Annotated in this window: 47 protein-coding genes and 1 pseudogene; 30 read left to right on the forward strand and 18 right to left on the reverse strand. The window is 70.7% G+C overall.

What is annotated here, in order from left to right; all coding sequences use genetic code 11:
- Positions 1-217: 217 nt before the first annotated feature.
- Positions 218-910, reverse strand: a complete 693-nt coding sequence (locus tag ACWDR3_RS27045) for a gamma-glutamyl-gamma-aminobutyrate hydrolase family protein (protein ID WP_450355172.1) — start codon at positions 908-910, stop codon at positions 218-220.
- 54 nt (positions 911-964) lie between these two features.
- The gene (locus tag ACWDR3_RS27050; protein WP_450355173.1) at positions 965-1699 is read right to left on the reverse strand and encodes a FadR/GntR family transcriptional regulator; all 735 of its coding nucleotides are present in this window, start codon (positions 1697-1699) and stop codon (positions 965-967) included.
- Between the two features lie 94 nt (positions 1700-1793).
- On the opposite strand from ACWDR3_RS27050, the gene ACWDR3_RS27055 reads away from it, so the two are divergent.
- From ACWDR3_RS27055 to ACWDR3_RS27070, 4 genes are read left to right on the forward strand one after another with little or no spacing between them, the layout of a single operon-like run.
- Positions 1794-3158, forward strand: coding sequence for a glutamine synthetase family protein (locus ACWDR3_RS27055; protein ID WP_450355174.1), 1365 nt, complete (start codon positions 1794-1796; stop codon positions 3156-3158).
- 11 nt (positions 3159-3169) lie between these two features.
- Positions 3170-4543, forward strand: a complete 1374-nt coding sequence (locus ACWDR3_RS27060) for an aldehyde dehydrogenase family protein (RefSeq protein WP_450355175.1) — start codon at positions 3170-3172, stop codon at positions 4541-4543.
- Positions 4540-5322, forward strand: a complete 783-nt coding sequence (locus tag ACWDR3_RS27065; RefSeq protein WP_450355176.1) for a 3-oxoacyl-ACP reductase — start codon at positions 4540-4542, stop codon at positions 5320-5322. Before ACWDR3_RS27060 ends, ACWDR3_RS27065 begins: the two co-directional genes overlap by 4 nt.
- A 57-nt stretch (positions 5323-5379) precedes the next feature.
- Positions 5380-6261, forward strand: a complete 882-nt coding sequence (locus ACWDR3_RS27070; RefSeq protein ID WP_450355210.1) for a DUF2510 domain-containing protein — start codon at positions 5380-5382, stop codon at positions 6259-6261.
- A gap of 22 nt (positions 6262-6283) precedes the next feature.
- On the opposite strand, the gene ACWDR3_RS27075 is transcribed toward ACWDR3_RS27070, so the two are convergent.
- A complete protein-coding gene (locus ACWDR3_RS27075; protein ID WP_450355177.1) occupies positions 6284-7486 on the reverse strand; it encodes an amino acid deaminase/aldolase in 1203 nt (400 codons plus the stop codon).
- A 2228-nt stretch (positions 7487-9714) separates the two neighbouring features.
- Between ACWDR3_RS27075 and ACWDR3_RS27080 the strand changes: the two genes are divergently transcribed.
- A complete protein-coding gene (locus ACWDR3_RS27080) occupies positions 9715-10530 on the forward strand; it encodes a hypothetical protein (protein WP_450355211.1) in 816 nt (271 codons plus the stop codon).
- Complete coding sequence (mycP, locus tag ACWDR3_RS27085; protein WP_450355178.1) at positions 10527-11699, forward strand: type VII secretion-associated serine protease mycosin; 1173 nt, start codon at positions 10527-10529, stop codon at positions 11697-11699. The genes ACWDR3_RS27080 and mycP overlap by 4 nt, the downstream gene beginning before the upstream one ends.
- 28 nt (positions 11700-11727) lie before the next feature.
- Here the strand turns inward: mycP and ACWDR3_RS27090 are convergent, their stop codons facing one another.
- Entirely contained in the window at positions 11728-12711 is a 984-nt protein-coding gene (locus ACWDR3_RS27090; RefSeq protein ID WP_450355179.1) for a serine hydrolase, read from the reverse strand.
- A 150-nt stretch (positions 12712-12861) separates the two neighbouring features.
- On the opposite strand from ACWDR3_RS27090, the gene ACWDR3_RS27095 reads away from it, so the two are divergent.
- Positions 12862-13593 carry an SseB family protein gene (locus tag ACWDR3_RS27095; protein ID WP_450355180.1) on the forward strand — a complete coding sequence of 244 codons (732 nt, stop codon included), beginning with the start codon at positions 12862-12864 and terminating at the stop codon, positions 13591-13593.
- 16 nt (positions 13594-13609) lie between these two features.
- Here ACWDR3_RS27095 and ACWDR3_RS27100 read toward each other — a convergent pair whose 3' ends face one another.
- A complete protein-coding gene (locus tag ACWDR3_RS27100; protein WP_450355181.1) occupies positions 13610-13966 on the reverse strand; it encodes a DUF1844 domain-containing protein in 357 nt (118 codons plus the stop codon).
- A 336-nt stretch (positions 13967-14302) separates the two neighbouring features.
- Here ACWDR3_RS27100 and infC point away from each other — a divergent pair.
- From infC to ACWDR3_RS27150, 10 genes and pseudogenes are all read left to right on the forward strand, one after another.
- Positions 14303-15002 (forward strand): annotated as a pseudogene (gene infC, locus ACWDR3_RS27105) (translation initiation factor IF-3).
- 108 nt (positions 15003-15110) lie between these two features.
- Positions 15111-15305 carry a 50S ribosomal protein L35 gene (gene rpmI, locus ACWDR3_RS27110; protein WP_019065473.1) on the forward strand — a complete coding sequence of 65 codons (195 nt, stop codon included), beginning with the start codon at positions 15111-15113 and terminating at the stop codon, positions 15303-15305.
- A 101-nt stretch (positions 15306-15406) separates the two neighbouring features.
- Positions 15407-15790 carry a 50S ribosomal protein L20 gene (gene rplT / locus ACWDR3_RS27115; protein ID WP_020938960.1) on the forward strand — a complete coding sequence of 128 codons (384 nt, stop codon included), beginning with the start codon at positions 15407-15409 and terminating at the stop codon, positions 15788-15790.
- 193 nt (positions 15791-15983) lie between these two features.
- Positions 15984-16832 (forward strand): TrmH family RNA methyltransferase, encoded by an 849-nt coding sequence (locus ACWDR3_RS27120; protein WP_450355182.1) that lies wholly within the window; start codon positions 15984-15986, stop codon positions 16830-16832.
- A gap of 55 nt (positions 16833-16887) precedes the next feature.
- Positions 16888-18027 (forward strand): ATP-binding protein, encoded by a 1140-nt coding sequence (locus ACWDR3_RS27125; protein ID WP_450355183.1) that lies wholly within the window; start codon positions 16888-16890, stop codon positions 18025-18027.
- 165 nt (positions 18028-18192) lie between these two features.
- On the forward strand, positions 18193-19320 hold the full coding sequence (gene pheS, locus ACWDR3_RS27130) for a phenylalanine--tRNA ligase subunit alpha (protein WP_450355184.1): 1128 nt from the start codon (positions 18193-18195) through the stop codon (positions 19318-19320).
- Positions 19320-21833, forward strand: coding sequence for a phenylalanine--tRNA ligase subunit beta (gene pheT / locus ACWDR3_RS27135; protein WP_450355185.1), 2514 nt, complete (start codon positions 19320-19322; stop codon positions 21831-21833). The genes pheS and pheT overlap by 1 nt, the downstream gene beginning before the upstream one ends.
- A gap of 239 nt (positions 21834-22072) precedes the next feature.
- Positions 22073-23194: a PP2C family protein-serine/threonine phosphatase gene (locus tag ACWDR3_RS27140; RefSeq protein WP_450355186.1), complete on the forward strand. Its 1122-nt coding sequence runs from the start codon at positions 22073-22075 to the stop codon at positions 23192-23194.
- 194 nt (positions 23195-23388) lie between these two features.
- Complete coding sequence (locus ACWDR3_RS27145) at positions 23389-24729, forward strand: transcriptional regulator (RefSeq protein WP_450355187.1); 1341 nt, start codon at positions 23389-23391, stop codon at positions 24727-24729.
- A gap of 76 nt (positions 24730-24805) precedes the next feature.
- Positions 24806-25351 carry an NUDIX hydrolase gene (locus ACWDR3_RS27150; RefSeq protein WP_450355188.1) on the forward strand — a complete coding sequence of 182 codons (546 nt, stop codon included), beginning with the start codon at positions 24806-24808 and terminating at the stop codon, positions 25349-25351.
- 23 nt (positions 25352-25374) lie between these two features.
- Here ACWDR3_RS27150 and ACWDR3_RS27155 read toward each other — a convergent pair whose 3' ends face one another.
- Positions 25375-25632 carry a hypothetical protein gene (locus ACWDR3_RS27155; RefSeq protein ID WP_450355189.1) on the reverse strand — a complete coding sequence of 86 codons (258 nt, stop codon included), beginning with the start codon at positions 25630-25632 and terminating at the stop codon, positions 25375-25377.
- A gap of 213 nt (positions 25633-25845) precedes the next feature.
- Positions 25846-26721 carry a 3-hydroxybutyryl-CoA dehydrogenase gene (locus ACWDR3_RS27160; RefSeq protein WP_401725030.1) on the reverse strand — a complete coding sequence of 292 codons (876 nt, stop codon included), beginning with the start codon at positions 26719-26721 and terminating at the stop codon, positions 25846-25848.
- A gap of 174 nt (positions 26722-26895) precedes the next feature.
- Between ACWDR3_RS27160 and ACWDR3_RS27165 the strand changes: the two genes are divergently transcribed.
- Complete coding sequence (locus ACWDR3_RS27165) at positions 26896-28128, forward strand: glycoside hydrolase family 10 protein (RefSeq protein ID WP_450355190.1); 1233 nt, start codon at positions 26896-26898, stop codon at positions 28126-28128.
- Between the two features lie 33 nt (positions 28129-28161).
- Here ACWDR3_RS27165 and ACWDR3_RS27170 read toward each other — a convergent pair whose 3' ends face one another.
- On the reverse strand, positions 28162-28356 hold the full coding sequence (locus ACWDR3_RS27170; RefSeq protein ID WP_124002751.1) for a DUF1918 domain-containing protein: 195 nt from the start codon (positions 28354-28356) through the stop codon (positions 28162-28164).
- Positions 28357-28449: 93 nt separating this feature from the next.
- Complete coding sequence (locus ACWDR3_RS27175) at positions 28450-29385, reverse strand: DMT family transporter (protein WP_450355191.1); 936 nt, start codon at positions 29383-29385, stop codon at positions 28450-28452.
- Here ACWDR3_RS27175 and ACWDR3_RS27180 point away from each other — a divergent pair.
- Positions 29384-30817, forward strand: a complete 1434-nt coding sequence (locus tag ACWDR3_RS27180; protein ID WP_450355192.1) for an aminotransferase-like domain-containing protein — start codon at positions 29384-29386, stop codon at positions 30815-30817. The two genes, ACWDR3_RS27175 and ACWDR3_RS27180, sit on opposite strands and share 2 nt — an antisense overlap.
- Here the strand turns inward: ACWDR3_RS27180 and ACWDR3_RS27185 are convergent.
- A complete protein-coding gene (locus tag ACWDR3_RS27185; RefSeq protein WP_450355193.1) occupies positions 30814-31431 on the reverse strand; it encodes a DUF6461 domain-containing protein in 618 nt (205 codons plus the stop codon). The two genes, ACWDR3_RS27180 and ACWDR3_RS27185, sit on opposite strands and share 4 nt — an antisense overlap.
- A 90-nt stretch (positions 31432-31521) precedes the next feature.
- Between ACWDR3_RS27185 and ACWDR3_RS27190 the strand changes: the two genes are divergently transcribed.
- Both ACWDR3_RS27190 and ACWDR3_RS27195 read left to right on the forward strand, forming a co-directional pair.
- A complete protein-coding gene (locus ACWDR3_RS27190) occupies positions 31522-31968 on the forward strand; it encodes a GNAT family N-acetyltransferase (RefSeq protein WP_450355194.1) in 447 nt (148 codons plus the stop codon).
- Positions 31969-32075: 107 nt separating this feature from the next.
- The gene (locus ACWDR3_RS27195; protein ID WP_450355195.1) at positions 32076-32669 is read left to right on the forward strand and encodes a histidine phosphatase family protein; all 594 of its coding nucleotides are present in this window, start codon (positions 32076-32078) and stop codon (positions 32667-32669) included.
- 67 nt (positions 32670-32736) lie between these two features.
- On the opposite strand, the gene ACWDR3_RS27200 is transcribed toward ACWDR3_RS27195, so the two are convergent.
- Positions 32737-33237: a DUF6314 family protein gene (locus ACWDR3_RS27200; protein WP_450355196.1), complete on the reverse strand. Its 501-nt coding sequence runs from the start codon at positions 33235-33237 to the stop codon at positions 32737-32739.
- A 2-nt stretch (positions 33238-33239) separates the two neighbouring features.
- On the reverse strand, positions 33240-33491 hold the full coding sequence (locus ACWDR3_RS27205; RefSeq protein ID WP_450355197.1) for a hypothetical protein: 252 nt from the start codon (positions 33489-33491) through the stop codon (positions 33240-33242).
- A gap of 148 nt (positions 33492-33639) precedes the next feature.
- Here ACWDR3_RS27205 and ACWDR3_RS27210 point away from each other — a divergent pair, with 148 nt between their 5' ends.
- A complete protein-coding gene (locus ACWDR3_RS27210) occupies positions 33640-36132 on the forward strand; it encodes an alpha-L-arabinofuranosidase C-terminal domain-containing protein (RefSeq protein ID WP_450355198.1) in 2493 nt (830 codons plus the stop codon).
- On the opposite strand, the gene ACWDR3_RS27215 is transcribed toward ACWDR3_RS27210, so the two are convergent.
- Complete coding sequence (locus tag ACWDR3_RS27215) at positions 36119-36571, reverse strand: carboxymuconolactone decarboxylase family protein (protein WP_450355199.1); 453 nt, start codon at positions 36569-36571, stop codon at positions 36119-36121. The genes ACWDR3_RS27210 and ACWDR3_RS27215 overlap by 14 nt on opposite strands.
- Before the next feature lie 286 nt (positions 36572-36857).
- Here ACWDR3_RS27215 and ACWDR3_RS27220 point away from each other — a divergent pair, with 286 nt between their 5' ends.
- The 8 genes from ACWDR3_RS27220 to ACWDR3_RS27255 all read left to right on the forward strand — a co-directional run bounded on the left by ACWDR3_RS27220 (position 36858) and on the right by ACWDR3_RS27255 (position 45917).
- A complete protein-coding gene (locus ACWDR3_RS27220; RefSeq protein WP_450355200.1) occupies positions 36858-39539 on the forward strand; it encodes a YfhO family protein in 2682 nt (893 codons plus the stop codon).
- A 37-nt stretch (positions 39540-39576) separates the two neighbouring features.
- On the forward strand, positions 39577-40554 hold the full coding sequence (locus ACWDR3_RS27225; protein ID WP_450355201.1) for a glycosyltransferase family 2 protein: 978 nt from the start codon (positions 39577-39579) through the stop codon (positions 40552-40554).
- 71 nt (positions 40555-40625) lie between these two features.
- Complete coding sequence (locus ACWDR3_RS27230) at positions 40626-41039, forward strand: GtrA family protein (RefSeq protein ID WP_450355212.1); 414 nt, start codon at positions 40626-40628, stop codon at positions 41037-41039.
- A 45-nt stretch (positions 41040-41084) separates the two neighbouring features.
- A complete protein-coding gene (argC, locus tag ACWDR3_RS27235) occupies positions 41085-42113 on the forward strand; it encodes an N-acetyl-gamma-glutamyl-phosphate reductase (RefSeq protein WP_450355202.1) in 1029 nt (342 codons plus the stop codon).
- Positions 42110-43261 (forward strand): bifunctional glutamate N-acetyltransferase/amino-acid acetyltransferase ArgJ, encoded by a 1152-nt coding sequence (gene argJ, locus ACWDR3_RS27240; protein WP_450355203.1) that lies wholly within the window; start codon positions 42110-42112, stop codon positions 43259-43261. The genes argC and argJ overlap by 4 nt, the downstream gene beginning before the upstream one ends.
- Positions 43258-44169, forward strand: coding sequence for an acetylglutamate kinase (gene argB, locus ACWDR3_RS27245; RefSeq protein ID WP_450355204.1), 912 nt, complete (start codon positions 43258-43260; stop codon positions 44167-44169). The genes argJ and argB overlap by 4 nt, the downstream gene beginning before the upstream one ends.
- Positions 44166-45353 (forward strand): acetylornithine transaminase, encoded by a 1188-nt coding sequence (locus ACWDR3_RS27250; RefSeq protein WP_450355205.1) that lies wholly within the window; start codon positions 44166-44168, stop codon positions 45351-45353. The genes argB and ACWDR3_RS27250 overlap by 4 nt, the downstream gene beginning before the upstream one ends.
- Before the next feature lie 21 nt (positions 45354-45374).
- Positions 45375-45917 (forward strand): arginine repressor, encoded by a 543-nt coding sequence (locus ACWDR3_RS27255; protein WP_124002766.1) that lies wholly within the window; start codon positions 45375-45377, stop codon positions 45915-45917.
- Between the two features lie 93 nt (positions 45918-46010).
- On the opposite strand, the gene ACWDR3_RS27260 is transcribed toward ACWDR3_RS27255, so the two are convergent.
- The 5 genes from ACWDR3_RS27260 to ACWDR3_RS27280 form a co-directional block, all read right to left on the reverse strand.
- Positions 46011-46799, reverse strand: a complete 789-nt coding sequence (locus tag ACWDR3_RS27260; RefSeq protein WP_450355213.1) for an FAD:protein FMN transferase — start codon at positions 46797-46799, stop codon at positions 46011-46013.
- 4 nt (positions 46800-46803) lie between these two features.
- Positions 46804-47601 carry an FMN-binding protein gene (locus ACWDR3_RS27265; protein WP_450355206.1) on the reverse strand — a complete coding sequence of 266 codons (798 nt, stop codon included), beginning with the start codon at positions 47599-47601 and terminating at the stop codon, positions 46804-46806.
- Positions 47602-47629: 28 nt separating this feature from the next.
- Positions 47630-49012, reverse strand: a complete 1383-nt coding sequence (locus ACWDR3_RS27270) for a ferredoxin reductase family protein (protein WP_450355207.1) — start codon at positions 49010-49012, stop codon at positions 47630-47632.
- 103 nt (positions 49013-49115) lie between these two features.
- The gene (locus ACWDR3_RS27275) at positions 49116-49820 is read right to left on the reverse strand and encodes a L,D-transpeptidase family protein (RefSeq protein WP_450355208.1); all 705 of its coding nucleotides are present in this window, start codon (positions 49818-49820) and stop codon (positions 49116-49118) included.
- Positions 49821-49823: 3 nt separating this feature from the next.
- Entirely contained in the window at positions 49824-50411 is a 588-nt protein-coding gene (locus tag ACWDR3_RS27280) for a pyridoxamine 5'-phosphate oxidase family protein (RefSeq protein ID WP_450355209.1), read from the reverse strand.
- Positions 50412-50760 lie beyond the last annotated feature (349 nt).

Here is a 50760-nt window from a genome sequence, read left to right on the forward strand (position 1 = left end):
GCCGCGGATGCCGAGCGCGCACAGCACCCGCGACTGGGGCTGCCCCTTGGCTCAAACGCCGGAGGGGCTGGATTGTGCGGACCGGAGCTTGAAAGCCAGGGTCCGCACCACTCAGCCTGTCCGGCGTTTGAGGACGAGGCCGTTCAGGCCGAAGCGGGGGTCTGGGGGCGACAGCCCCCAGGGATGGGACGGGTAGGGGCGGCGGGGGCGAAGAAAGTTATTGCGTTGCCGCTTCCACCAGCGCCCGCATCACCCTCAAGTCCTCCCCCATCTCCGGATGCCACTGAACCCCCAGCACCCACCCGGACCCCCGCGGCAGCTCCACCGCCTCCACCGTCCCGTCCCCCGCGTAAGCACACGCCACCAACCCCGCCCCCAACCGATCCACCGCCTGGTGATGGAAGGTCGGTACGGACGTCTCCTCCGGGACGGCGGACGCGTACAGCGTCCCCGGCACCGGCTTCACCGAGTGTCGGCCAAACACCCCCGGAACCTCCGCGTGACCGTCGATGTGCTGGACCAGCGTCCCGCCCAGGGCCACGTTCAACACCTGCATCCCCCGACAGATCCCCAGCAACGGCACTCGCGCAGCGAGAGCCGCGTCCACCAGAGCCAGCTCCCACGCGTCCCGCGCCGACGCCGCCGGCCCCGTACGAGGTTCCCGCTCCGCGCCATAGCGCGACGGCTCCACGTCCGGGCCCCCCGCGATCACCAGCCCGTCCAGGCGGGACACGGCCGCCGCCGCATGCTCCGGCGCGTCCGGCGGGAGCATCGCCGCCAAGCCGCCCGCCTGCTGGACGAGCCGTGGGTAGCCGGCCGGCAGCAGCGCCGCCTCCAGCTCCCACACACCCCAGCGCGCGCCGGACTCCAGATACGTACTCACGCCGATCAGTGGCCGTCGTCCGGTCACGGACCCTCCCTAAAAGGTGCAGTTCACTACCTTTAAATCACTACCTTTAAATACCTACGCCAAGAAGCCCCTGAGCAGCGCCGCAGTGCCCCCGCAGTGCTCCCGCATCATCTCCCGCGCCCCATCCGCGTCCCCGTCCAGTACCGCCTCGACCAGCGCGCTGTGCTGACGCTGGGAGTGTTCGAGGTTGCGGACGAGGAGCGGGATGCAGTCGAGGAGGTCGTTCACCGTGGCCCGTACCGCCGCGTACTGCGCGGTCAGCGTCGGCGAGCCGCACAGCTCGGCGAGGGTGAGGTGGAGCATGGTGTCCAGGCGGCGGTAGTCCGCCAGCGGAGCGTCGTGCGTGCGGGACAGCGCCTCGCGCAGGCGGTCCGACTGGTCCGGCGTCAGGCCGTGCGTCGCGCACAGGCCCGCCGCCCCGACCTCCAACACCTCCCGGAAGCGCAGTACGTCCTCTATGTCGACCTCGGTGCTCCGCCGGCGCAGTTCGTCCTCGCCCCCCGCGTCCGACTTCGGCAGTACGAACGTCCCGCCGTACCGCCCCCGCCGCGACTCCACGAGCCCCTGGTCCTGGAGCACCTTGAGCACCTCGCGCAGGGTCACCCGGCTGATCCCCAGCCGCTCCGCCAGTTCCCGCTCGGCCGGCAGCCGCTCGCCCCCGGGCACCAGGCCCAGCCGTACGACCTGCAGGATCTGTTCCAGGGCCTCCTCGAAACCGTTCCCCGCCCGCACCGGCCGCAGCACCGGCGTCAATCGGTCCTCCAGGTCGCCCTCCGGATCCACCGACATCCCACCGCACCCCCTTCCCAAGCAATGGTTCTCGGCAATACCTTATGGCTTCCGGCCCGGCCGAAGAAGCGCGAAGAAGCCGAAGGAGCTTTCCGTGGCAGACCGCACACCCCCGCTCGGCGTCGAGGAGCTGCACGCCCTCGTCGCCGGCGGTGAGATCGACACTGTCGTCCTGGCCTTCCCCGACATGCAAGGGCGCCTCCAGGGCAAGCGGTTCGCCGCCCGCTTCTTCCTCGACGAGGTCCTCCACCACGGCACCGAGGGCTGCAACTACCTCCTCGCCGTCGACACCGAGATGAACACCGTCGAGGGCTATGCGATGTCCTCCTGGGACCGGGGATACGGCGACTTCGCCATGCATCCCGACCTGTCCACCCTCCGCCGGGTGCCCTGGAACGCCGGTACGGCCATGCTCATCGCCGACCTCGCCTGGAACGACGGCTCCCCGGTGGTCGCCGCCCCCCGCCAGATCCTCCGACGCCAGCTGGAGCGCCTCGCCGAACACGGCTTCACCGCCCAGGTCGGCACGGAGCTGGAGTTCATCGTCTTCAAGGACACCTACGAGGCGGCCTGGGACGCGAATTACCGGGGGCTGACGCCCGCCAATCAGTACAACATCGACTACTCCGTGCTCGGCACCGGGCGGATCGAGCCGCTGCTGCGTCGGATCCGCAATGAGATGGGCGCCGCCGGGCTGACCGTCGAGTCCGCCAAGGGCGAGTGCAATCCCGGTCAGCACGAGATCGCCTTCCGCTACGACGACGCCGTGGTCACCTGCGACCAGCACGCGATCTACAAGACCGGCACCAAGGAGATCGCCTCCCAGGAGGGCGTGTCGATCACCTTCATGGCCAAGTACAACGAGCGCGAAGGCAATTCCTGTCACATCCACCTCTCCCTCGCGGACGCGGCCGGCAACAACGCCATGGCCGGGACCGGGTCCGACGGGATGTCCGAGGTCATGCGGTACTTCCTCGCCGGGCAGTTGGCCGCGCTGAGAGATTTCTCGCTGCTCTATGCGCCCAACATCAACTCCTACAAGCGGTTCCAGCCGGGCTCGTTCGCCCCGACCGCCGTCGCCTGGGGTTACGACAACCGCACCTGCGCGCTGCGGGTCGTCGGGCACGGCCGCTCCATGCGGTTCGAGAACCGGCTGCCCGGCGGGGACGTGAATCCCTACCTCGCGGTGGCGGGGCTCGTCGCGGCCGGGCTCCACGGCATCGAGCAGAAGCTGGAGCTGCCCGAGGCCTGCGCGGGCAACGCCTACAGCGCCGACTACGCGCACGTCCCCACCAACCTCCGCGAGGCGGCCGAGATCTGGGAGAACAGCCCGATCGCCCGCGCCGCCTTCGGCGACGAAGTCGTCGCCCACTACCGGAACATGGCCCGCGTCGAGCTGGACGCCTTCGACGCAGCGGTCACCGACTGGGAGCTGCGCCGCTCCTTCGAACGTCTGTGAGAGGTCCCGAGTTGTCGTACGAGCATGAGCTGACGGTTCTCAATCCGGCGACGGAAGAGGTCGTCGCGACCGTCCCCGCCGCCACCGCGGCCGACGTGGACGCGGCCGTCGTGCGCGCCGCCGCGGCACAGGCGAAGTGGGCCGCGCTCCCGCCCGCCGACCGGGCCCGCCAGCTGCGCCGGTTCGCGGACGTGGTGGACCAACACGTCGAGGAACTGGCCCGGTTGGAGGTACGCGAGGCGGGTCACCTGCTCGGCAACGCCCGTTGGGAGGCCGGCAACGTCCGTGATCTGCTCGCCTACGCGGCCGGGGGAGTGGAGCGCCTGAGTGGGCGTCAGATCCCGGTCGCCGGCGGCCTCGACGTCACCATCCTCGAACCGCTGGGTGTCGTCGGAGTCATCGCGCCCTGGAACTTCCCGCTGCCGATCGCCGCCTGGGGCACCGCCCCCGCGCTCGCCGCCGGCAACGCGGTCGTCCTCAAGCCCGCCGAGACGACCCCGCTCACCGCCCTGCGACTGGCCGAACTCGCCCTGGAGGCAGGGCTGCCGGAGGGACTGTTCCAGGTCCTGCCCGGTCACGGCCACACCGCGGGGCGCGCTCTCGTCGACCACCCCGGCGTGGCGAAGATCGTGTTCACCGGCTCCACCCGCACCGGCCGCGAGGTCATGGAGCGCTGCGCCCGCCTGGTCAAGCCGGTCACCCTCGAACTCGGCGGCAAGAGCCCCAACATCGTCTTCGCCGACGCCGATCTCCCCACCGCCGTCGACCCGTTCTCGTTCCTCGACAACTCCGGCCAGGACTGCTGCGCCCGCACCCGCATCCTGGTCCAGGAGTCCGTGTACGACGAGGTGCACGCACTGCTCGCCGACGCGCTGGCCGGCGTCGTCGTGGGCGACCCGGCCGACGAGAAGACCCAGATGGGACCGCTGATCTCCCGTCAACAGCTGGACCGCGTACGGTCGTTCGTGCCGGACGACGCCCAGGCCCTGCGCGGCAGTGCGCCCGACGGGCCCGGCTTCTGGTTCGCGCCGACCGTCCTCACCGGGGAGCGGCCCGACTCCGAGGCGGCCCGCGAGGAGATCTTCGGCCCGGTCGCCGTCCTGCTGCCCTTCACCGACGAGGCCGACGCGATCCGCCTCGCCAACGACACCCCCTACGGCCTCGCCGGCTCCATCTGGACCCGCGACCTCGGCCGCGCCCTGCGGGTCTCGCAGTCCGTCCGGGCCGGCAACCTGTCCGTCAACTCCCACTCCAGCGTCCGCTATTGGACCCCCTTCGGCGGCTACAAGCAGTCCGGCATCGGCCGCGAGCTGGGCCCGGACGCCCTGACCGCCTTCACCGAGACAAAGAACGTCTTCATCAGCACGGAGGGCCCCGCACAGTGACCGAACAGACTGTCTGCCGTCGACTCGTCGGCCGTACCGCCGTCATCACCGGAGCCGGCAGCGGCATCGGCCTCGCCACCGCCCGCAGGCTCGCCTCCGAGGGCGCGCACGTCGTCTGCGGAGACGTCGACGAGACCAGCGGGAAGGCGGCCGCCGACGCGGTCGGCGGCCTTTTCGTGAAGGTCGACGTGACCGACCCCGAGCAGGTCGAGGCCCTCTTCAAGGCGGCCTTCGACACCTACGGCAGCGTCGACATCGCCTTCAACAACGCGGGCATCTCGCCGCCCGACGACGACTCCATTCTGGAGACGGGACTTGAGGCCTGGAAGCGCGTCCAGGAGGTCAACCTCACGTCGGTCTACCTGTGTTGCAAGGCCGCGATCCCGTACATGCGGCAGCAGGGCAGGGGGTCCATCATCAACACGGCGTCCTTCGTGGCGCGGATGGGCGCGGCGACCTCGCAGATCTCCTACACCGCGTCCAAGGGCGGCGTACTGGCCATGTCCCGTGAGCTGGGCGTGCAGTTCGCGCGGGAGGGTATCCGCGTGAACGCGCTGTGCCCGGGGCCGGTGAACACCCCGCTGCTCCAGGAGCTGTTCGCCAAGGACCCCGAGCGGGCCGCCCGCCGGCTCGTCCACATCCCGGTCGGCCGGTTCGCGGAGGCCGACGAGATCGCCGCCGCCGTCGCCTTCCTGGCCAGCGACGACTCGTCCTTCGTCAACGCCACCGACTTCCTGGTGGACGGCGGTATCTCGGGGGCGTACGTCACACCCCTGTAGGAACGTCCGGCCGCCGTGTACGCCCTCCGCCACCCGTCCTAGGGTGGCGGAATGAGCATGTCGCCCCCGCCCGGCTGGTACCCCGACCCGTCGGCCCCTCACCTGCAACGCTGGTGGGACGGCACGGCCTGGACCGAGCACTGGCAGGCGCCCGAGGCCCCCGTACCGGGGCCCGGCGCGGGTACCGGCCGGGCGAAGGTCGTCGCGATCACCGCGGCCGGGGCCGTGCTCGTCGCGGCGATCGTCACGGGCGCGTTCTTCATGGGCCAGGACGACGACGGGGACGGCGCGCAGGCCCAGACCGCGCCGACGACTGTTTCCTCGACGCCGACGAGCGACAGCCCGTCCCCCTCGCCGTCCGCCGCCGACCCGTCCGTCGTGGTGGACCAACTCAACGGCATCACGCTGCCGTTGCCCGACGGCTGGGTCAGGCCGCAGTACGTCTCGCAGGACGACGTCGTCATGACCACACCCGGCACCTACGACTGCCCGGGCGACGCGGGCCTGTGCCGGCACGGCCTGGTCATCTCGCGCACGGTGACCGCCAACGCGGAGACGTCCCCGAAGACCCTCGCCGAGCAGGACATATCGGAGGCGGCGGACGACGCCTACGACCGTGACGAGATCGGTCGGCGCCCCTACGGCGGCCTGACATCACACCAGTTGGTGAAAGCGGGCCAGGTCGCGGTGGCCGGACGTGCCGGGTACTTCGTGCGCTGGCGCGTGAAGACCGCCAAGGGCCCGGGCGGTTACGTGGAGTCCCTCGCCTTCCCCGCGAGCGTCGGCACCGAGTCGCCGGTCCTCGTCCGCTTCGTCTTCGACGCGGGCGCGGACGGGCCGCCGCTCGCCGACATGGACCGGATCACCGAGGGCATCCGGTCCGTCGACGACGCGGGCACGGGCGGCGGGGTGGGCAGCAGCATCGGCCCGACGAACTGACCCTGACCGACGTGGAGTTGACCTACAGGAAGGTGTGGCCTTCGCCACGGTACGTCGGGACGGTCGCCGTGACCGCGTCCCCCTCGATGAGATGCAGCACGTCGAACCGCTCGCACAACTCGCCGGCCTTGGCGTGCCGGAACCACACCTTGTCGCCGAGCAGCAGATCGTCGGCGGGCGAGCCCAGCAGCGGCGTCTGGACCTCGCCGGGCCCTTCCTGGGGGTCGTAGCGCAGCCCCTCCGGCAGGTACGGCACCGGGAGCCGGTCGGCGCCGGCCGCGCCCGAAGCCGGGTAGCCGCCGCCGAGCACCGTCACGACACCGACGCCGGGCCTGCGGACGACGGGCATGGCGAACAGGGCCGCCGGACGGCCGGTGAAGGACGTGTAGTTGTCGAACAGCCGCGGGACGTACAACCCCGAGCCGGCCGCGATCTCGGTCACCGCGCCCTCGGCAGCGGTGGTCTGGACGCTGCCCGTGCCACCGCCGTTGACGAACTCCAGGTCGGGCACGACGGCCCGGACCGCCCGCACCACCTCGGCACGCCGCTCGGCCAGCTCACGGCGGGCGGTGGCCTGCATCAGCCGGACGGCACGCGAACGCATCGGCCGTCCCGCGATGTCGTCCCCGACACCCGCGATATGACCCTCGTACGCCATGATCCCGACGACCTTGAACCCCGGCCGCCGGGTCACCGCCCTTGCCACGTCGGCGACTTGGGCGGGGGAGTGCAGCGGGGAACGGCGGGCGCCGATCCGTACCCGGCCGCCGAGCAGCTTCAGCGAGGTGTCCAACTCCAGGCAGACGCGGATGACTTCGCGTCCGCCACCGCGCGCCTCGTCGATGAGCCGGAGCTGGGCCGGGTCGTCGATCATGACGGTCACGGCGGCGGCGAGCTTGGGGTCGGCGGCCAGTTCGGCGAAGCCGGCGCGATCGGCGGAGGGGTAGGCGAGCAGGACGTCGTCGAAGCCGGAGCGCGCCAGCCACAGGGACTCGGCCAGGGTGAAGGACATGATGCCCGCGAAGCCGTCCTTCGCCAGGGCGCGTTCCAGCAGGGTCCGGCAGCGTACGGACTTGCTGGCGACGCGGATCGGCTTGCCGCCGGCGCGGCGGACGAGGTCGTCCGCGTTGGCGTCGAAGGCGTCCAGGTCCACGATGGCGAGAGGGGCGTCGAGATGGGCGGTGGCCCGGTCGTAACGGGCCCTGTCGGCGGAGCGCGCAGTCATGAACGAAGCCTGCCAGACAGGATTACCGCAGGGTAGGGGGACGTTCCGGGCAGAAGCCCCGTGGGCGGCGACTGGTTCCCGCTCCGCGCGGGTCAACCCGTAGAGTGACGCGCACGCATGGCGGAACGCGCCGGGTCACCACCGCGCCGGGATGTCGGTCCTTCCGTGCGGGTATGCGTGTCCGGGACGGACGTGCCGACGCCTTGACCGGGCGTTGAGCAGGACGGCGACGGGGTGCGTAAGAGTAGTCGGCCCGGGCGCGAGGAAACGGGGGGTGCATGAGCACGGAAGCGCGGCACGCCTCCAACCCTCCGCGCCGCACGCCCCCGGGCGACCCCTCACCGACTCATGAGAACGGCACGGCGCCGACAGAGGCGGGGGCAGGGTCGTCGGACCGGGCTTCGACGCCGGGTGCGGGGGACGCGTGGAGCGCCTCGGAGCCGGGTGCCGGGAGCACATGGGGTGCTGCCGAGCCGGGCGGTGAGGCCTCGGGCGGGGCTTCGACTCCGGGTTCCGTGAGTGGATGGAGTGCCGCGGGCGGGGCTTCGGGCAACGAGTGGGGAGCGATGGACGGGACCTCCTCGGCCACGGAAGCCGGCGGATCGCGAGGATCCCGGGGGTCCGCTCCGGGTACGTCGGCCGCCGCGGGCGGCTCCGGCGGCGTCTGGTCCCCCTGGCGAGGAAGCCGACCTTTCGACGCCTTCGCGGAACGTCCGGGTTCCAGGAACACGAGCGCGCGGATGGAGACGGACGGCGGCACCGGGAGCGAATCACGGGACGGCGAGCCCGCCTCCCCCCGCACCTCACCGCGCCACCGAGCCAACGGCACCGCGCAGCCCGACGCGGACCGTTCCGCGCCCGCCCCTTCACCGCCCCATCTGCACTTCCCGAACCTGCGCTCCCCGCAGAACCCGGGCGCCGCGCCCCTCCCCCCACCCCAGGCTTCCGCCCGCTTCCCGGACGTCCCACCACCGCCCGCCGGCGACCCCGGCCGGGACGAGGTCGGCACGCCGTCGCGGGGCGGCGCGCGAGGTGCCTCGCCCCAGGGCGTTCCACCGCGGAGTGCCGATGGCAGGGAAACGGCCGCGCCGACCGGCACCGCCCAGAGCGCTGACGCGCGGGGCGTGAGGGATGCGGGTGTCCCGTCGCCGGGCGAGCCGAGAGGCAGCTCCTCGCGTGGCGCCGACGCCAGGGATACGAGCGTGCCGGGCACGTCGACGCCGGGCAGCACCGCGCAGGGCGCGGGCGTACAAGGCACGGGCGTACAGGGCGCGGGTACCCAGGGCCGGACGGTGCCGGGCGCTCCGCCGGCCCCCGCTGTGCCCCCCCGTCCGAGCAACCGCCCCACGCCGCCGTTCCGCCTGACGTACCCCACGTCGGCCGAAACCGGCCAGGACACCACGAGGCGGCTGCGCCCCACGGAGCCGTCGGACGAATCAGCCGCCCGCCGCGACACCACCGCCTCCGACCAGCCCCGCCGCCCCGAGCCACCCACGTCCGGCCCCAGGCCCTCGACCAGGCCACCGGCTCCGGCCACCCCGCCGCCCACCCGGCCCCCGAGCCGACCCGCGCCTTCGGACCCGGGCGCCCGTTCGGGATCCCCGTCGGCCGATCCAACTCGCACCCCTGGCCAGTCGGTGCCTTCGGCGCGTACCGCCCGCCCGGGTTCCGCACCCGGCGACGAGGCCGGCGCCCCGTACTCGCCCCCGCCTTCCCGTCAGGGTTCTGCCCCTGCCGGGACCGGCCGTGCTCCGGGTTCGAGCGGAAGTTCCCGCCCTGTGCCGGGGGATCCGACTCATACCCCGTATGCGACTCCGGGCCCCCGGCAGGGTTCGACCCCCACTGACGCCGGCCGCCCGTCGGGGCCGGCAGCGCCTCCGCGACCGGAGAGCCGTCCGGGTTCCGCGTCCGGCGACGTCCCGTATCCGCCCTCGCCTTCCCGCCCGGCCTCCGCCCCCGGCTCAGCCACCGCTTCGGCGTCGGCCGGTCGTCCGGTGCCGGCCTCGGACTCCGCCGACACCTCGCGATCCGGGCTGGGCGCCCGCCCAGGATCCGGGCCGGTTGCCAGTCCCGTCTCCGACGACTCGCTCTACTCCCACAGCGCCCCGCCCTCACCAGTTCCCCCCGTGCCGACGGACCCGCCGCGAGCGGACGGGCCCGTCGGGGTCGCTCCCGATCCCGCTCTGAACTGGAGTGCGCCCGTCGCGCCGGGGGCCGGCAGGCCGGTCGTGTCGTTCGGGGAGCCCGAGGGGTACGACGAGCGGGTGCGGGCGCGGCCGTTGGGGGTGCGGATACCGCCGCGGATCGCCGCCGTCGCCGTTTGCATGGTGCTGGGGCTTGGGCTCATCGGCGGTGCGGTGACCGGGAGTTGGCTGGTCGGGGACTCGGGGGACGGGGGTACGCGGGATACGTTCAGCGCCGCCGCCGGGTTGTGGCACAGCGTGCCCGTCGACCGGTTGTTCCCGACCACCGTGCAGGGGCAGGGTGCCGGGCCCGGTGGGGCCGACCGGACCTGGACCCGGATCGCCGTCGCGCCGGACAGTGGCTGTCAGAACGCCTTCGACCCGTTGCTCAAGAAGGTGCTCGCGCCCGTCGGGTGCCAGCGGCTGCTGCGCGCCACCTACACCGACGCCACCCAGAGCTTCGTCACCACCGTGGGACTGCTGTTCACCAAGGCGGACGCCGTCGGCATGAAGTCCCTCGCCTCCCGTTTCCAGCGCGAGGGCCTGGGCCGTCGTACCGACCTCATGCCCCTCCCGTACGCCGCGAAGGGCACCGTCGCCGCAGGCTTCGGCAGCAAGCAGCGTGCCTCCTGGACCGTGTCCGTCCTCACCGACGCCCCCGTCGTCGCCTATGCCGTCTCCGGCTGGTCCGACGGCCGCAGCGTCGACACCCCGCAGCCCGCCGAGGAAGCCATGAAGTCCGGCGCCACCACGCCCCCCGCCCAGGCCGGCCTCGGCCACGAGGCCCAGGGCCTCGCCGACCGTGTCGAACGTGCCCTGCGCAAGGACGTGAGCAGCCCCGCCTCGGAGCAGCCCTCATGACGCGCCGCAGCAGGGCCGGGGCGCTGAGCGTGCTGCTCGCCGCGTCCCTCGCCCTCATACCCTCCACCGCCGCGCACGCCGACGGCATCCGCGCCCAGCAGTGGGCCCTCGACGCCCTGCACACCCAGCAGGCCTGGCAGACCACCAAGGGCAAGGGCGTCACCGTCGCCGTCCTCGACACCGGCGTCGAGACCGACCACCCCGACCTCGTCGGCAACGTGCTCCCGACCCAGGACATGATCGGCTTCGGTGCCAAGGAGGGCGACCGCGCCTGGGCCCGGCACGGCACCGCCATGGCCGGCATCATCGCCGGCCACGGACACGGCCCCGGCAACGCCGACGGAGTCCTCGGCATCGCCCCCGAGGCGAAGATCCTCCCCGTCCGCGTGATCCTGGAGGACGGCGACTCCGCCCGCGCCAAGGCCCGCAGCACCCGCGGCAACGCCCTCGCCGAAGGCATCCGCTGGGCCGCCGACCACGGCGCCGACGTCATCAACCTCTCCCTCGGAGACGACTCCGCCTCCGCACACCCCGAACCCACCGAGGACGAGGCCGTCCAGTACGCCCTCAAGAAGGGCGTGACCGTCGTCGCCTCCGCCGGGAACGGCGGCGAGAAGGGCGACCACGTCTCCTACCCGGCCGCCTACCCCGGCGTCATCGCCGCGACCGCCGTCGACCGCTACGGCACCCGCGCCGCGTTCTCCACCCGCCGCTGGTACGCCACGGTCAGCGCGCCGGGCGTCAACATCGTCATCGCCGACCCCGACCACCGGTACTACGAGGGCTGGGGGACCAGCGCCGCCTCCGCCTTCGTCTCAGGAGCCGTCGCCCTCATCAAGGCGGCCCACCCGGGGCTGACCCCGGCCCAGGTCAAGAAGCTCCTGGAGGACACCGCCACCGACGCCCCCACGGGCGGCCGCGACGACTCCCGCGGCTTCGGCATGATCGACCCGGCCGCGGCCATCAAGGCGGCCGGCGCGCTCAAGCCGGAGGGCCTCAAGGCAGCTTCGTACGGGGAGAAGTACTTCGGTCCGGGGCCGGACGCCCCCAAGTCCGATGACGACACGAGCACTTGGGCGGCCCCGCTGGCCGGTGGCGCCGGCGGTCTGCTGCTCGTCGCGGGCGTTGTCGTGTGGCGCGGACGCCGACCCCGGGAAGAGGACTTCTAGTTCCGGGGACTTCCAGGCGCGAAGGCCTCTAGACCTGGGGTGACGCCGAGGCCGAGGTCTTCCCGGCGAACACCGACACCGTCGCCTTCGCTGCCGCCTCGACCAGCGAAATCCCCTTCGCCTGCGTCGAGTTGCCCTTCGACAGCACGGCCACCAGATACTCGTGACCGTCCGTCGCCGTCACCCGCCCGATGCTGTTGATGTCCCACAGACCGGTCGTGCTCCGGGCCAGCCAGCCGTTCTTCAACGCCCACTTGGAGCCGTCGGCCGCGGCCGACACCCCCCAGTGCTGATCGGTGGCTATCTCACCCATCAGCCCCTGCAGATACGTCCGTGAGGCCTCGCTCAGTTCCGAGTCGTCCCCGAACACCTGCTGCAACAAGGTGAGTTGATCCGCGGCCGTGGTCTGGGTGAGCCCCCACAGCGCCCCGTCGCCGCCCTCGGTGTCGGTGAGCCCGAGCGTCTTGTTCGCCGCGTCGAGGCCACCGGCCTTCCCGATGATGTCCCACAGCGCCGACGCGGAGGCGTTGTCGCTGTTCTCGATCATCGAGGTGGCGTACGTCTTCTCCTGCGCGGTCAGCCGTGTCCCCGCCTCCTGGTGCTGGAGCAGCAGCGCCGCCAGGATGTCGACCTTGACGATGCTCGCCGTGTCGAAGGAACCGTCCCCGTACGTGGCGCTGTCGCCGGAATCCACGTCCAGCACCGCCACCGAGACCTTCGCGTCGCCCGTGACGGCCACGGACTTCATGGCCTTCGCCAGCAGGGCGTCCAGATCGACCGTCGGCTCCGCCACGGGTTCCACCGATTCCTCCCCGTCCGCCGAGGCCGAGGAGGTGGCCGACGGCAGCGCCGTCGACGATACGGGGCTCGTACCGGTGTGCGCCTGGGCCTTCACGTAGACGGTCCCCGCCGCCGTACCGCCGACGATCGTGACGGCAGCCAGGGCGGTGTACAGCAGCGGGCGCGTCCGGGACGGGCGGGCACGGCGGCCGCGGGCTCTGGAGGACTCCATGCTCGCGATGCTCGTCGCGGTGACTGTGCGGGCCGTTAGACGCACGTTAGATGTGTGTCAGGGATATCTGAGAAACCCGTGAAAGCGGTGTCGGCCAGGTTTCCGGGCCCGCACAAGCCCAGCAGCATCCCCCCTATAGGGTCGATGACCGTGGCGAACAAGAACATTCCCGACCCCGGCTTCTCCGACGACGACGGCTCCGCCGACCCCCGGCTGAGCGCGGCGCTCGCGGCCTGGGCCGAGGACCGTAGTGCCGTCGGACCCGTCCTGGCGGCGCTGGCGAACGCCCGGCTCCTGGTCCCCGTCGTCGCCGTGCTCGGCGAGGTCGAGGAGGACGAGAACGGGCTGCGCCGCGAGAAGACCAGCGACATGGCCGTGCCGACCCTGAAGGCCGGCGGCCGCACCGCCCTGCCCGCCTTCACCTCCACCGAGACGCTGGCCCGCTGGGACCCGGAGGCCCGCCCCGTCGCCGTACCCCTGCACCAGGCGTTGCAGGCCGCCGCGCACGAGAAGGCCGACACCGTCGTCCTCGACCTGGCGGGACCGGTGCCGTACGAGCTGACGGGGGCCGCGCTGCGGGCGCTTGCCGAGGGGCGTACGACGGCCGACCCGCTCGCCGATCCGGCCGTACGGGAGGCGGTACGCACCGCGGTCGCCGCCGAGCCGGCCGTGCTGCGCGCCCACCTCGGGCCCGGACAGGCCGACGGCACCCTGGCCCTCGTACTCGATCAGTCCGCCGCCCCGGCCGAGGCCGCCCGCGCGGTCGCCGAGCGGCTCGCCGCCTCGGAAACACTCAGGGCCCGCCTGGTCCGCGGCCTCGACCTGGCACTTCTGCCGGCCGGGGCGACGCCACCGGGCGAGCCCTTGTACGTACGGGGATAAGGGTGTGCAGGAGGGGCTAGCCGTAGATCGGGCCCGTGTACTTCTCGCCCGGGCCCTGGCCCGGCTCGTCCTTGACGAGGGACGCCTCGCGGAAGGCCAGCTGGAGCGACTTCAGGCCGTCCCGCAGGGGCGCGGCGTGGAAGGAGCTGATCTCGGTCGCGCTCGCGTCCAGCAGACCGGCCAGGGCGTGCACCAGCTTGCGGGCCTCGTCCAGGTCCTTGTACTTGTCGCCCTCCTCGGTGAGACCGAGCTTCACCGCGGCGGCGCTCATCAGGTTCACGGCGACCGTCACGATCACCTCGACGGCGGGGACCTCGGCGATGTCACGGGTCATCTCGTCGAAGCCGGGGGAGTCGGCAGGGGTGTCACTCATACGCCACACACTAGAGCGCGGCGCACGCCGATTCGCACCACCCCCTGGTAGCTGCTAACCTTGTGTGACGACCGGCCGGATGCTTATGTGTCCGGCCCACAAGTGGAGGCTCCGATCTCCCACCCGGCTGTCCTTCGGGACGGCGGGTCACCCCGGTCAGGCGGCCGCCATCGTTCCGTACGGACGATGGAGTCGCCCGAAAGTGCGCCCCGCGATCCCTCGCGGCGGTGCTCCGGTAGTGCTTGGAGCCCCGCCTTGTGATCGTCCGGGGCATTTTTTGTGCCTTGGCGCGGTTAGGTCTGTCAAAAGACAAACGCGGCTGTCCGCCAGACCGCCGTGTGGTGCTAACCGAGGAGGATCCATCAGCGCCGAGCCCCGCATCAACGACCGGATTCGCGTTCCCGAGGTGCGACTTGTCGGTCCCAGTGGCGAGCAGGTGGGCATTGTCCCGCTGGCCAAGGCACTGGAGCTTGCGCAGGAGTACGACCTGGACCTGGTCGAGGTCGCGGCGAACGCCCGTCCGCCCGTGTGCAAGCTCATGGACTACGGGAAGTTCAAGTACGAGTCGGCCATGAAGGCCCGTGAGGCGCGCAAGAACCAGGCGCACACGGTCATCAAGGAGATGAAGCTCCGGCCGAAGATCGACCCGCACGACTATGACACCAAGAAGGGTCACGTCGTCCGGTTCCTCAAGCAGGGCGACAAGGTCAAGATCACGATCATGTTCCGTGGTCGCGAGCAGTCCCGGCCCGAGTTGGGCTACCGACTGCTGCAGCGTCTCGCGGAGGACGTCCAGGACCTCGGGTTCATCGAGTCGAACCCGAAGCAGGACGGCCGAAACATGATCATGGTTCTCGGTCCGCACAAGAAGAAGACCGAGGCGATGGCCGAGGCCCGCCAGGCGCAGGAAGCCCGCAAGGCAGAAGCGAAGGCCAACCCCGGCAAGTCGCAGAACGCCGCGGAGACCGACCTCGCCGAAGGCGAGCTCGCCGAGGAATCCGTCGAGGCTCCGGCCGAGGCGACCGCCGAGGCGTGATCCCGGGGACGCGAGTCCCCAGGACGTAACCGATACACACGACGCTCCACCGTGCCCGGTTTTCACGACCGGGCACCGGAGTGCCACCGACGAGGAGACAACGGCGCTATGCCGAAGAACAAGTCGCACAGCGGTGCCAGCAAGCGCTTCAAGATCACCGGCTCCGGCAAGGTGCTCCGTGAGCGTGCCGGCAAGCGCCACCTGCTCGAGCACAAGTCGTCCCGCGTGACGCGTCGCCTCACCGGCAACGCCGAGATGGCCCCGGGCGACGCCAAGAAGATCAAGAAGCTTCTCGGCAAGTGACGTACGCGGCGCTCCGGTTGAGCGCCGTACGTCTGGACCGGGACCCCATCGATTCCGGGCCGTGTGAGTCCAACCACGGCCCCGCTACAAGGAGTTAACAAGTGGCACGCGTCAAGCGGGCAGTCAACGCCCACAAGAAGCGCCGGGCGATCCTCGAAGCCGCCTCCGGCTACCGCGGTCAGCGTTCGCGCCTGTACCGCAAGGCCAAGGAGCAGGTCACCCACTCGCTGGTCTACAACTACAACGACCGCAAGAAGCGCAAGGGTGACTTCCGCCAGCTGTGGATCCAGCGCATCAACGCCGCTGCCCGCGCCAACGGCATCACCTACAACCGCTTCATCCAGGGTCTGAAGGCTGCCAACGTCGAGGTCGACCGCAAGATCCTCGCCGAGCTGGCCGTGAACGACGCGAACGCGTTCGCCGCGCTCGTCGAGGTCGCGCAGAAGGCTCTGCCGAGCGACGTCAACGCGCCCAAGGCTGCGTGATCGCTGCGCTGGCTTTGGCCGGCGTCACTGTGTGGACCCGTGGGTTTCTGCCTGCGGGTCCATTGCGTTGAGTGGTGCGGGATCGTTCGGCACCGCCGTTGACCGCCGTCGTGGTTGATCGCCGTCGCGGCGGAGAAAAGATTGCGGCGGAGACAAGCATGCGGCGGAGTAACTGGTACGGAAAGTGAGTTGGATGTCTCCCGTCAGCCCCGAGTTGATCTCCCCCCGTTCCCCCCGCGTCTCCGCCGCCCGGCGGCTCGCTCGGCGGAATTTTCGGGGGAAGGAGCGGCTGTTTCTCGCTGAGGGGCCGCAGGCTGTGCGGGAGGCGGCCGGGTTCGGGGACACGCTGGTCGAGTTGTTCGCCACCGTCGAGGCCGCGGAGCGGTACGCCGACATCGTCGGTGAGGCGCGGGATGTCGGGGCCCGGGTGCATCTCGCCGACGAGCAGGTCATCGCCGACATCTCAACTACCGTCACCCCGCAGGGGCTTGTCGGGGTCTGTCGGTTTCTTGATACGCCCTTCGATGAAATCCTCGCCGCTCGGCCCAAGTTGGTCGCCGTGCTCGCGAATGTGCGGGATCCCGGGAACGCCGGGACCGTCCTGCGGTGTGCCGATGCCGCCGGGGCCGAGGCCGTCGTACTGACCGATGCTTCTGTGGATCTCTACAACCCCAAGGCTGTTCGGGCTTCCGTCGGGTCTCTCTTTCATCTGCCTGTCGCCGTCGGCGTTCCCGTCGAGGAGGCCGTGGCCGGGCTGAAGGGGATCGGGGTGCGGATCCTCGCGGCCGACGGGGCCGGGACCGACGATCTCGACGACGAGCTGGACCAGGGGACCATGGGCGGGCCGACCGCGTGGGTGTTCGGGAACGAGGCGTGGGGGCTGCCGGAGGAGACCCGCGTGCTCGCGGACGCCGTGGTGCGGGTTCCGATCCACGGGAAGGCCGAGAGCCTGAACCTCGCCACCGCCGCCGCCGTATGTCTCTATGCGTCGGCCCGTGCACAGCGCGCCTCCGGAGGGTGCCGCTCCGTCACCGAGAGCTAGTAGGGTGACCAGCTCGGGAGCCACCTGCGCCGGTTGAAAGGCGGGATACGGGGATATGAGCGTCGGCACGAGCAGGGCGCGGGGAGCACGTGACGTGCGGCCCGGACCCGTGCCCCCGCACGGCGGCCCCGCAGGGCTCGGCATCGACCCCGACGATCTGCCCGACGGACTGGTCGTCGCCGACGAGCACGGCCAGGTCATCTGCTTCAACGCGGCGGCCGAGCGCATCACCGCCGTCCGTGCCGAGGACGCCCTGGGCCGGCGGCTGGAGAAGGCCCTGCCGTTAGAGGACCTGGAAGGCCGCCGCTGGTGGCAGCTGACCGACCCCTACGGAGGCCTCGCCACCCGGGTCCGCCAGCCCGAGCGCAACCTCCTGCTGCCCGGCGGCCGGGAGGTCCTGGTCTCCGCCCGCTATGTGCGCGACGAACCCACCGGACCCGTCCAGCGCTTCGTCGTCTCCCTGCGGGACACCGAGGCCCGCCGCCGCACCGAGCGCAGCCACGCCGAGCTGATCGCCACCGTCGCCCATGAACTGCGCTCCCCGCTCACCTCCGTCAAGGGCTTCACCGCCACCCTGCTGGCCAAGTGGGAGAGGTTCACCGACGACCAGAAGCGGCTGATGCTGGAGACCGTCGACGCCGACGCCGACCGTGTCACCCGGCTCATCGCCGAGCTGCTCGACATCTCCCGGATCGACAGCGGCCGCCTGGAGGTGCGCCGCCAGCCCGTCGACATGGGCGCCGCCGTCGGCCGGCACATCCAGGCGTACGTCGCCGCAGGTCAGCCCGCCGACAAGTTCCTGCTGCGGATCGAGCAGCCGTTGCCCGCGCTGTGGGCCGACCCGGACAAGGTCGACCAGGTGCTCAGCAACCTGCTGGAAAATGCCGTGCGCCACGGAGAGGGAACCGTCACCATCGACATCACGCCCTCGGCGTCCCCGCGCGAGCGGGAGGACGCCGCCGGCACGTCGGTCACCGTGGGCGACGAGGGCACCGGCATCCCGGAGGAGTCCATGAACCGCGTCTTCACCCGCTTCTGGCGGGGCAGCAAGCGCGGCGGCACGGGCCTCGGGCTCTACATCGTCAAGGGCATCGTCGAAGCCCACGGCGGCGCCATCACGGTCGGCCGCGCCCCCGGCGGCGGCGCCGAGTTCCGATTTACGTTGCCCGTGGGCACCCCGGCGTATCTCCAGTAGCCGCCGACGAGGCCCCACGGGCGCGGTCACCTGTCTCACCCCCGTTAGACTCGGCCTTTGGCACCTTTGCGTCCCCGTTTCAGGTCTCATCAGGTCTCAGGGACGACGCGTCCCCCCGAGTCGGGACGGGGACCATCCGCCAGCCAACCGGAAGCACGGGAAGAGATGTCGGCACCGAATAAGTCGTACGACCCTGTAGAGGTCGAGGCCTTGAAACCGGAAGAGATCGAGCGCATGCGGGACGAGGCGCTCGCCGCCTTCGCCGCCGCCGGTGACCTCGACGCGCTCCAGGAGGCCAAGGTCGCCCACACCGGCGGCACCTCCCCGCTCGCCCTCGCCAACCGCGAGATCGGCGCGCTGCCCCCGCACGCCAAGGCCGCCGCCGGCAAGCTGGTCGGCCAGGCCCGGGGCGCGGTGAACAAGGCGCTCGCCGGCCGCCAGGCCGAGCTGGAGGCCGAGCGCGACGCGCGCGTCCTGGTCGAGGAGGCGGTGGACGTCACGCTGCCCTACGACCGCGTGCCGGCCGGCGCCCGCCACCCGCTGACCACCCTCTCGGAGCGCATCGAGGACGTCTTCGTGGCCATGGGCTACGAGGTCGCCGAGGGCCCCGAGGTCGAGGCCGAGTGGTTCAACTTCGACGCCCTGAACATCGGCCCGGACCACCCGGCCCGCGGCGAGGCCGACACCTTCTTCGTGCAGGGCCCGGCGGGCAGTGGCGGCACCGAGTCCGGTGTCGTGCTGCGCACCCACACCTCGCCCGTGCAGATCCGCTCCCTGCTGGAGCGCGAGCTGCCGGTCTACGTGATCTGCCCCGGCCGCGTGTACCGCACCGACGAGCTGGACGCCACCCACACCCCGGTCTTCCACCAGGTCGAGCTGCTCGCCATCGACGAGGGCCTCACCATGGCCGACCTCAAGGGCACCCTGGACCACATGGTCCAGTCCCTGTTCGGCGCGGGCATGAAGACCCGGCTGCGGCCGAACTTCTTCCCGTTCACCGAGCCGTCCGCCGAGATGGACATGCTCTGCTACGTCTGCAAGGGCGAGTCCGTCGGCAACCCCGACCGCCCCTGCCGCACCTGCTCCTCCGAGGGCTGGATCGAGCTGGGCGGCTGCGGCATGGTCAACCCCAAGGTGCTGACCGCCTGCGGTGTGGACCCCGAGAAGTACAGCGGATTCGCCTTCGGGTTCGGCATCGAACGGATGCTGATGTTCCGCCACAACGTCGAAGACATGCGAGACATGGTCGAGGGTGACGTCCGGTTCACCCGGCCGTTCGGGATGGAGATCTGATGCGGGTCCCGCTTTCCTGGCTGCGGGAGTACGTCGACCTGCCGGCGACCGAAACCGGCCGTGACGTCCAGGCCAAGCTCATCTCGGCGGGCCTGGAGGTGGAGACCGTCGAGCACCTCGGCGCCGACCTCAAGGGCCCCCTGGTCGTCGGCCGGGTGCTGACGATCGAGGAGCTGGAGGGCTTCAAGAAGCCGATCCGGTTCTGCACCGTCGACGTCGGCACGGCCAACGGCACCGGTGAGCCGCAGGAGATCGTCTGCGGCGCCCGGAACTTCGCCGTCGGCGACAAGGTCGTCGTGGTCCTGCCGGGCGCCGTGCTGCCCGGCGGCTTCGCGATCGCCGCCCGCAAGACCTACGGCAAGACCTCCCACGGCATGATCTGCTCCAGCGACGAGCTGGGCATGGGCGACGACGGCACCCACGGCATCATCGTGCTGCCGCCGGAGACCGAGGTCGGCAAGGACGCCATCGAGCTCCTCGAACTGGTCGACGAGGTCCTGGACATCGCCGTCACCGCCAACCGCGGCGACTGCCTCTCCATCCGCGGCGTGGCCCGCGAGACCGCCGTCGCCTACGGCCTGCCGCTGCGCGACCCGGCGCTGCTGGACGTGCCCGGGCCCAACGCCTTCGGCTACCCGGTGAAGGTGTCCGACCCGGTCGGCTGCGACCGCTTCACCGCCCGCACGGTCACCGGCCTCAGCCCCGAGGCCCGCTCGCCGATCTGGCTCCAGCGCCGGGTGCAGAAGGTCGGCATGCGCCCGATCTCGCTCGCCGTCGACGTCACCAACTACGTGATGATGGAGCTCGGCCAGCCGCTGCACGCCTACGACCGCGGCCTGGTCCACGGCACCATCGGGGTCCGCCGCGCGGAGCAGGGCGAGAAGCTCGTCACCCTCGACGGCGTCACGCGCACCCTGCACGCCGAGGACCTGGTCATCACCGACGACCGCGGGCCCATCGGGCTCGCCGGCGTCATGGGCGGCGCCAACACCGAGATCGCCGACCACGAGGACACCGAGAACGCGACGAGCGACGTCGTGATCGAGGCCGCGCACTTCGACGCGGTGTCGATCGCCCGCACCGCCCGCCGCCACAAGCTGTCCTCCGAGGCGTCCCGGCGCTTCGAGCGGGGCGTCGACCCGCAGGCCGCGGCCGCCGCCGCGCAGCGCACCGTCGACCTGCTCGTGCTGCTCGCCGGCGGCACCGCCGAGGCCGGCGTCACCGAGATCAGCGCGCCGTCCGCGCCGCACACCATCGCCGTCCCGGCCGACCACCCGGACAAGGTCGCGGGCGTCGACTACGGCCGCGAGACCGTCGTCCGCCGGCTCCAGGAGATCGGCTGCGACGTCTACGGGCAGGACGAGCTGATCGTCACCGTGCCGTCCTGGCGGCCCGACCTGGTCGCGATCAACGACCTGGCCGAAGAGGTCATCCGCCTGGAGGGCTACGAGAACCTGCCCTCCACACTGCCCCGGCCCCCGGCCGGGCGTGGCCTCACCCGTCGGCAGCGGCTGCACCGCCGGGTCGGCCGGGTGCTCGCCGGTGCCGGATACGTCGAGGCGCCGAACTACCCGTTCGTCGGCGAGCAGGTCTTCGACCAGCTGCTGCTGGCGGCCGACGACCCGGCCCGCCGCGTGGTCAAGCTCGTCAACCCGCTCAACGACGAGGAGCCCGCGCTGCGTACGTCGCTGCTGCCGGGCCTGCTCGGCGCGCTGCGGCGCAACGACGGGCGGGGCGCGCACGACCTGGCGCTGTTCGAAACCGGGCTGGTCTTCCACCCGGCCGAGGAGCAGCACACCGCGGTGTCCCTGCCCGTCGACCGGCGTCCCACCGACGAGGAGATCGCCGAGCTGAACGCGGCTCTGCCCGTGCAGCCGCGCCATGTCGCCGTCGTCCTCGCGGGCGCCCGCGAGCAGGCCGGCTGGTGGGGCAAGGGCCGGCCCGCCGACTGGGCCGACGCGGTCGAGGCGGCCCGCGCGGTCGCCCGTGAGACCGGCGCCGAACTCGTCGTCCGCCAGGGCCAGTACGGTCCGTGGCACCCCGGCCGGACCGCCGAACTCGTGGTCGTCACCGACGGCGTCGAGCAAGTCGTCGGCCACGCGGGCGAGTTGCACCCGCGCGTGATCAAGGCGCTGAGCCTGCCCGCGCGCACCAGCGCCATGGAGCTGAACCTGGACGCGCTCGCGGCGGTCGGCGACGACACCCCGCAGGCACCCCGGATCTCCTCCTTCCCGGTCGCCACGCAGGACGTCGCGCTCGTCGTCGCCCGCGAGGTGCCGACGGCCCAGGTCGAGGCCGCGCTGCGCGAGGGCGCCGGTGAACTCCTGGAATCCATCCGGCTGTTCGACGTCTACGAGAACGACGAGCAGCTCGGTGAGGGCAACAAGTCGCTGGCCTACGCTCTGCGGTTCCGCGCGGCCGACCGGACGTTGACGGTCGACGAGGCCTCGGCGGCCCGGGACGCGGCGGTCGCCCTCGCGGGGGAGCGGGCGGGAGTGGTACTGCGCGGTTGACGACCGTGCCGGTGGCTGCGACGGCGGACGCAACGGCGGCTGTGGCGATGGCTGTTCGGCCCGTGGCCTTGGTCATAGCCTTGGTCATGGCCTGAACGGCCACCCTCGGTCACGTCACTCATATGAGTGACAATCCTGGGCGATCTGGTCCTCCCGGGCCATGCGGTCGACAGAATCGGACCGGCCTTTCGGGGCCGGTCCGATCTGCGCTGTCAGGGCCTAAATGGGGGGCCATCGGCATGATCCGCATCAAGGCTGGGGTGTCCCGCCGGGCCGTCCGCGAGGAGGAGCCGAGGCCACTTCGCCGGGTTCTCGCGCTGGGGCTGCCCACGGTCTGGGGCGCCATGGCGATCACGTACAAACTGGCCTGTCCGCTCGCCCAGCAGAACGGCATCGGGGCGCGGATCGTCACCAGCGCGGTCTTCTTCGCCGTCGGCACCGGGCTGATAGTCCACGTCCGGCAGGCGCTGATGCGTGAGCTCAGGGCCGTCCGCCGGGTCGCGGGCGCCGCCCAGAGCGCCCTGCTGCGACCGCTGCCCCCGCGCATCGACGGCCTGAACGTCGCGGCCGCCCAACTCGCCACGGACCGCGCCGCGGTGGTCGGCGGCGACCTGTACGAGGTCATCGCCACCGAGCACGGTGTACGTGTGGTCATGGGCGATGTACGGGGCCACGGCATCGGCGCGATCAGCACCGTCGCCGCCGTCCTCGGCTCGTTCCGCGAGGTCGTCCACGACGAACCCGAACTCGGCTGCGTCCTGCGGAAGTTGGACCGGGCCCTCGCCCGTCACCTGCGCGAACGCGCCCGCGCCGAACACCCCTCCGCCGGCCTCGAACCGGACAACCCGGTCGCCGAGGAGTTCGTCACCGTCCTCCTCCTGGAGATCCGCCCCGACGGCGAGATCCGCGCCCTCAACTGCGGCCACCCCTGGCCGTACCTCCTCAGCGGCCCCCGCGTCGAACACCTGACCAGAGTGGACCCCCTCCCACCCCTCGGCCCCTTCCCCCTCCCACCGGAACTCCCGGTCCTCCACTGCGGCCCCCTGCTCCTGGACGAAACCCTGTTCCTCTACACAGACGGAGCCGAGGACGCGAGAAACGCCCGGGGCAACTTCTTCCCCTTGGAGGGGGTACTCACCGAGGCCCTCCACGAAATCCCGCTGGCAGCACCCCAGTTGCTCTTGGGTGCCGTCTTCACGGCTCTGTTACGTCATACCGCGGGTGCTCCTACGGACGATGTGGCGCTGCTGGCTCTTCGCAACGAACGGCAACGCCTACGCCCTAAAGGGGCGCGGGGAACTGCGCGACCAGCCACAACGCACCCGCACCCGACAACGCACCTCCAAGCCCCCGGCGTCTAGTCGCCCCGGCAGGGTCGCCGCACTGTTTGAGGGGGAGCCGGCGACCCCGCAGGCCTCTGGCGAGGCACTCCAGTGAACCGACCAGCAACTCTCAGCAACAGAGCGCGCACCCTAAGGATCCGGGCACTCCATTCGCACCCCGTGTGAACGGCCCCGCACTACTCTGTCCGCACCGATGCACCCGGGGGTCATCCATGCAGCCCAACACTCTGCTAGACGCGATCCTCGACGAGGCAGGCATCTCGCACGCCGGCCTCGCCGCCCACGTGAACCAGGCGGGCCGCACCCGCGGACTCGCGTTGCGGTACGAACACACCGCAGTGGCAAGGTGGTTGAAGGGCCAACGCCCCCGCGGCCAAGTCCCCGACCTGATCTGCGAAGTGCTCGCGCAGCGCCTGCACCGGCCGGTGACCCTCGACGACATCGGCCTCGGCGTCCCCGGCGAACCGTCGACCCCGCACGGCACCTCCCTCTCCGGTTTCGTCGAGCGGGCCACCGCCCTGTGGCGTTCCGACGAGCAGCAGCGCCCGCACATACTGGGCGCCCCCGCCGTCACCGGCACGCCCGCCGTGATGCCCGTGTGGGAGTGGGAGAACCCGCCCGAGGACACGGACGTCTCCCGCGGCGGCCGGCACCGGGTCACCGCCGGCGACCTCGACATGCTGCGTGCAGCCCGCACCCACTACGAGCAGATGTACCGCAAGGCCGGTGGCATCGCGACCCGCACCCGGATCGTCGGCTTCCTCAACGCCGAGGCCGCCCCGCTGCTGCGCGGCAGCTACACCGACGCGATGGGCCGTCAACTGCACCGCGCCACGGGCGGGTTGGTGGCGATCGCCGGCATCTGCGCGTACGACTCGGACGCGCACGGTCTGGCCCAGCGCTACTTCCACCAGGCGCTGCGGCTCGCGAAAGCCAGCGGGGACCAGGGACTTGGCGCCTATGTCATCGCGCTGCTGGTCAACCAGGCGCTGTTCATGCGGGAGTACCGGCAGGCCGTCGCCTTCGCCGAGGCCGCGCTGCGGGCCGCCGGCAAGCACATCACCCCGGCGCTCGCCTCCGACCTGTACGCGATGCAGGCCAAGGCGTACGCGCACCTGGGCGACGGCACGAGCGCCCTGTCCTGCATCCGGCGTGCCGAGACGGCCGCCGAACGCATCCGGCGCGGGTACGAACCCGACGAGACGGGCTATGTCCAGCCGGGCCTGGTCAACGTCCAGGTGGCGGAGGCGCTGCTCAGCCTCGGCGAACTCGTGGCCGCGAGCGAGCATGCCGAAGCCGCCGTCGGTGAGCCGGCGCACGACCGCGGCCGGGTGCACCGGCTCGCCATGCTGAGCACGATCGAACTCCGCCAGGGAAACGCCGAGAAGGCGGTGGCCGCGGCCGTGCAGATGGCCGAACAGGCCCGCGGAATGGAGTCCCAGCGGCTGCGCGACAGACTCCGCGCGGTGCGCGAACACCTGGTGCGCAGCGGCGGTTCGGGCACCGCCGAGGCCGCCGAACTCATCGACGGGGCGCTGCGCGTACCGCTGTAGACCCGGCCCATGATCACCGACACGTCTTCGTTCCTGCTGCGATATTGCCACTTACTCGACGGAAGGTGGCAGAACCGTGCAGTGGACGAAACAGAACGAACAAACTGTGTACTCAAATCGCTGGTTCAGCGTCAACCTCGCAGATGTCGAACTGCCCGACGGCCGGCATCTCGACCACTTCCTGATCAAGCTGCGGCCGGTCGCCGTGGCCACGGTCGTCAACGAGGCCAATGAGGTGCTCCTGCTCTGGCGGCACCGCTTCATCACCGACAGCTGGGGGTGGGAACTCGCGGCGGGCGTCGTCGAGGACGGCGAGGACCTCGCGTACGCGGCCGCCAGGGAGTTGGAGGAGGAGACCGGCTGGCGACCGGGACCCCTGCACCACCTCATGACCGTGGAGCCCTCCAACGGGCTCACCGACGCCCGGCACCACATCTACTGGTCCGACGAGGGCGAGTACATCGGGCACCCCGTGGACGACTTCGAGTCCGACCGCCGGGAGTGGGTCCCGCTCAAGCTCGTCCCCGACATGGTCGCCCGTGGGGAGGTCCCGGCCGCCAACATGGCGGCCGCGTTACTGCTGCTGCACCATCTCAGGCTCGGCCAGGACAGCCCGCGCTGAACTCCCCACCCGGTCCTGGCCTTTCAATGTCCCAGGGCCTGCCAGATCGTCACGACGAGCGCGCCCACCGCCGTCAGCGCCGCGACCGCGGGCAGCGGCCAGCGGGAGTGTTCGAGGGCGACGATCCGGGCGCTCAGGTCGTCCATCTCCTTGTCGGTCTCCTCCGTACGATGAGTGAGCAGCGCCAACCCGCCCTCGACGCGCGCGTAGGCGACGTCGAGGCGGCGGCGTAACTCTGCGAGTTCTCCATGGACCACGGGATGCTCGGGGTCGGCGGTCACGAGTCCGCTCCTTTCCGTAGTCGGAACATCCCTTGCATGCGCATGAAGAGTCAACTCGCCTGGTGGGCGCGAGGGGAGCGTGTGCGCGCGGCATATGCGAGCCCGGTGCGCACACGGTGTGTGAATGACGTGGGCCCGGCACCACCGAGGTGCCGGGCCCATCGCAATCGCTCTTCGTAGTCGATCGCTCTTCTTCGTCAGGCGTAGGAGTCGTCAGGCGTAGGCGTAGAACCCCGAGCCCGACTTCCGGCCGAGCCGGCCCGCGTCCACCATGCGCTGGAGCAGCGGGGGAGCGGCGTACAGCGGCTCTTTGTACTCCTCATACATGCTCGACGCGACCGAGGCGACCGTGTCCAGGCCGATCAGGTCGGACAGCTTCAGCGGGCCCATCGGGTGGGCGCAGCCGAGCTCCATGCCGTTGTCGATGTCCTCGCGGCTGGCGATGCCCGACTCGAACATCCGGATCGCGGACAGGAGATAGGGGATCAGCAGCGCGTTGACGACGAAGCCGGAGCGGTCCTGGGCGCGGATCGCGTGCTTGCCGAGCACCTTCTCGGCGAAGGCCTGGGCACGGGCGAGCGTGCCCTCGGAGGTGGTGAGCGCCGGGATCAGCTCGACGAGCTGCTGCACCGGGGCCGGGTTGAAGAAGTGGATGCCGATGACCTGGTCCGGGCGCGAGGTGGCGACCGCGAGCTTCACCAGCGGGATCGAGGAGGTGTTGGAGGCCAGGATCGCGTCCGGGCGGGTCACCACCTGGTCGAGCACCTGGAAGATCTCCGTCTTCACCTGCTCGCTCTCCACGACGGCCTCGATCACCAGATCGCGGTCGGCGAACTCGCCGAGGTCGGTGGTGAAGCTGAGCCGCGCCTGGGTCTCCGCCAGCTCGTCCGCGCTGATCTTGCCGCGCTCGGCCGCCTTGGTCAGGGAGTTGAACAGCCGGGTCCGGCCGATCTCCAGGGCCTCGCCGGTGGTCTCGGCGACCTTCACGTCGAGGCCGGCCCGGGCGCACACCTCGGCGATGCCCGCGCCCATCTGACCGCAGCCCACGACTCCGACGCTCGCGATGTCTCCCGCCGGGATGTCCGTCACATCGTCCCCTTCGCTGATCTCCGCGTGCGGCAGGACGCCTTTGGTTCGGTGCCCTGCTCCGATCGTGCACGTTACCCGTAAGTATCGATGATCGATCGCGCGGGGACGTGCATCCTGGGCGGCGGAGACGATCCGTGACCGCGCGGATCCGCTGGGTATGGGGGTGTTGTGAAGATGGGGCGACTGTCTCGCCGGACGTTCGCACTGGCCGCGCTGGCGACCCTGGCGGCGGCGCCGGACGCGAGCGCCGCACCGGACGTCCGCCACCGGCGGTGGGTGGACCCCGAACTGCGGGGTGTGTGGGTGGCGACCGTGGCCAACCGGGACTGGCCCTCGCGGCCCGGCATGACCGCGGTCGAGCAGCGCACGGAACTGATCGCCCAGCTCGACCTCGCGGTGCGCAACCGCCTCAACGCCGTGATCTTCCAGGTCCGTCCGACCGCCGACGCGATGTGGCCCTCGCCGTACGAGCCCTGGTCGCAGTACCTCACCGGGACCCAGGGCAAGGACCCCGGCTGGGACCCGCTGGGGACGGCGGTCGAGGAGGCGCACGCCCGCGGTCTGGAACTGCACGCCTGGTTCAACCCGTACCGCATCGCCAACCACACCGACCCCACCAAGCTGGTCGCCACCCACCCCGCGCGCAAGCACCCGGACTGGGTCGTCGTGTACGGCGGCAAGCTCTACTACAACCCGGGGCTGCCGCAGGTCCGCGCCTTCGTGCAGGACGCGATGCTCGACGCGGTCGCCAAGTACCCCGTGGACGCGGTGCACTTCGACGACTACTTCTACCCGTACCCGGTGGCGGGCCAGACCTTCGACGACGACACTGCCTACGACCGCTACGGCGCCGGCTTCCCCAACCGGGCCGCCTGGCGGCGCGACAACATCGACAAGCTGGTGCGCGAGACGGCGGCCCGGATCAAGAGGACGCGGCCGGGCACGCAGTTCGGCATCAGCCCGTTCGGTGTGTGGCGCAACCTCGCCACCGACCCGCTCGGCTCGGACACGCGGGCCGGGGTGCAGACGTACGACGATCTGCACGCGGACACCCGCAAGTGGGTGCGGGAGAACTGGATCGACTACATCTGCCCGCAGTTGTACTGGAACATCGGCTTCGCCGCCGCCGACTACGCGAAGCTCGTGCCCTGGTGGGCGGACGTGGCGAAGGGCAGCGGGACGCGGCTCTACCTCGGCGAGGCGCTGTACAAGGCCGGCGACCCCGTGCAGCCCGCGGCCTGGCAGGACCCCGCCGAACTGTCCCGGCACCTCACCCTGGCCGATCGCCGCGAAGAGGTCGGCGGGCATGTGTACTTCGCCGCCAAGGACGTGGCGGCGGACCGGATCGGGGCGATGGCACGCGTGGTCGCCGACCACTACCAGCAGCGGGCGAAGGCCCCGCGCTGAGCCATTTATTGGGGGCGAGGGGCCGGCGTCGGGCTACTGCAGCATCTCCTTGTGCCGGATCTCCGTGTCGGGGCCGGGCGAGCAGACGCCCTCGTGGCCGTCCTCGAAGCGGACGCGGTAGGGCGGGTTGCCCTCCGCGCCCAGCACCTCGACGATCTCGCCGATCCTGTCGTGTTGGCCGACCACCCTGCCGTGCTGGACAAGCCGGTCACCGATGGTTGCACGCATCTGTCGGATCTCCTCACCATGTGTGGGAGCAGCGGTCCGGGGCTTCGAGTCTACGGCGCGGGACTCCTGTCGGTACCTGCCCGTACGTGCCTCTCAGCCCCGGGACCGCTGGGTCACGGCGATGCAGACGAGCACCGCAGCGGCCGTCACGGGAGCGGCCACCGGGAGGTGTTCGCCCAGCAGCAGCACCGACCACACGAGCGTCAACAGGGGCTGCGCCAGCTGGAGTTGGCTGGCTTTCGGGATGCCGATCGCGGCCATGCCCCGGTACCAGACGACCAGGCCGAGGAACTGCGAGCCCGCCGCCACCCACAGCAGTCCGGCCACGCCGTGCGCGGTCAGATGGACCGGCTCGAAGTACAGCGCGACGGCGGCGCCCGGCACGGTGAGCGGCAGACACAGCACCAGCGCCCAGCCGATGACCTGCCAGCCGGGCATGACCCGGGCCAGCCGGCCGCCCTCGGTGTAGCCGGCCGCGCAGACCAGGAGCGCGCCGAAGAGGTAGAGGTCGGCGGTGGTCAGCGCGCCGCCGCTCTGCTGCACGGTGAAGGTGATCACCGCTGCGGCGCCCGCGAGGGCCGCCGTCCAGAAGGTGCGGGAGGGGCGGGTGCCCATGCGCAGGGCGGAGAACAGCGCGGTGGTGAGGGGAAGCAGGCCCACGACGACGGCTGCGTGGGCGGTGGTCGAGGTCTGCAGGGCGAGCGTGGTCAGGAGCGGGAAGCCGATGACGACACCGGCGGCGACCACGGCCAGACCCGCCCAGTGCCGACGTTCCGGCACCCGGACTCGTAGGGCCAGCAGACAGCCGCCCGCGATGAGCGCCGCGAGCACACTGCGTACGGCGACCAGCGCCCAGGGGCCGAAGCTCTCCAGGCCCCACGCGGTGGCGGGAAAGGTCAGAGAGAAGGAGACGACGCCGAGGGTGGCAAGGAGGGTGCCGGCGCCGGTCGACTCGGTGGCCGTCTCGGTGGTCTGGGGGCCGCTGACCGTTATCCGTTTCGGTTCGGTAGCGCTACTCTGTGCTCTCATGCAAGAGCGTAGCAGTGTCGGTGAACTGGCGAATCAGCTGCGACAGGAGTTCGACCGCTACTCGCCGGGTGGAAAGCTCCCGTCGAGCCGCAGTCTCGTCGAGCGGTTCCGGGTCAGCCCGGTGACCGTCTCGCGGGCCCTGGCCCAGCTGGCCGCCGAGGGACTGGTGGTCACCCGGCCGGGAGCCGGTGCCTTCCGGGCCAGGGCGCGGGCAGCGACCGCTCCCACCGGGGACACGTCCTGGCAGGAGGTGGTGCTGAGCGCCGACAGCGCCGCCGACCTCGTACCGCGCACGGTGGACGCGTCCGGGGTCCTGGCCACGCTCGCCGCGCCACCGCCCGGGGTCGTCGAGTTCACCGGCGGCTATCTGCACCCCTCCCTCCAGCCGGAGCGCGCGATGGCGGCGGCGCTGTCCAGGGCGGGCCGGCGTCCCGGCGCGTGGGGGCGGCCGCCGGTGGAGGGGCTGCCGGAGCTGCGGGAGTGGTTCGCGCGTGACATCGGCGGCGCGGTCACCGCGGCCGAGGTGCTCGTCACGTCCGGCGGCCAGTCCGCGCTGACCACAGCCCTGCGCGCACTCGCTCCGCCGGGCGCGCCCGTGTTGGTCGAATCACCCACCTACCCGGGCATGTTGGCGATCGCCCGGGCGGCGGGCCTGCGTCCGGTCCCCGTCCCGGTGGACGCGGACGGCGTCCGCCCGGAACTGCTCGCCGACGCCTTCCGGGCCACCGGCGCGCGGGTCTTCGTCTGCCAGCCGCTGTTCCAGAACCCGACGGGCGCGGTCCTCGCCCCCGAACGCCGGCCCGAAGTCCTGCGGATCGCCCGCGAGTCCGGCGCGTTCGTCATCGAGGACGACTTCGTACGACGGCTCGTGCACGAGGACGCGGGGCCGCTGCCGAGTCCGCTCGCCGCGGCCGATCCCGACGGTGTCGTAGTCCATGTCGGCTCGCTCACCAAGGCGACCTCGCCGAGCTTCCGGGTGGGCGCGCTGGCCGCCCGGGGCCCGGTCATGGAACGGCTGCGCGCCATCCAGATCGTCGACACCTTCTTCGTTCCGCGCCCGCTGCAGGAGGCGGCCCTCGAGCTCGTCGGCTCGCCCGCCTGGCCACGTCATCTGCGGGCGATCTCCGGGGAGTTGAAGACACGCCGAGACACGATGACCGCGGCCCTCCAACTCGACCTCCCTGAACTCGCCCTCCCGCACATCCCGTCGGGCGGCTACCACCTGTGGCTGCGCCTGCCCGACGGCACGGATGAGCTGGCCTTCACCTCGGCGGCCCTGCGCGCGGGCGTCGCGATCACCCCGGGGCGGCCGTACTTCAGCGCGGAGCCTCCGGCGGCGCACGTCCGGTTGAGCTTTGCCGCGGTGGCGGGGGTGGGGGAGATCGTGGAGGGGGTACGGCGGTTGCGGACGGCCTGCGACGAGGTGCGCTAGGGCGCGGGTGCCGGCGCGGCGACGAACTCCAGGGAATCGAGCAGTTCGGCCGTCAGCCGTATCCCCGTTATTCGCTCGGCGAGGGCGAACGCGGCCTCGGTGTGCTGATGGTCCGACTCCTGGTCGGGGTCCAGCTGGAAGCCGGACTCCCGCATCGCCACGAGGTGGCTGTCCGCGCCGCTGCCGTCCCTGCGGTGGGGGAACAGGGGCTCGAAGTGCAGCAGCAGTTCGCCGTCCGCCAGCCAGAGGAAGTGGTCCACCGCGTCGACGTTCCGGTGGTGGGAGACCACGGTCCGCCCCGCCGACACCGTGCGTATCGCGGACGACGACACCCCCAGATAGCCGTTCACCTCGACCATCAACGCCCAGTCGCCGAGGGCGGCGACGGCGACGAACAGCTCGGCACCCCCGGTCCGTTCCCAGCAGTCGAAGGACGGCTCGAACAGGCCCGCCACCCCCGTGATCCGGGTCCCGTGCCCGGTGCCGCCCACGGCCGACAGCAGGTCCGCCGGAGCGATGCCGTCGGCCAGCGTGATGCAGTACGCCTCTCGCAGCCCCGCATGGCGCTCGCGCAGCCAGGCGTAGTCCCTCGCGTGCGGTGTCCTCCCCGTCATGCCCTGAAGGATGCCAGCCGCCACTGACAACCCCCGTCCGCCCATCGAAACCCGCTCGACAGCCCGCCCCCGACCTGCGAATCTCCCGCCATGACCGACACCCCTGGCCTCCCCGACGGCTACGAGATCTCCACCGACCGCGACCGCCTCGACGCCGACCGTGTGCACCGCTGGCTGTCCACCGACGCGTACTGGGCCCTCGGCCGGCCGCGCGAGAAGCAGGACCGGGCGATCGAGGAGTCGCTGAACTTCGGTGTGTACGAGGCGGCTTCGGGTGAGCAGGTGGCGTACGCCCGGGTCCTCACCGACCGCGCGACCTTCGCCTGGCTGTGTGACGTGTACGTCGACCCGTCGGTGCGCGGCAAGAGCATCGGCACGGCGATGGTCGCCGCCGTCCGCGACCACCTCCAGCCGTACGGTCTGCGCCGCATCCTCCTCGCCACGGCGGACGCCCACGGGGTCTACGAGAAGGTCGGCTTCCAGGCGCTGCCCCACCCCGAGCGGTGGATGGCGCTGCTGCTCCAGCCGGAGGTTTGACGCGATTGTCCAGCAGGTCCACACCGTGAAGTGAGGCCTCGCGCACCCTGGGTAACACCCGGCCAACACCCCTTGACCTGCGTACTTTCCGGACTGACGATCACGGCATGCAACTTCGGGTCACGTTCGTCGCCGCGGCGCGCAGCTCCCCGCTGCTCGCCGAACGCTTCGAGGACGACCGCCCGCTGGACCAGGCCGGATGGGGCGAGGTACAGCGCGCCGCCCACGACCTGGTGCCGCTCTCGGTCGCCGAACTGCGCTACTGCTCACCCACTCCCCGCAGCCGCTCCACCGGCGAGGGCCTCGGCTACGCCCCGCTCGTCCAACTCGCCCTGCGCGACTGCGACATGGGCCGCTGGCGCGGGCTGACGCTGGGCGAGGCGATGGCCCGGGAGCCGGCCCTGGTGGACGCCTGGCTCGCCGACCCGCGGTCCACACCCCACGGCGGCGAGTCGCTCCTGGACTTCATCTCCCGCGTCGGCAACTGGCTCGACACCCGGCCCGTCGAGGACCGCGGCCGCATCGTCGCCGTCGCCGAACCGTCCGTCATCCGCGCGGCGTTGGTGTACGTCCTGAAGGCGCCGCCGTCGACGTACTGGAACATCGACGTACGCCCCCTGTCGACGATCACGTTCACGGGGCATGCCGGGCGCTGGAATCTCCGCTTCGACGGGGTGCCGACGCAGCCGTCACAGGCGTAGCAGTCGCAGGTGTAGTAGTCACAGGTGTAGTAGTCACAGGCGTAGGAGTCACAGACGTGGCCGGCGTTCAGTTCTCGCGGTCCTCGCGTGCGTAGTCGGTGATCAGCACCAGGTCCTTGGCCGGACCGCCCACCCGCCACACCGTCCGCCAGTGGTCCGCGTCCAGGACGGTGAACTCGCCCCGGTAGAGGTCGGCCGCGCACGGATGGTCGGCGATGTACCGCCCGCTGCTCAGGTCCAGTTCGTGAAAGGGCCGCCCGTCGGCGAAACGCACGTCCGCCGTCCCCGGCACCGCCCCCGGCAGAAACCTCAACGTCCGCTCGGCGGGCCGCGCGACACCCTGCCAGGTGAACGTGCCGGACTCCTCGTGCAGCAGCCCGCCCTTCAACAGACCACCGCCTACCGGCAGTTCACCCTCCGGCGGCCCCTCCTCCGGCAGCGCCCCGAACACGGTCGCCCCCTCGAAGCGCCCCTCGTCCCCGCTCACCAGATCCCGCACCGACCGCTCCACGCGCCACCGCCCGGCCAGATGCGCCAGCACGTCCGGCACGGGCCAGAACTCGCCCATCCTCAACGCCTCTTCCGCAGTCGGCGCAGCCAATCCGGGGACTCCAAGGGGTCCTTGCGCCCGGCCTCCGTACGGATCTCCTGGTACGCCGCGTGACTCGTCGCGCGGAAGGCCTCCTCGTACGCGGCCAGCGCCCCGCCGACACCTCCGCCGCCGGAGCCGCGCCGCCGGATCCAGCGTGCCGCCCAGGTGAGGGACCCGAGGACCAGGGCCAGGCAGGCGACGGAGATCAGGTACGGCCACAGCGCATGCATGCCCTCGACCTTACGTCCCGGCTTTCGCGTCTCGAAAGTTCTCGATTCCGGGCCCCATTGACGCGCTCATGCCCCTTCCCTATCTTCCCGTTCGAAGTGTTGACCAGCGTCTGATATGTCGAACAACTTCAAGAGCCGCGGAGTATCCATGTCACGCACCGCCCGCACCCGCCTGAGACTCGGTCTGGGTGCCAGTGCCTTCCTGCTGGCCGTCGGTCTGATCCCGGCCGCTCCCACGCCCGCCCACGCCGACGACGTCACCGACTACGCGATCACCGTCGACCCCGCCGCCAAGGGCGCGAAGATCGACGACACGATGTACGGCGTCTTCTTCGAGGACATCAACCGCGCCGCCGACGGCGGCCTGTACGCCGAGCTCGTGCAGAACCGGTCCTTCGAGTACTCCACCGACGACAACAGGTCGTACACCCCACTGACCTCCTGGACGGTCGCCGGTTCGGCGCAGGTGGTGGACGGCGACGGACGGCTCAACGCCCGCAACCGCAACTACCTTTCCCTGGCCGCCGGTTCGTCGGTCACGAACGCCGGCTACAACACCGGCGTCCACGTCGAGGCGGGCAAGAAGTACGACTTCTCGGTGTGGGCGCGGGCGGAGGCGGGGGCCGGCCTGAGCGTTGCTCTCGGTGATGCGGACGGGTCGCTCGCAGACGCACGCCAGGTGGCCGTGAAGGGCGGCTGGGCCCAGTACAGGGCGGCCTTCACCGCCGCCCGCACCAGTTCCACCGGTCGCCTCACCGTCGCCGCCTCCGACGCGGTGGCCCTCGACATGGTGTCCCTCTTCCCGCGCGACACCTACAAGCACGAGCCCAACGGCCTGCGGAAGGACCTCGCCGAGAAGATCGCCGTCCTGCACCCGGGCTTCGTCCGCTTCCCCGGCGGCTGCCTGGTCAACACCGGTTCCATGCAGGACTACAGCGCCGCCTCCGGCTATCAGCGCAAGCGCTCGTACCAGTGGAAGGACACCGTCGGGCCGGTCGAGACGCGCGCCACCAACTCCAACTTCTGGGGCTACAACCAGAGTTACGGCCTCGGCTACTACGAGTACTTCCGCCTCGCCGAGGACATCGGTGCCATGCCGTTGCCCGTCGTGCCGGCGCTGGTGACCGGCTGCGGTCAGAACAACGCCGTCGACGACGACGCGCTACTCAAGCGGCACATCCAGGACACCCTCGACCTCATCGAGTTCGCCAACGGCCCGGTGACGTCGACGTGGGGGAAGGTCCGCGCCCGGATGGGGCACCCGAAGCCCTTCCACCTCACCCACATCGAGGTCGGCAACGAGGAGAACCTGCCCGTCGAGTTCTTCGCCCGCTTCCAGCAGTTCCGGGCCGCCATCGACGCCGAGTACCCGTACATGACGGTGATCTCCAACTCCGGCCCGGACGACGCCGGTTCGACCTTCGACACCGCCTGGCGGCTCAACCGGGACGCGAACGTCGACATGGTCGACGAGCACTACTACAACAGCCCGCAGTGGTTCCTGCAGAACAACGACCGCTACGACTCCTACAGCCCCACCGGCCCCAAGGTCTTCCTCGGCGAGTACGCCTCTCAAGGCAACGCCTTCAAGAACGGCCTCGCCGAGGCTGCCTACATGACCGGCCTGGAGCGCAACGCGGACGTCGTCAAACTCGCCTCCTACGCACCGCTGTTCGCCAACGAGGACTATGTGCAGTGGCGCCCGGACATGGTGTGGTTCAACAACCACGCCTCCTGGGGCTCGGCCGACTACGAGGTCCAGAAGCTGTTCATGACCAACGTCGGTGACAGGGTCGTGCCTTCGACGGCCACCGGCACCCCCTCGCTCACCGGCCCGATCAGCGGCGCCGTCGGCCTGTCGACGTGGAACACGACCGCCGCGTACGACGATGTGCAGGTCACCGACGCCGACGGCAACACGCTGCTGAGCGACGACTTCTCCGGTGACGCGTCGCAGTGGACCCATACGGGCAGCGGGAGTTGGGCGGTGCAGGACGGGCAGTACGTGCAGACCACCGAGGCCGCCGAGAACACCATGGTGTCGGCCGGCGACCCGAGTTGGCACGACTACGACCTGCGGGTGAAGGCCACCAAGAAGTCCGGCCGGGAGGGCTTCCTGGTCGCCTTCGGGGTCAAGGACACCGGCAACTACTACTGGTGGAACCTGGGCGGCTGGAACAACACCCAGAGCGCCGTCGAACAGGCCGTGGACGGCGGCAAGTCGACGCTGATCGCCAAGGCGGGCAGCATCGAGACCGGCCGTGCCTACGACATCGACATCAAGGTGCGGGGCCGCCAGGTCACCCTCTACCTCGACGGCCAGGAGTGGGGCAGCTTCACCGACGACAAACCGGCCGAGCCCTTCCGTCAGGTCGTCACCAAGGATCGTCAGTCCGGCGATCTGATCGTGAAGGTGGTCAACGCCCAGGCGTCGGCGGCCCGTACGGCGATCGACCTGGGCGGTGCAAAGGTCGCCACGAAGGCCCGGGTGACCACCCTCGCCGCCGCGCCGGAGGCGGTGAACACCGAGACGGCCACTCCGGTCGCCCCGGTGACGTCCACCTTCAGCGGGGTCGCCGACACGTTCTCGTATACGTTCCCGGCGAACTCCGTCACCTTCCTGCGGATCAAGCAGAAGTAGCGCCACCGCCGTCCGCGGGCTGCTTCCCCAGCGGCAGCAGCCCGCGTTCGGTGAAGACCTTCTTCGCCACGAACGTCGCGTTCAGGGCCTTGGGGAAGCCGCAGTAACCGGCCGAGTGCAGCAGCGCCTCGACGATCTCCTCCGGTGTCAGGCCCACGTTGAGGGCCGCGTTGACGTGCACCTCCAGCTGGGGCTCGCAGCCGCCGAGTGCGGTGAGCATGCCCAATGTCACCAACTGGCGGTCGCGCGGGGGGAGTCCGGGCCGGGAGTAGATCTCCCCGAAGCCCCAGGCGACGATGTGATGGGCCATGTCGGGGCTGATGTCCTGCAGCGAGTCGATGACCCGCTGGCCCGCCTCCCCGTCGATCGCCCGCAGGATCTCCAGGCCGTGGGCGAAGCGTTCGTCGGGCGTGCGGTGCTGCTCTGCGTCGGTCGTCATGCCCTCGACAGTAAGAGCCGGAGCGGCGGGTTCATCACTGAATAATGCAGAGGGAATTTTTTGTTTGCCGAATGTTCACTTCCTCTTCGGTAAGACCGTGACCGCTCCCAGAATTCGCTCCATCACTTTTCACCGACGGAACAACCGAACGGAAACTCCGACCGTCTAAGTCGGCGAATCAATGACGTGCGGGGGCAACGCAGATGGATCGCTCGACCCTGTCTACAGGCTTTTCCTGTGGCTCTCCTCACAGGAACGCACGGCCACGTCCGGACAGGAACAGGGTGTGAAACGGACCATCTTTCCGGCCCGACCCAGGCAGCGCGCGGCTCTGCTCGCCGCGCTGCTCACCGTCGCCGTGTTCTGCGCCGCGGACGCGGTCGCCCGCAGCTATCCCTTCGGCTCGAACACACGGAGCGTCAACGACCTGGGCAACCAGTACGTCCCCTTCCACGCGCACCTGTGGGACCTGCTGCACGGCCGCGCCGACGGCGGTCTCCTCGTCAACTGGCAGTCCGGGTACGGCGCCAGCTTCCTGCCCGACCTCGGCACCTACCTCAGCAGCCCGTTCGCCCTGTTCGTCGCGGTGTTCCCGCGCGATCGGATCGACCTCGCGGTGTACGTCGTCACGGTGTCGAAGACGGCCGCCGCCGGCGCGGCCATGGCGTGGCTGCTGCTCACCCTGCGCCCCGGCCGCTGGTGGGGGGCGGGGCTCCTCGGCGCCTCGTACGCGCTGTGCGGGTGGAGCGTGGCCGTCGCCTCGTACAACCCGATGTGGCTGGACGGGCTGGTCGCGCTGCCGCTGTTCTGTCTGGTCGGCGAGTGGGCGCTGCACCGAAGGCGCCCACTGCTCGGCGTCCTGATCGTGGCGCTGGGCTGGATCGCCAACTTCTACACCGCGTACATGGCCACCATCGGCGCGGGCCTCGTGCTGCTCCTCCAACTCTGGCTCTCCGGACTGCCGTTGCGGCAGAAGCTCGCCACGGCGGGCCGCGCCGCGCTCACCGTCGCCCTCGGCGTCGGCCTGGCCGCCCCGCTCGTGACGGTCGTGTACTTCGGCACCAAGCACGCCTACCCGGGCCGGGTCGTGCACTTCACGCCCGTGCCCACGAAGGACATGCTGGCCCGCCTGCTCCCGACGACGTACAGCTTCGGCACGCCCGCCCTCTACGTGGGCATGACCGCGCTGCTGCTCGTCCTCGCCCTGCCCTTCCACCGCAAGGTCCCGCGCCGGGTGCGCGGCGGCTGGACGGTCCTGGTCGCCGCGGTGGCGCTGTCCCTCCAGTGGGAACCCACCCACCTGGTCTGGCACGCCTTCGCCACCCCGCAGGGCAGCGCCTACCGACAGGCCTTCGTGCTCTGCGCCCTGATGGTGATCGCCGCCTGGCACGCGCTCTCGTACGGCCCACCGGACCGGCGCGCGCTCGCTGCCGCGGTCGGACTGCTGGCCCTGATCACGGCGATCGCCAGCCGCAGCGCTTTCGTCCGCCCGGTGATGTGGCTCGTTCTTGGCCTGGCGGTCGTGGGAGCGGTGGGCGGACTCGCGCTGCTGGGACGGCTGGACAGGTCGCCGGCAGGTGTCGACGACCGGGCGGGGAGTGAGGGACAGGCCTCGACAGCCGATCGCGCCCGTACGGTCACCAGGCGCCGCACCCTGCTCGCCGGCCTCGCTCTCGCCCTGCTCTTCGGCGGCCAGTTCGGCGAGGCCGCCGCCACCTCCGCCGTGGCGAGCAGGCTGCGGCTCGGCAGCATGGACGACTACGCGCCCTGGGGGGACCGTCAGGCGACGGAGGCCTCGCTCATCGCGCGGGCCGACGGTTGGCCCGACTACCGGACGGACCCGGGGCGGGAACAGACCGTCGGCAACGACGCGCTCATGGTCGGCGGCCAGGGCGGCCAGTACTACAGCAGCCTCACCGCCGACGTCCTCAGCCGCACGCTCACCGCGCTCGGCGACGGTTGGACCTCCCGGGGCCGCAGCCTGCAGAGCCTCGACAACGCCGTCACCGACGCGATCTTCTCCGTCGGCGCCCGGGTGCACAACCCGCCCGACCCGCACCAGAACTGGTTCCCGCAGGACGGGTCCGGGCCGACGGTGACCCGCGAGGACGTACCGCCGCTGGTCACGGTACGACCGTCCGACGCGTCCTCGCGGGCGGGCTTCGGGGCATCCCCGTACCGCAACCAGGAGTTGGTGCTCGGCGCCCGCGTCTACACCGTCCCCGAGGTCACCGTCCGTACCAGCAGCGGCAAGCCGCCGCGCGCCGGCACCGCGGCCCACCCCGGGTTGCTCGTCGACGTCCCGGCCAAGGGCAGTGCGAACAGGCCGACGATCACGGCCAGTTGCCCGGCCGGCAACCAGGTCTATCTGTGGGCGCCGCACTACGCGGGCACCGCGCAGTTGGGTGACGGGCCGACCGGGCGGTTCCGGTCGGACGCGCCCGGCACCAAGATCGCCGCGATGCAGCCCCTCGGCACGGCCCCGGCCTCCGGGCGTCTGAAGATCGAGCTGACCCCGAGCAGGCCGAGCCGCGTCCCCGAAGGCGCGGTCGGCTGCCTGGACACCGCCCGGCTGCACACCGCCGTGGAGCACCTCAAGGCCACCGGCGCCACGAAGGTGAGCGTGGACGACGGCACGATCAAGGCCCAACTCCCCGCCGGCAGTACGGGAATCGCCGTCGTGGCGGCTCCCCGCATCGCCGGCTGGCGCTGCGCCGCCGGTGACCACTCCGCCGTACCGGCCAAGGCGTACCACGGCCTGATCGCCGTACCGCTGGACGGCTCTTCGACCAACCTGACCTGCACCTTCCACCCGCCCGGGCTGCGGCTTGGCAGCGCGGTGGGAGGGGTTTCGCTGCTCACCCTGATTCTGCTCGGCGTCCTCGGCGCCGTCCGCCGCCGACGGGCCGCTCGGCCGCCGGCCCCGTCGCCCACGACCACCAGAGACCTCGACCGGGCGAGCGCGTGACCCGCGCTCGGCGTCCGTTTCCCAGGGGGGAAAGTCCATGCTGATCTCGATCGTCGCACCGTGTTACGACGAGGAAGACGTCATCGAGCGCTTCCACGAACAGGTCCAGAAGGTCGCGGAGGAACTGCTGCCGCTCGGCCACGACATGGAGTTCGTGTACATAGACGACGGCAGCCGCGACCGCACGCTGATGGTCCTGGAGCGGCTGGCCGGGCTCGACAAACGCGTGCGGTACGTCTCCTTCAGCCGCAACTTCGGCAAGGAAGCAGCCTTGTTGGCCGGTCTGCGCAACGCCTCCGGCGACTGTGTCGTCGTCATGGACTCCGACCTCCAGCACCCGCCCCAACTGATCAAGCGCATGGTGGAGTTGCGCGCCGAGGGCTACGACCAGGTCATCGCGCGCCGCACCCGTACCGGCGACGGAATGGCCCGCACCCTCACCGCCCGCCTCTACTACCGGTTCGTCAACCGGCTCATGGACGTCGAACTCGTCGACGGCGTGGGCGACTTCAGGCTGATGTCCCGCCGGGTGGTGGACGCGGTCCTGGACCTCACCGAGTACAACCGCTTCTCCAAGGGCCTGTTCGCGTGGGTCGGCTTCCCCGCCACGACCTTCGAGTACGAGAACGCGGCCCGCGAGGCAGGCCGCACCTCCTGGTCCTTCAAGGGCCTGCTCAACTACGGCCTGGACGGCCTCCTCTCCTTCAACAACCGCCCGCTGCGCGCCGCTCTCTACCTCGGCATGGGCCTGCTGCTCTGTGCCGGTCTCTACACCGGCTGGATCGTGGTCGCCGCGCTCGTCCATGGCGTCCAGACCCCCGGCTATGTCACGATCATCACGGCCGTCACCGGCGTCGCGGGGGTGCAGATGATCATGCTCGGAGTCATAGGCGAGTACACCGGCCGGATCTACTACGAGGTGAAGGGGCGCCCGCACTTCCTGGTGAAGGCGAGCAACGTGGAGCGGAAAGAGGACTGCTCCTCGGGCGGCAGGACAAAGGACCTCATTCCCTGATGGAGAGTTCCCTGAAGCCGGATTCCCCGCCGTCGAGTTCTACCGGGTCACGGGGTCTGCTGTCGCGGCAGATGATCGTCTTCGCCGTGATCGGGGTGCTGAACACGGGCACCTATTACGGCCCCTACCTGGTGTTCCTCACCCGTTTCCCCTATCTGGTGGCCCATATTCTCGCGACGGCCATCAGCATGACCGGATCCTTTTTCCTGAACGCGCACTTCACTTACCGGACCCGGCCGACCTGGCGGAAATTCCTGCTCTTCCCGCTCACCAACGCGGCCAATTTCGTGGTCACGACGACGGGCGTCTACGTGCTGGTGGACCTGCTGCACCTCGACAGCCGGTACGCCCCGCTGCTCGCCTCGCTGGCGGCGATCCCGGTGACGTTCGTGGTCTCGCGGAAGATCATGCTGCCGAAAGTGGAGACCTCCGGGCGGAAGGCGGAGGGCTCCGCGCGGGAGCCGGAAGCGGACGGGATTGCATAAACGTGCAGCGAAACGTATAGTCATGCCATCCAGGAGGAGGATGACATGGCGGTACGTGCGGCGGTGGCCGGGGCGAGCGGATACGCGGGCGGCGAGCTCCTGCGACTGCTCCTCGCGCACCCCGAGGTCGAGATCGGCGCCCTGACCGGCAACTCCAACGCCGGCCAGAGACTCGGCGCGCTCCAACCGCATCTGCTGCCGCTGGCCGACCGAGTGCTCCAGGAGACCACCACCGAAGTCCTCGCCGGACACGACGTCGTCTTCCTCGCCCTGCCTCACGGCCAGTCCGCCGCCGTCGCCGAACAGCTCGGCCCCGACGTGCTCGTGGTCGACATGGGCGCCGACTTCCGGCTCAAGGACGCGGCCGACTGGGAGAAGTTCTACGGCTCCCCGCACGCCGGCACCTGGCCCTACGGCCTGCCCGAACTGCCGGGCGCCCGCGCCGCGTTGGAGGGGTCCAAGCGCATCGCGGTGCCCGGTTGCTACCCGACCGCCGTCTCCCTCGCCCTCTTCCCGGCCTACGCCGCCTCTCTCGCCGAGAACGAGGCCGTGATCGTCGCCGCCTCCGGCACGTCCGGCGCCGGCAAGGCGGCCAAGCCGCATCTGCTGGGCAGCGAGGTCATGGGGTCCATGTCGCCGTACGGCGTCGGCGGCGGCCACCGGCACACCCCCGAGATCATCCAGAACCTCGGCGCGGTGGCGAGGGAGCCGGTCGCCGTCTCCTTCACGCCGACGCTCGCGCCGATGCCCCGCGGCATCCTCGCCACCTGCACCGCGAAGGCGAAGCCCGGCGTCACCGCCGAGACCGTCCGCGCCGCCTACGAGAAGGCCTTCGCCGACGAGCCCTTCGTCCAGCTGCTGCCCGAGGGGCAGTGGCCCGCCACGGCGTCCGTCTACGGTTCCAACGCCGTTCAGGTGCAGGTCGCGTACGACGAGGCCGTGGGACGGATCATCGCGATCAGCGCCATCGACAACCTGACCAAGGGCACCGCGGGCGGTGCCCTGCAGAGCATGAACCTCGCCCTCGGGCTCGACGAGTCCACCGGGCTGACGACGATCGGAGTCGCGCCGTGAGTGTGACGGCAGCACAGGGATTCACGGCCGCGGGCATCGCCGCCGGGATCAAGGAGAACGGCAACCCCGACCTGGCCCTCGTGGTCAACAACGGGCCCCGCCTCGCCGCCGCGGGCGTCTTCACCTCCAACCGCGTCAAAGCCGCGCCGGTGCTCTGGTCGGAGCAGGTGCTGAAGGGCGGCCAGGTCTCCGCCGTCGTCCTCAACTCCGGTGGCGCCAACGCCTGTACGGGGCCGAAGGGCTTCCAGGACACGCACGCCACGGCCGAGAAGGTCGCCGACACGCTGGGTCTGAACGCAGCCGAGGTCGCCGTGGCTTCCACCGGGCTCATCGGACTCCTGCTGCCGATGGACAAGCTCCTTCCCGGAGTCGAGACCGCCGCCGCCCAACTCTCCCCGCACGGCGGCGAGAAGGCCGCCATCGCCATCAAGACCACCGACTCCGTCCACAAGACGGCCGTGGTCACGAAGGACGGCTGGACCGTCGGCGGCATGGCCAAGGGCGCCGGCATGCTCGCCCCCGGCCTCGCCACCATGCTGGTCGTCCTCACCACGGACGCGGTCGTCAAAAGTGACGTACTGGACAAGGCACTTCGGGACGCCACGCGCACGACCTTCGACCGGGTCGACTCCGACGGCTGCATGTCCACCAACGACACCGTGCTGCTCCTCGCCTCGGGTGCCTCCGAAGTCACCCCTGAATACGCGGAGTTCGCGGAGGCCGTCCGGGCCGTCTGTGACGACCTCGGCCAGCAGCTGATCCGCGACGCCGAGGGCGCCAGCAAGGACATCAAGGTCGAGGTCGTCAACGCGGCGAGCGAGGACGACGCCGTCGAGGTGGGCCGCTCCATCGCCCGCAACAACCTCCTCAAGTGCGCGATCCACGGCGAAGACCCCAACTGGGGAAGGGTGTTGTCCGCGATCGGTACGACCAAGGCCGCCTTCGAGCCCGACCAGCTGAACGTGGCGATCAACGGCGTGTGGGTCTGCAAGAACGGCGGGGTCGGCGAGGACCGCGACAAGGTCGACATGCGCTACCGCGAGGTGCACATCGTCGCCGACCTGGCCGCCGGGACCGAGACCGCGACGATCTGGACCAACGACCTCACCGCCGACTACGTCCACGAGAACAGCGCGTACTCCTCATGAGCAATGTGACCCGCAAGCACACCGCGCTGCCCAAGGCACAGATCCTCATCGAGGCGCTGCCCTGGCTGGTCCGGCACAACGGCAAGACGGTCGTCATCAAGTTCGGCGGCAACGCCATGATCGACGAGGACCTCAAGGCCGCGTTCGCCCAGGACGTCGTGTTCCTGCACCACGCCGGGCTCAAGCCCGTCGTCGTGCACGGCGGCGGCCCGCAGATCAGCGCCGCCCTCGACAAGCACGGCATCGTCAGCGAGTTCAAGGCCGGCCTGCGCGTCACCACCGAGGACGCCATGGACGTCGTACGCATGGTGCTCGCCGGACAGGTCCAGCGCGAACTGGTCGGGCTGCTCAACCAACACGGGCCGCTGGCCGTGGGGTTGACCGGCGAGGACGCGCACACCATCACCGCCACCAGGCACCGGCCCGAGATCGACGGCGAGTTGGTCGACATCGGGCGGGTGGGCGAGATCACCGCGATCGACACGGGCGCGATCGAGGCACTGCTCGCCGACGGCCGGATCCCGGTCGTCTCGTCGATCGCCCGTTCCGAGGACGACGGACATGTCTACAACGTCAATGCTGATACGGCGGCTGCGGCACTCGCTGCGGCACTGGGCGCCGAAACCCTCATGGTCCTCACGGACGTCGAGGGCCTCTACGAGGACTGGCCGCACAGTGACGAGGTGATCAGCCGCCTCACCGCTTCCCAACTGGAGAAGCTGCTGCCGGAGTTGAGCTCCGGCATGGTGCCGAAGATGGAGGGCTGTCTGCACGCCGTGCGCGGTGGGGTCACCACCGCCCGCGTCATCGACGGCCGGGTCCAGCACTCGATCCTGCTGGAGATCTTCACCGACGAGGGCATCGGCACGATGGTCGTGGCCGACGAGCAGGAGGGGGACGCCGAATGACCGCCAACGAGGAGTTGACGGAGCGGTGGCAGGGCTCGCTCATGAACAACTACGGCACCCCGCGGCTGCCCCTCGTGCGCGGCGCCGGCGCCAAGTTGTGGGACGCCGACGGCAAGGAGTACGTCGACTTCGTCGGCGGCATCGCGGTCAACGCGCTCGGCCACGCCCACCCGGCGATCGTCGAGGCCGTCAGCAGGCAGATCGCCTCGCTGGGTCACGTGTCCAACCTCTTCATCGCCGAACCGCCCGTCCTCCTCGCCGAACGGCTCCTCCAGCTCTTCGGCCGCGACGGCAAGGTCTACTTCTGCAACTCGGGCGCCGAGGCCAACGAGGGCGCCTTCAAGATCGGCCGGCTGACCGGCCGGCCGCACATGGTCGCCACCCACGGCGGCTTCCACGGCCGCACCATGGGCGCCCTCGCGCTCACCGGCCAGCCCGGCAAGCAGGAGCCCTTCCTGCCGCTGCCCGGTGACGTCACGCATGTTCCGTACGGCGACGCGCAGGCGCTGGCCGCCGCGGTCACCGAGGAGACCGCGATCGTCGTCATCGAACCGATCCAGGGCGAGAACGGCGTCGTCGTACCCCCGCCCGGCTACCTCAAGGCCGCCCGTGCGATCACCGCGGCCACCGGATCGCTGCTGGTCCTGGACGAGGTGCAGACCGGCGTCGGGCGTACCGGCCACTGGTTCGAGTACCAGGCCCACGAGGGCGTCCTGCCCGACGTGGTCACGCTGGCCAAGGGGCTCGGCGGCGGGCTGCCGCTCGGCGCCACGGTCGCCTTCGGCCGCGCGGCGGAGTTGCTCCAGCCGGGGCACCACGGCACGACCTTCGGCGGCAACCCCGTCGCCTGCGCCGCCGGACTCGCCGTCCTCGACACGATCGAGAACGAGGGGTTGCTGGAGAACGTCAAGCGGCAGAGCGAGAAGTTGCGGGACGGGATCGAGTCACTGGGCCATCCCGTGATCGGCCATGTCCGGGGCGCGGGCCTCCTCCTGGGTATCGTGCTCACCGAGCCGCTCGCGCCCAAGGTGCAGCAGGCGGCTCAGGAGGCCGGCTTCCTGGTGAACGCGCCCGCCCCCGACGTCGTACGGCTGATGCCACCGCTGAATCTGCGCGACGACGAGGTGGACGCGTTGATCGCTGCGCTGCCCGGCGTCCTGGACGAGGCACACGGGGACGGATGATCCGGGAATGAGACGACGACGATGAGTCAGGCGCAGGACGACGACGTACAGCATGCCGGGCCGGCCGTGCCGCAGACGCGGACCGCGCGGCATCGGCGGATCGTGGACATCCTCAATCGGCAGGCGGTGCGGTCGCAGAGTCAACTGGCGAAGCTGCTGGCCGATGACGGGCTGACGGTCACTCAGGCGACGTTGTCCCGGGATCTCGACGAGTTGAACGCGGTGAAGATCCGTAACACCGAGGGCGATCTCATCTACGCGGTGCCCAGTGAGGGCGGGTTTCGTACGCCTCGGGCGCCGTTGGGGGAGTCGGCGAAGGAGGAGCGGATGCGGCGGCTCTCTTCTGAGCTGCTGATCTCTGCGGAGGCTTCGGCGAACCTGGTTGTTCTGCGGACGCCGCCGGGTGCTGCGCAGTTCTTGGCGTCGGCGATTGATCAGGCTGAGCTGCATGACATTCTCGGGACCATTGCCGGGGATGACACGTTGCTGTTGATCAGCCGGGAGGCTACGGGGGGTCAGGCACTGGCGGAGCATTTGTTGCGGTTGGCTCAGAACGGGCATTGAGGTGGTTCGTCGGGTGCGGGCCGTCAGTGGTTGCTCGCGCCCACGCGGCGGAGCCGCAAATCGATACAGCCCCGCGCCCCTAGGTGACTCCACCTAGCCCAGTCGGGATGCCAGGCCTCCTGTGCATCTGACCTCGTCGCCCGCCGTTATCAGCAGGGCCTCTACGTCCGGCAAGGACTCCAGCCACCGTAGGCCCTGTCTTGAGCCCATCGCGAACGCTGCCGTTGCCCAACAGTCTGCCCACGTCAGTTGGGGCGCCACGACCGTTACCGCCACCAAGTCCGAGATCGCGGAGCGGCCTGTGCTGGGGTCGACTATGTGGGTGCCGCGTTCTGCGGTGCCCGACGTCGCTACCGCCAGTTCGTCCATGCCCGCCGCCGAGATGACCGCTGCCAGGCCGCCGGGGCGGATCGGGTCCGATACGCCTACGCGCCACGGGCGTTGGGGGCCAGGGACGCCGAGGAGTTGGACGTCGCCGCCGCCGTTGACGCTGACGCCCGTTGCGCCGGCTGCCCGGATGAGACGGGCCGCGCGCTCGGCCGACCAGCCCTTGACGATGCCCGTCGGGTCGAGGCGGCCCTGGTACGTCGTGCTGAACCAGCCGTCGCTCAACCGCTCGGCCTCCGCGCCCAGTTCGAGGACCTCGGCGACCTCGGGGTCGCACTCCGCGAGGGTCAGCTCGCCGCGCGCCAGCCGGGAGAGCTGGCTGTCGTCGCGGTAGGTGCTGAACACCTCGTCGACCCGGTGCAGTCCGGCGACGGCCTCCTCCAGCGCCGCGCGCACCGCACCGGGCTCCCCACCGCGGACGTCGAAGGAGAAGACGGTCCCCATGACCTCCTCCGCATGACGTACCGCGGCGGGAGCTTCTGCCGGTTCGGCCACTGCCTCAGCCACCGGCCTGGTCCAGCGCCGACTGCAGGGACTGCTTGTATCCCGCGCTCGTGTAGGTGGCGGTCGAGACCGAGTCGATGTCAGCGGTGCCCTTGGCGACGGCTTCCTGGTTGAGCTTCGGGATGGCGAGGGCCGTCTTCTGGTCGCTCGTGCCGCCCTTGGGCGCCTGCACCGCCTCGGCTTTGGTGATCTTGCCGTTGGCGACGGTGATACGGACCTGGACGGGGCCGTACTGCGTCTGTGCGACGGCGCCCGTCACCGTCTTCGCCTGAGCGGAACCGGCGTCGGAGCCCGAGCCGGTGCCGGGGGAGGACCCCGTGCCGCCGCCCTGCGCGTTGCCGGCCGCCTTCATCTTGTCGATGGCCGACTGCAGGGACTGCTTGTAGCCGCCGCTGGTGTACGTGGCGCTGGACACCGAGTCGATGTCCGCGCTCTGGGCGGCGACGGCCTCCTGGTTGAGCTTCGGGATGGCCAGCGCGGTCTTCTGGTCGCTGGTGCCGCCCTTGGGCGCCTGGATCGCCTCGGCCTTGGTGATCTTGCCGCCCGCGACGGTGAGCCGGACCTGGACGATGCCGTACTCGGTCTGGGCCGGGTTCCCGTCGACGGTGCCCGTGCCGGTGGCCGCGGCGCCGCCCTGGGGCGACTCCTGCGCACCCACCGTCTGCTGCGGCACCACGCCGGCCGCCGCGGCGCCCGGGTCGGACGCCGGCTTCAGCGACAGCAGCAGCACCACGCCCGAGACGGTGGCGGCGGTGGCCAGCACGACACGCCGGATGGGATGACTCTTCCTCATCGGTTCAAAGCTCCTGAAGTCCCGTCGCTCACATCTCGAACGACTCGTGATGGATGCGGCGGGCGGGCACTCCCGCGCCGCGCAGTGCTTCGTACACGGACTGCGCGAACCCGGGCGGGCCGCACATGAACACGTCGTGGTTGTCGATGTCCGGCAGCTTCTGCTTGAGCCGCTCCGCCGAGATGTCGGGGCGCTCGCCGTCCGGGCTGTTGACCGCGTACATCAGGCGGGCGCCGCGGTCGTTGGCGATGGCGGCCAGCTCGTCCCACAGGGCCAGGTCCTGGGTGGTGTTGGCCCGGTACAGCAGCGTGATGTCGCCGGACGCGCCCGGCAGCGTCTCGAACAGCGCCCGCATCGGCGTGATGCCGACCCCGCCCGCGACCAGCAGCACCTTGCCGCGGCTGCGGCGCTGGGCGGTCAGCGCGCCGTACGGGCCCTCGGCCCACACCTTGGTGCCGGGCGTCAGCTCGCGCAGCCGCGCGCTGTGGTCGCCGATCGCCTTCACCGTGATCCGCAGCATGTCGGGGCGGGGCGCCGCCGACAGCGAGTACGGGTGGGAGGAGAACCGCATGCCCGGCGCCAGGAACCGCCAGCGGAAGAACTGCCCCGCCTGAGCGCCCATCCGGTGCAGCTTGCGCCCGCTGATGAGCACCGACACGATGCCCGGCGTCTCCTCGATGACCGCCTCGACGCGCATGCGGTGACGGAAGTTGAGCCGGATCGGGGCGAGGATGCGGTACCAGAGGACCAGCGCGGTGACCGCGCCGTAGAGGACGTACCAGAAGGTCTTGGCGGTCGGCTCGACGGCGAAGTCGTTGCCGGTGGAGATCTGGTGCCAGAAGGTCAGGAAGACCGCCGCGTACGTCAGCAGGTGGACGTGGTACCAGGTGTCGTACGGGATGAGCTTGCGGATGCCGCCGACCGAGATCAGGCCGATGAAGAACAGCAGGCCGGTGCCGATGGCGGCCTTGCCCATGTCCGGCAGCTGGTTCACCGAGTCGATCGTCTGCTGGACGATGTCGCCGAGCGACTTGCCGGCCTGCAGCGCGTAACCCCACATCGTGAGGAAGACGTGCGCGATCACCAGGCAGACCGTGTAGCGGCCGGACATCGCGTGCCAGCGGGCCACCCGGTCCGAGCCCACCCGGCGTTCCAGGGCGGGCACCCGGGCCATCTGCAGCACGACGAGTGCCATCAGATAGCCCGCCAGCAGGCCGGTGATCCGGCCCGCGTTGAGGATCTTGCTGTTGTTGTCGGCGATCGACGGTGTGTTGTGCCACCACAGCCACAGCACGCCGACCGCGCCCGCGAACACCGCGAGCAGCAGGACGGTCGCCGGGGAGCGGCGCGGACGGATGCGGCGCATCGTCTGGCGGCGGGCGGCACGGCCGCCTTGCAGCGTGGTGGTCACGTTTCCTCCGGGAACGGGGGCAAGGGGGTAGGCGTGGTCCCTTGGCCCTGAGATACGTGCCGTGACGCCCGTGTGTTCAGCCGTAACCGGAGTCTCCTACGACTCAGTAGCGAGTGATCGCCGTACTCCCGCCCGTCGTGCCGATCGCGATGTGCGGATCGCTCCAGGGCCGCACCCAGGTGAGGATCCCGCGCATCGCGTCGTCGGACACCGAGACGCAACCGGCCGTCGCCCCACGCCCGTTGACATGGAGGAAGATCCCGGCACCACGACCCCGCACCCGCTGGTGGTAGTTGAAGCCGACGACGAGCGCGTAGGCGTACTGCGTGGTGTAGGAGGCGAGTTGCTCGGACTCCGAGGCGCGGCAGTCCTTCGGGAGCGGCTCGGTCCAACGGTTGTAGAAGACCGAGGAGTTGTCCTCGCACCACCAGGAACTCGCGTGCACGGCGCGGTACTTGTAGCGCGTGCCGCCCGGCGCGGCCTTGATGCCGAAGGCGTAGGGGAGGTCGTACAGACCGGTGGGTGTCGTGTTCGTGCCCTGCTTGCGGGCGGTGCCCTCGACGAGACCCTTCGCGCCGAACCGGGCCGCGGCCGAACCGGCCTTCACCCACTGCCCGTTGCGCAGGTCCCACCACGTCACCGTCCCGGTGGTGGAGCCGGTAGAGGAGGCCACGGCGGTGATCAGCTGGCTGCCGCCCCCGGTGTCGGCCATCCGGGCCGGCAGCGGCGCGGCGGCGTCGGGCGCGGCGGCGCCGAGCACGAGGAGGGAGGCGGAGACCAGGGAACCGGCGGCGAGAGCTGAGCGCATGGCTCAGACCGTAGAGGGCGGCAGCGGCAACGGCAGCCCGGGTAGGCCATCCAGGCTCGTGGCGATGTGGTCCTTCTTGGTGAAGTACGCGCTGAGCGTTTCGTCGTCCTCGCGCGCGAACCGCTTGCGGTGCAGGTCACGATCCTCGTCGTACGACATGTAGGGCACCGCGTATCCGCAGCTGTCCCGGACGAGTTCGGCCGTGACGACGATGACCGCGCGCAGCCCGTGCTGGGTCGGGTCGATGTCCGGGAAGTGGGTGAGGAGTTCCTTGAAGCGGGGGTCGTCCCGGAAGACCGGTTCGCCGCGGCCGTGCACCCGCACGATGTTCGGCGGGCCCTGGAAGGCGCACCACATCAGGGTGATCCGGCCGTTCTCGCGCAGGTGCGCGATCGTCTCCGCGTTGGACCCGGCGAAGTCCAGATAGGCCACCGTGAGCTCGTCGAGCACCACGAAGGAACCCTTGAGGCCCTTGGGGGAGAGGTTGACCGTCCCGTCGCCGGACAGGGGAGCGGTCGCGGTGAAGAAGAGGGGCTGCGCCTCGATGAACGTGCGCAGTCTGCCGTCTATGCGTTCGTATGTCTTTCCCACGTCAGCCGATTATGACCGCAATTCTTTCGACTGTCTAAGGAATTGTCGGGTCCGCATGCGACACGCGACGCGTACGGACCCCGCCGTGGCCACCCCGGCCGGCGCTCACTCGGGGCGGCCACAGCGCCTGTCACGTCACTGGGTGAGCGTGCAGGCGGCCAGGGAGTCCAGCCCGGCCGGCTTCTCGGCCGTGCGGCCGATGGAGATGGCGATGCGGTCGATCGTCGAGGTCCGCTTGTCGGCCAACGGGCCCAGGATGGCGTTCTGGACGAAGTTGGCGCCGCCCCAAAGCCATCCGCATCGGCGACTGCGAGGTGACCCAAAAGGCCCTCTCCAACGCCACCCTGCG

The organism is Streptomyces sp. NPDC001002 (assembly GCF_053599215.1).

What these genes read in the sequence shown, in the direction of transcription:
- ACWDR3_RS27050 (WP_450355173.1), bottom strand. Translation starts at nt 1,699, where the DNA reads ATGTCGGTGGATCCGGAGGGCGACCTGGAGGACCGATTGACGCCGGTG.
- ACWDR3_RS27070 (WP_450355210.1), top strand. Translation starts at nt 5,380, where the DNA reads ATGTCGCCCCCGCCCGGCTGGTACCCCGACCCGTCGGCCCCTCACCTG.
- ACWDR3_RS27075 (WP_450355177.1), bottom strand. Translation starts at nt 7,486, where the DNA reads ATGACTGCGCGCTCCGCCGACAGGGCCCGTTACGACCGGGCCACCGCC.
- mycP (WP_450355178.1), top strand. Translation starts at nt 10,527, where the DNA reads ATGACGCGCCGCAGCAGGGCCGGGGCGCTGAGCGTGCTGCTCGCCGCG.
- ACWDR3_RS27090 (WP_450355179.1), bottom strand. Translation starts at nt 12,711, where the DNA reads ATGGAGTCCTCCAGAGCCCGCGGCCGCCGTGCCCGCCCGTCCCGGACG.
- ACWDR3_RS27100 (WP_450355181.1), bottom strand. Translation starts at nt 13,966, where the DNA reads ATGAGTGACACCCCTGCCGACTCCCCCGGCTTCGACGAGATGACCCGT.
- rpmI (WP_019065473.1), top strand. Translation starts at nt 15,111, where the DNA reads ATGCCGAAGAACAAGTCGCACAGCGGTGCCAGCAAGCGCTTCAAGATC.
- ACWDR3_RS27120 (WP_450355182.1), top strand. Translation starts at nt 15,984, where the DNA reads ATGTCTCCCGTCAGCCCCGAGTTGATCTCCCCCCGTTCCCCCCGCGTC.
- ACWDR3_RS27125 (WP_450355183.1), top strand. Translation starts at nt 16,888, where the DNA reads ATGAGCGTCGGCACGAGCAGGGCGCGGGGAGCACGTGACGTGCGGCCC.
- pheS (WP_450355184.1), top strand. Translation starts at nt 18,193, where the DNA reads ATGTCGGCACCGAATAAGTCGTACGACCCTGTAGAGGTCGAGGCCTTG.
- pheT (WP_450355185.1), top strand. Translation starts at nt 19,320, where the DNA reads ATGCGGGTCCCGCTTTCCTGGCTGCGGGAGTACGTCGACCTGCCGGCG.
- ACWDR3_RS27140 (WP_450355186.1), top strand. Translation starts at nt 22,073, where the DNA reads ATGATCCGCATCAAGGCTGGGGTGTCCCGCCGGGCCGTCCGCGAGGAG.
- ACWDR3_RS27145 (WP_450355187.1), top strand. Translation starts at nt 23,389, where the DNA reads ATGCAGCCCAACACTCTGCTAGACGCGATCCTCGACGAGGCAGGCATC.
- ACWDR3_RS27165 (WP_450355190.1), top strand. Translation starts at nt 26,896, where the DNA reads ATGGGGCGACTGTCTCGCCGGACGTTCGCACTGGCCGCGCTGGCGACC.
- ACWDR3_RS27170 (WP_124002751.1), bottom strand. Translation starts at nt 28,356, where the DNA reads ATGCGTGCAACCATCGGTGACCGGCTTGTCCAGCACGGCAGGGTGGTC.
- ACWDR3_RS27180 (WP_450355192.1), top strand. Translation starts at nt 29,384, where the DNA reads ATGCAAGAGCGTAGCAGTGTCGGTGAACTGGCGAATCAGCTGCGACAG.
- ACWDR3_RS27175 (WP_450355191.1), bottom strand. Translation starts at nt 29,385, where the DNA reads ATGAGAGCACAGAGTAGCGCTACCGAACCGAAACGGATAACGGTCAGC.
- ACWDR3_RS27185 (WP_450355193.1), bottom strand. Translation starts at nt 31,431, where the DNA reads ATGACGGGGAGGACACCGCACGCGAGGGACTACGCCTGGCTGCGCGAG.
- ACWDR3_RS27190 (WP_450355194.1), top strand. Translation starts at nt 31,522, where the DNA reads ATGACCGACACCCCTGGCCTCCCCGACGGCTACGAGATCTCCACCGAC.
- ACWDR3_RS27195 (WP_450355195.1), top strand. Translation starts at nt 32,076, where the DNA reads ATGCAACTTCGGGTCACGTTCGTCGCCGCGGCGCGCAGCTCCCCGCTG.
- ACWDR3_RS27200 (WP_450355196.1), bottom strand. Translation starts at nt 33,237, where the DNA reads ATGGGCGAGTTCTGGCCCGTGCCGGACGTGCTGGCGCATCTGGCCGGG.
- ACWDR3_RS27205 (WP_450355197.1), bottom strand. Translation starts at nt 33,491, where the DNA reads ATGCATGCGCTGTGGCCGTACCTGATCTCCGTCGCCTGCCTGGCCCTG.
- ACWDR3_RS27210 (WP_450355198.1), top strand. Translation starts at nt 33,640, where the DNA reads ATGTCACGCACCGCCCGCACCCGCCTGAGACTCGGTCTGGGTGCCAGT.
- ACWDR3_RS27215 (WP_450355199.1), bottom strand. Translation starts at nt 36,571, where the DNA reads ATGACGACCGACGCAGAGCAGCACCGCACGCCCGACGAACGCTTCGCC.
- ACWDR3_RS27225 (WP_450355201.1), top strand. Translation starts at nt 39,577, where the DNA reads ATGCTGATCTCGATCGTCGCACCGTGTTACGACGAGGAAGACGTCATC.
- ACWDR3_RS27230 (WP_450355212.1), top strand. Translation starts at nt 40,626, where the DNA reads ATGATCGTCTTCGCCGTGATCGGGGTGCTGAACACGGGCACCTATTAC.
- argC (WP_450355202.1), top strand. Translation starts at nt 41,085, where the DNA reads ATGGCGGTACGTGCGGCGGTGGCCGGGGCGAGCGGATACGCGGGCGGC.
- argB (WP_450355204.1), top strand. Translation starts at nt 43,258, where the DNA reads ATGAGCAATGTGACCCGCAAGCACACCGCGCTGCCCAAGGCACAGATC.
- ACWDR3_RS27250 (WP_450355205.1), top strand. Translation starts at nt 44,166, where the DNA reads ATGACCGCCAACGAGGAGTTGACGGAGCGGTGGCAGGGCTCGCTCATG.
- ACWDR3_RS27255 (WP_124002766.1), top strand. Translation starts at nt 45,375, where the DNA reads ATGAGTCAGGCGCAGGACGACGACGTACAGCATGCCGGGCCGGCCGTG.
- ACWDR3_RS27265 (WP_450355206.1), bottom strand. Translation starts at nt 47,601, where the DNA reads ATGAGGAAGAGTCATCCCATCCGGCGTGTCGTGCTGGCCACCGCCGCC.
- ACWDR3_RS27275 (WP_450355208.1), bottom strand. Translation starts at nt 49,820, where the DNA reads ATGCGCTCAGCTCTCGCCGCCGGTTCCCTGGTCTCCGCCTCCCTCCTC.